The following is a 57,671-nucleotide window of genomic DNA, read 5'->3' on the forward strand; positions in this document are numbered from 1 at the left end:
CTTATGGAGGAGCTATCATCATGTCAGCCATTGCAGCTGTCAAAAGTGGGGCAGGGTTGGTGACTGTTGGCACGGATAAGGAGAATATCCCAGCTCTGCACAGTCATTTACCTGAAGCTATGGCATTTTCTCTTCAAGACCAGCAATTGTTAAAAGAACAGTTGGAAAAGGCAGAAGTTATCTTGCTAGGTCCGGGTTTGCGAGAGGATGCATTTGGAGAAGAACTCGTAAAATGGGTTTTTAACAACCTCAGAAGTGACCAGATTTTGATTGCAGATGGCGGTGCTTTGGGCATCTTAGCAAAAGCTCATTTTCCATTCCCATCTAGTCAGCTCATCCTAACTCCCCACCAAAAGGAATGGGAAAGACTGTCTGGTATAGCTCTTGACCATCAAAATACAGAGACGACTTCTAGGGCTCTTTCAGCTTTTCCTCAAGGAACGATTCTAGTCTTGAAAGGCCCAGTAACTCGTATATGGCAAGCAGGCAAACCTGAATACTATCAACTGGAGGTTGGAGGCCCCTATCAAGCAACCGGTGGCATGGGAGATACTCTGGCTGGGATGATTGCAGGTTTTGCAGGTCAGTTTCACCAAGCCAGTCTCTATGAGAGAGTGGTGGTAGCGACTCACCTTCATTCGGCTATCGCGCAAGAACTTGCTCAAGAAAACTATCTTGTCTTGCCAACAGAAATTAGCAAGCTACTCCCAAAAACAATAAAAAAAATATCCCAAAAAGGCAACTAATACCTTGGTTGTCTTTTTATGTTGATGTAGCTTTGTTGATAAGATTTTCAAATACCTCAGAACCAGCAATCAACTGCTGAACTTACGAGGAATTCTCACTTTTAAGGTTTTGATTTTTACTAAAAATTACAAATAAAGCGAGATTGTTATCAAAGTTGAGGGGTGTCAAATCATGCTTTTTTTGATATAATTTTTAGTGATGAATGCGAGAAATGATCGGTATGTGGTCGTTGATTTAGAGGCGACCAGCACCGGAAGTAAGGCAAAAATTATTCAAGTAGGCATTGTGGTGATTGAGAATGGTGAAATCATCGATCAGTATGCGACTGATGTCAATCCCCACGAACCCTTGGATTCTCATATCAAAGAATTAACGGGTCTGACCGATCAGCGTTTGGCTGCGGCGCCAGAGTTTTCTCAGGTGGCTGGAAAAATTTTTGAATTGGTTAAGGACGGTATTTTTGTTGCGCACAATGTACAGTTTGATGCCAACCTTCTTGCAGAATTTCTCTTTTTTGAAGGATATGAGTTGCGCACACCGCGTGTGGATACTGTTGAGCTAGCCCAAGTTCTATATCCTCAGTTTGAAAAATACAATCTAGGTATCCTTTGTCAAGAGTTGGGCATTGAACTAGAACAGGCCCACACTGCCCTGTCAGATGCTCAAGCAACAGCTGAACTCTTGCTTTACATGCGTCAAAAGCTTTTTGAGCTACCTAAAGGGCTCTTAGAAAGCTTGTTAAACCTTGCAGACAACCTTCTCTACGAAAGTTATTTGGTGATTGAGGAGGTTTACCAGCAGCAATCTCTCCTTGCTTCTCCAGAATTGATAGAACTCCATGGGCTTTTCCTGAGAAAGGAAAGTCAAGCATTAGTACCACGCAGGTTATCGAAAGATTTTGCTAAAAACATTTCTTTATTGGGGCTGGAGGAGCGTCCGCAACAGTTGGAATTTGCGGAGAAGGTTGAGCACTTATTGGAAGAACACCAGACTTCCTTTATCCAAGCTCAAACGGGATTGGGTAAGACTTACGGCTATCTCCTTCCAGCTTTGAATTTGAAGAGTGATGCAGGGATTTTAGTGAGTGTTCCGACCAAAATTCTCCAAAATCAGATCATGCAAGAAGAAGGACAGCGTTTAAAAGAGGTTTTTCATCTGGAGATTCATAGTCTCAAGGGTCCTCAAAATTATTTAAAACTGGATGCCTTTCACCGAGTTCTCCACCGATCGGAGTCCAATCGCCTTTTTACACGCTTTAAAATGCAACTGCTCATCTGGCTTACAGAGACAGAGACTGGTGACTTGGACGAAATCGGGCAGCTTTATCGCTACCAGCACTTTCTGCCTGGACTAGTCCACGATGGCAAGCTTTCAAAGAAAAGTTTATTTGCTACAGAGGATTTTTGGAAACGAGGGCAGGAAAAGGCCAAGACCAGTCGTGTTCTCTTGACAAATCATGCCTATCTGGTCACTCGTTTGGAAGACAATCCAGAGTTTGTCGACAACCGTTTGGTGATCTTGGATGAAGCTCAAAAAATGCTGCTAGCTCTTGAAAATCTAGCCCAGCAGGCTTATCGACTTGAGGATCTTGTAACCCAGCTTGATAAGTCCTTAGAGATAGAGGAAGATTTGGTTCAGAAACGCTTGCTTGAGAGTATTGGTTTTGAATGTCGTTACTTGATGGAGCACTATCAGTCGGGCCTTAAGAATGGAAAGTGGTTGGATTCTCTTGAACAGTTGCGCCAGCATTTTTCGGAGCTAGCTCTCCCAGAGTATAGAGATCTTGCAAACTTTTTCACGTCGGACCGTGAATTTTGGCTTGCTCCAGCAGAGAAATCTAGTAAGGATGTCCTGATTTGTTCAAGCAAAAACGGTCGCTTTATACTAGCAGACTTATTGCCAGAAGATTGTAGGCTCCTAGGAGTATCTGCCACTCTTGAAATCAGCAATCGGGTTTCCTTAGCAGATCTATTGGGTTTTCCAGATACTCCACTTGTTAGGCTTGATGTAACAAAACAGGAGCAACAAGAAGTCTTTCTAGTCGATGACTTTCCTCTTGTGACAGAAGTTCCACCTTTTGACTATGCTAATGAAGTGGCTTCTGTTATCCGAAGGTTACAAGCCTTTCAAGAACCCTTATTGGTTTTGTTTACCTCAAAAGAGATGTTGCTGGCAGTTTCAGACTTGCTAGACCAACCTCATCTGGCTCAGTACAAAAATGGGGAACCAAGTCAACTGAAAAAACGTTTTGAAAAAGGTGAACGCCAGATCTTGCTTGGAACAGGTAGTTTCTGGGAAGGGGTTGATTTTTCAACCCATCCTTGCGTAATCCAAGTGATTCCGAGATTGCCTTTCCAAAATCCCCAAGACCCCTTAACCAAAAAGTTAAACCAAGAACTGCGTCAAGAAGGGAAAAATCCTTTCTATGATTATCAGTTACCAATGGCGATCATTCGGCTAAAACAAGCCCTTGGTCGTACTGTTAGACGGCCCAACCAAGGTTCGGTTGCTGTAATCTTAGACCGTCGTGTTGTCAGCAAGCGTTACGGCAAACAAATCGCCCAGACCTTGTCAAAAGAAAGGGCTGTTCAGATTCTTTCTAGAGAACAGCTAGAGCCTGCTGTAGCTGATTTTCTCCAATCCCGTCGCAATAGAATGAAAGAAAAATCCAAGAAAGAGAAAAGGTAAAAAATATGAAACGTTCCTTCGACTCTCGAGTCGATTATAGCCTCCTCCTACCAGTGTTTTGTTTACTGGTGATTGGAGTAGTGGCTATTTATATAGCAGTTAGCCATGACTATCCCAATAATGTACTTCCAATTCTAGGTCAGCAAATCGCCTGGATTGCTTTAGGGCTTGTCATTGGCTTTGTCGTCATGTTCTTCAATACCGAGTTTTTATGGAAGGTGACTCCTTATCTTTATGGTCTAGGGCTAGCTTTGATGGTCCTCCCTCTTGTTTTCTACAATCCAAATCTTGTAGCGTCAACAGGTGCCAAGAACTGGGTGTCTATCGGGGGAACCACGCTCTTTCAACCATCTGAGTTCATGAAGATTTCCTACATCTTGATATTGGCTCGAGTCATTGTACAATTCACTCAAAAACACAAGGAATGGCGACGAACTATTCCCTTGGATTTCCTATTGATTGGTTGGATGATTGCCTTTACCATCCCAGTCTTGATCCTTCTAGCCCTACAAAGTGACTTGGGGACTGCCTTGGTCTTCGTAGCTATTTTTGCAGGCATGGTCCTCCTTTCAGGTGTTTCGTGGAAGATTATCATTCCTGTTTTTGCGACAGGAGTGACTGCAGTTGTAGGCTTCATGGCAATCTTTATAAGCAAGGATGGACGTGCCTTCTTGCACCAGATTGGGATGCCAACATACCAGATTAACCGTATTTTGGCTTGGCTCAATCCCTTTGACTTTGCGCAAACAACGACTTATCAACAGGCGCAGGGGCAAATTGCTATTGGAAGTGGTGGTTTGTTTGGGCAAGGTTTCAATGTGTCCAATCTCCTCATTCCAGTACGTGAAAGTGATATGATTTTCACAGTGATTGCTGAAGACTTTGGCTTCATTGGTTCAGTCTTTGTCATTGCTTTGTATTTGCTTCTTATATATCGTATGTTGAAGATTACGCTCAGGTCAAATAACCAGTTCTACACCTATATTTCAACTGGCTTTATCATGATGTTGCTCTTCCATATCTTTGAAAATATCGGTGCCGTAACAGGCTTACTTCCTTTGACAGGGATTCCTCTGCCATTCATTTCGCAAGGTGGATCCGCAATTATTAGTAACCTCATCGGTGTCGGTCTCCTCTTGTCTATGAGTTACCAGACCAATCTAGCAGAAGAAAAGAGTGGTAAAATTCCATTCAAACGAAAAAAAGTCGTTCTAAAACAAATCAAATAAGGAGGCCACTATGGCAAAAGTAGCAGTTATCTTAGCAAATGGCTTTGAAGAAATCGAAGCCTTGACAGTAGTTGATGTTTTGCGTCGAGCAAACATTTCCTGTGATATGGTAGGATTTGAAGAGCAGGTGACAGGATCACATGGCATTCAGGTAAAAGCTGATCGTGTTTTTGATGGCGATTTGTCCGACTATGACTTGGTAGTTCTTCCAGGTGGCATGCCAGGCTCAGCTCACCTACGGGATAATCCAGCCCTCATTTCTGAGATTAAAGCCTTTGACCAAGCTGGAAAGAAAATTGCAGCTATCTGTGCAGCTCCAATCACCCTCCATCAAGCAGGTGTCCTGAAAGACAAGCGCTTTACCTGTTATGACGGTGTTCAGGAGAACATCAGTGATGGAATTTACCGAAAGGAAACAGTAGTTGTGGATGGTAATCTAACAACTAGCCGAGGACCGTCAACTGCCCTTGCCTTCGCCTATGAATTAGTGGAGCAACTGGGAGGAGATGCAGAAAGTTTACGAGTCGGTATGCTCTATCGGGATGTCTTTGAAAATCAACAGTAAAACGAGGGTTAAACTCTCGTTTTTTACTTGGAAAAATCTAGGAAATCATCGCTTTTTTCATAAAAAAATGGTATAATGAAGGGTATGAAATATCACGACTATATATGGGATTTAGGTGGTACCCTATTGGATAATTATGAGACTTCTACAGCAGCCTTTGTAGAAACCTTGGCCCAATATGGTATTGAGCAAGAACACGACCGTGTTTACGAAGCCTTGAAAGTTTCGACAGCTTTTGCCATCGAGAAGTTTGCCCCAGACATCGAGGATTTTTTAGAGAACTATAAAGAAAATGAAGCGCGTGAGCTAGAGTACCCAGTTTTGTTTGAGGGGATTCCAGAGTTACTAAAAGACATCTCTGACAAGGGTGGCCGTCATTTCTTAGTCTCTCATCGAAATGACCAAGTGCTAGAACTTCTAGCAAAGACTCAGATAGCTGACTATTTCACAGAAGTCGTGACTGCCAGTTCTGGTTTCAAACGAAAACCAGATCCTGAGTCCATGATTTATTTACGTGATAAATATCATATTACATCCGGTTTGGTCATTGGTGACAGAAATATTGATATAGAAGCAGGTGAAGCTGCTGGCTTAGATGCCTATCTTTTTAAAAACGTTGCGACATTGAGACAAGCAATAGACATGTAAGAAAAGGGAAAAAATGACAGAAGAAATCAAAAATCAACAGGCACAGGATTATGATGCCAGTCAAATTCAAGTTTTGGAGGGGCTGGAAGCCGTTCGTATGCGTCCAGGTATGTATATTGGATCGACTTCAAAAGAAGGTCTTCACCACCTAGTCTGGGAAATTGTTGATAACTCAATTGACGAAGCCTTAGCTGGATTTGCAAGTCACATCCAAGTCTTTATCGAGCCTGATAATTCCATCACCGTTGTGGACGACGGCCGTGGAATTCCTGTTGACATTCAGGAAAAGACAGGACGTCCCGCTGTTGAGACCGTCTTTACAGTCCTTCATGCTGGAGGAAAATTCGGCGGTGGCGGATATAAGGTTTCAGGTGGTCTCCACGGAGTAGGTTCTTCCGTAGTAAATGCCCTCTCAACGCAACTAGATGTTCATGTTCACAAAAACGGTAAGATTCATTACCAAGAATACCGTCGTGGTCATGTTGTTGCTGACCTTGAGGTGGTTGGAGATACGGATAAAACTGGAACAACAGTTCACTTCACACCAGATCCAGAGATTTTTACAGAAACAACGACCTTTGATTTTGACAAATTGAATAAACGTATTCAAGAACTAGCCTTTTTGAACCGAGGACTTCGAATCTCAATAACAGATAAGCGTGAAGGTCTTGAACAAAGCAAACATTACCACTATGAGGGTGGAATTGCTAGCTACGTTGAATATATCAACGAGAATAAAGATGTGATCTTTGAAAAACCAATCTATACAGATGGTGAAATGGAAGACATTACTGTTGAAGTAGCCATGCAGTACACAACCGGTTATCACGAAAATGTCATGAGTTTCGCCAATAATATTCACACCCATGAAGGTGGAACGCATGAGCAAGGTTTTCGTACAGCACTGACGCGTGTTATCAATGATTATGCCCGCAAAAATAAGCTATTAAAAGACAATGAAGACAACCTGACAGGAGAAGATGTTCGTGAAGGTTTGACTGCTGTTATCTCTGTCAAACATCCAAATCCACAGTTTGAAGGACAAACCAAGACCAAGCTGGGCAATAGTGAAGTGGTTAAGATCACCAATCGCCTCTTCAGCGATGCCTTCTCTGATTTTCTCATGGAGAATCCACAGATTGCCAAGCGCATCGTGGAAAAAGGAATTTTGGCTGCCAAGGCTCGTGTAGCTGCTAAGCGAGCGCGTGAAGTCACTCGTAAGAAATCCGGCTTGGAAATTTCCAATCTGCCAGGAAAACTAGCGGATTGTTCTTCAAATAACCCTGCGGAAACAGAACTCTTCATCGTCGAAGGAGACTCAGCTGGTGGATCAGCTAAATCTGGTCGTAACCGTGAATTCCAAGCTATCTTGCCAATTCGTGGTAAGATCTTGAATGTTGAAAAAGCTAGCATGGATAAAATCCTTGCCAACGAAGAAATTCGGAGCCTTTTCACTGCCATGGGAACAGGATTTGGTGCAGAATTTGATGTCACTAAGGCTCGTTACCAAAAACTCGTTTTGATGACTGATGCCGATGTCGATGGAGCCCACATTCGGACCCTCTTGCTAACCTTGATTTACCGCTACATGAAACCAATTCTAGAAGCTGGATATGTCTACATTGCCCAACCGCCAATCTACGGAGTAAAAGTTGGAAGTGAGATCAAAGAATACATTCAACCTGGTGCAGATCAAGAAATTAAACTCCAAGAAGCCTTAGCGCGTCACAGTGAAGGGCGCTCAAAACCAACCATCCAACGTTATAAAGGTCTGGGAGAAATGGACGACCACCAATTGTGGGAAACTACCATGGATCCAGAACATCGCTTGATGGCGCGTGTTTCGGTAGATGATGCTGCCGAAGCAGATAAGATCTTTGATATGTTGATGGGGGACCGAGTTGAACCTCGCCGTGAATTTATCGAAGAAAATGCCGTTTACAGTACCCTTGACGTCTAAAAAATGTGGGAAATAGTTCCCATGACCTAAAAAATATGATATAATCAATACGATTGTTTCTAGTATAAAAGGAGTTTGATATGTCTAATGGACAACTAATTTATCTAATGGTTGCGATTGCAGTCATTTTGATTCTAGCTTATGTAGCGGCAATCTTCCTACGTAAGCGTAATGTAAGTAGATTGACGGCCCTCGAGGAAAGAAAAGAAGAACTCTACAACCTTCCTGTAAATGATGAGGTTGAAGCGGTTAAAAACATGCATTTGATTGGTCAAAGTCAGGTGACCTTCCGTGAATGGAATCAAAAATGGGTTGATTTATCCCTTAACTCATTTGCTGATATTGAAAATAACCTGTTTGAGGCTGAAGGCTATAATAATTCTTTTCGCTTTTTCAAAGCGACTCACCAAATCGATCAAATCGAAAGTCAAATTGATTTAATTGAAGAAGACATTGCGGCGATTCGCAATGCGCTTTCAGAGCTTGAAAAACAAGAGTCTAAGAATAGCGGACGTGTTCTGCATGCTTTGGACTTATTTGAAAATCTGCAACATACCGTAGCAGAAAATTCGGAACAGTATGGTAAAGCCCTTCCTGAAATTGAGAAACAATTGGAAAATATCCAGTCAGAGTTTTCTCAATTTGTAACCTTGAACTCTTCAGGTGACCCAGTTGAAGCTGCAGCAATTCTTGATTCAACTGAAAATCATATTCTCGCTTTGACACATATCGTTGATCGTGTTCCATCTCTCGTGAAGACTTTGTCAACAGAACTTCCAGAACAATTGGAAGATTTGGAGGAAGGCTACCGTAAACTCTTGGATGCTAATTATCACTTCACTGAAACGGACATCGAGTCACGCTTCCAACTTTTACATGAATCCTTGAAAAATAATCAAGAAAACATCCGCCAGTTGGAATTGGATAATGCAGAGTATGAAAATACACAAATCCAAGAAGAGATTAATGCGCTTTACGATATCTTCACGCGTGAAATAGCTGCCCAAAAAGTCGTTGAAAGTCTCCTTTCAACGCTTCCAACCTACCTAAATCACTTGAAAGAAAATAATCAGGTTTTGGTTCAAGACCTTGAACGCTTGACTAAAACCTATCTTCTCCCAGAAAGTGATGGGAACCATGTCCGCCGTCTTCAAGCTGAATTGTCAGGGCTTGATACAGCGATCACAGAGGCAACCGAAGATCAGACAGAACCTACTCAAGCCTACTCTGTTTTAGAGGAGCAGTTTAATTCACTTCAAAGTAATCTAAAAGACATTGAAGACGAACAAGTTTCTGTTAGTGAACGCCTAGCCCAAATCGAAAAAGACGACATCAATGCTCGTCAGAAAGCCAATGTCTATGTGAATCGCTTGCATACTATCAAACGTTACATGGAGAAGAGAAACTTGCCGGGTATTCCTCAAAGTTTTTTGAAACTTTTCTTCACTGCAAGCCATAACACAGAAGATCTGATGGCAGAGTTAGAACAAGCACAAGTTAATATTGAATCAGTTAAACGAATTCTTGAAATTGCGACCCATGACATGGAGGCTCTTGAAACAGAAACCTACAATATTGTTCAATACGCGACCTTGACGGAGCAACTCTTGCAGTATTCAAACCGTTACCGTTCATTTGATGAACGTATCCAGCAAGCTTTCAATGAAGCACTTGAAATTTTTGAAAAAGAATTTGACTACAAGGCATCATTTGAGAAGATTTCTCAAGCCTTGGAAGTTGCAGAGCCTGGAGTCACAAATCGCTTTGTTTCTTCTTATGAAAAAACACGTGAAGCGATTCGCTTCTAATACCTGAAAAGCTTAGATCATCTAGGCTTTTTATTATTTATTTCAAAAATAGAAGAATATCGATTTATCATTGAAATTATAGTTCTGATTTGATATGATGGAGGTATGAAGAAAAATAGAGTGAAGCGTGTTTCCCACGATAAAAAGAGAAGTAGATTGCTTTTCCTTGTTGGAATCTTAGGTCTTGCTATGATCTGCCTAGGTGGTGCCATTGGCCATAAGATTCTACAAAAGCAATCCTATGAACAAAAAATTGAAGCGCTAAAGAGTGAAAAGGACCAACAATTCAGCTCAGGTAGTCAGAAAGACCATTTCCGAAAAGGTCAAGCTGAGGTGATTGCCTACTATCCTCTTCAAGGGGAGGAGGTCATTGCGCCTGTTAGAGAAAAAATCAACCAGGATATCAAAGAAAAGCTGGAAGATAAAGAAGATTTGGTCTTTTATTATACCGAGCAATTGGATCCTGTTTTAAAGGGAGTTCTTACTCGTAATATCAGTAAGCAAGTTTACGATTTGTCTGCAGCAAAGGTTGAAGAAAAAGAAAAAACATCTTTAGGAAAAGTTTTCTTGACTGAAGATGGGAAAGATTTTGACCTCAGTAAACTCTTCAAAGATGCAAGCAAGGCTAAGGAAGTCTTGCTGAGCCAAATCAAATCAACCCTAGAAGATAAGAAACTTGACCAGACAAAAATTGATCAGGTGCTAAAAACCTTTACAGACCAAGATTTGTCGTCATGGAGCTTTGATTATAAAGATAGTCAAATCATCCTTTATCCTGCTGACCTAGGGGAGGTTCTGGAGGAAATTGCTTTACCAATATCCAGTTTCTTTGACGTTATTGAGTCATCCTATCTGCTTGAGAAAGATGCTGAACTTTACCAGGCTTACTTTGCTCAGAAAAATAAAAAAGTTGTAGCCTTGACTTTTGATGATGGTCCAAATCCATCTACAACTACCCAGGCTTTGGATACATTAGCTAAGTACAATGTAAAGGCGACCTTCTTTGTACTTGGTAAAAACATTGCTGGTAATGAAGATCTTCTGAAACGAATGAAATCAGAAGGACATGTTGTGGGAAATCATAGCTGGGATCATCCCGTTCTTTCAAAGTTGACTCTTGAAGATGCTAAAAAGCAAATCACGGATACGGAAGATGCCTTGACCAAGGTTTTAGGTTCGAGTTCTAAACTTATGCGCCCCCCTTACGGAGCGATTACAGATGATATTCGTAATAGTCTGGATTTGAGTTTTATCATGTGGAATGTAGATAGTTTGGACTGGAAGAGCAAGAATGAAACTGCTATTTTAACAGAGATTCAGCATCAAGTTCGTAATGGATCGATTGTTCTTATGCATGATATTCATGGCGCTACAGTTAATGTTCTTCCAAAGATTATAGAATATCTAAAAGAGCAAGGTTATACATTTGTGACTATTCCGGAATTGCTCAATTCACGTCTAAAAGCTCACGAAATGTATTATGACCGTGATCAATAATTGTTAAAATCTAAAGGATCAAATGTGCTGATAATCAGGACTTTGTTTCTTTAGATTTTCTTCACATAGAAAGGAAAAAATATGAAATCTTACACCCTTAATAATGGAGTTTCAATTCCTGTTCTAGGATTTGGAACATGGAAGGCTGAAAATGGAGAGGTGGCCTACCAAGCCGTTTTAGAAGCCTTAAAGGCTGGTTATCGTCATATCGATACTGCAGCTATCTATAAAAATGAGGAAAGTGTTGGTCGTGCTATTCGAGATAGCGGTATTCCACGACAAGAAATCTTTGTAACGACCAAACTTTGGAATACCAATCACAGCTACGAAGAAGCTCGCCAAGCTTTTGAGGAATCAATGGAAAAACTGGGATTGGATTATCTAGACTTGTACCTTATCCATTGGCCAAATCCAAAACCACTAAGGGAAAATGACGGATGGAAAACTCGCAATGCTGAAGTCTGGAGAGCGATGGAGGACCTTTACCAAGAAGGCAAAATCCGTGCTATCGGAGTTAGTAATTTTCTCCCTCATCATCTGGATGCTTTGCTTGAGACAGCAAGAGTCATTCCAGCGGTTAATCAGGTGCGCTTAGCGCCAGGAGTTTACCAAGAGGAAGTGGTTGACTACTGTAGAGAGAAGGGAATTCTCCTAGAGGCTTGGGGACCTTTTGGGCAAGGGGATCTGTTTGAACAGAAAGAAGTCCAAGGAATTGCTGATAAGCACGGGAAATCAGTTGCTCAAATTGCCTTGGCTTGGAGTTTGGCAGAAGGTTTTTTACCTCTACCTAAGTCAGTAACAGCCTCTCGCATCCAGAGCAATCTTGACTGTTTTGGGATTGAACTCAGCAAAGACGAGCGAGAGATCTTAAAGACGATTTCAGTGACTTCTGGCGCACCTCGTGTGGATGAGATGGATTTTTAGAAAGTAAGAAAAAGAATTGTAAATTTTCTCTCTTTCTGATATAATAATCAACAAGAAAGAAAGTCTTATGGCGTTCTTTAAGCGAGCTTGGGATAGTGGGAGCCAAGTAGAACAAGGTAAGAAACTGGCACTTTCTGTCGTATTTTAAAAAACAATGAAGTAATAAATTAGGGTGGAACCGCGTTTCTGACGCCCCTAGTCGCAAGGCTTGGGTGTTGAAATTCGGTTCTTTTTGAATTTGATCTAATGCCTAAGTAGAAAGGAGCATAATGCTTAAAGGATCTTGTTTATGTAAAGCAGTCACCTACACTTTAGATGAGGAATTGTCAGAATTAGTTTTTTGTCATTGCTCATTCTGTCGGAAAGCAACTGCGTCTGCCTATACAGTTAATGCCAAAGTTAGCAGCAAAAATCTGGTATTGTATGGAGAAGAGAATTTGGTTACCTATAGTTCATCTCCAGGGAAACAACGCTATTACTGCCAGAACTGTCATAGTCAAATTTTCACTATTCAAGAAGATGTACCAGAAGTTTGTGCTTTAAAATTAGGTACAGTAGATGAATGCAATCAGAATTTACAAACTGTTCCTAAACGTCATATTTTTCAGGACCCAGCTTTTTCTTGGTTGCTTGATAAATAAATTTAAAAAGATAATATAAACTAAAGGAGTAAACAATGTCTAAGAAATTAACATTTCACTGCGTCAGTGGCAGAGACCTCCTTACAGTCGGGCTGCCCCACGCTCAGCACTAGAGTGCCTGAGCTAGACGCAGTACTAACTCGTCTTGCCTCGTATGATCGACGAGGCAGACTCGTGTCGCAAGTAATTTATAAAAAAAAGGAGTAAATAATGTCTAAAAAATTGACTTTCCAGGAAATCATCCTTACTTTGCAACAATTTTGGAATGACCAAGGTTGTATGCTTATGCAGGCTTATGATAATGAAAAAGGTGCGGGGACGATGAGTCCGTACACTTTCCTTCGCGCTATTGGACCTGAGCCATGGAATGCGGCTTATGTAGAGCCATCACGTCGTCCTGCTGACGGTCGTTACGGGGAAAATCCTAACCGTCTCTATCAACACCACCAATTCCAAGTGGTCATGAAGCCTTCTCCATCAAATATCCAAGAACTTTATCTTGAGTCTTTGGAAAAATTGGGTATCAATCCATTGGAACATGATATCCGCTTCGTTGAAGATAACTGGGAAAATCCATCGACTGGATCTGCAGGTCTCGGTTGGGAAGTTTGGCTTGATGGGATGGAAATCACTCAGTTCACTTATTTCCAACAAGTTGGTGGATTGGCAACTGGCCCTGTGACTGCGGAAGTTACCTATGGTTTGGAGCGTTTGGCTTCTTACATCCAAGAAGTAGACTCTGTCTATGATATTGAGTGGGCTGATGGTGTAAAATACGGAGAAATCTTCATCCAGCCTGAGTACGAGCATTCAAAATATTCATTTGAAATTTCGGATCAAGAAATGTTGCTGGAAAACTTTGATAAGTTTGAAAAAGAAGCTGGTCGTGCCTTAGAAGAAGGCTTGGTTCACCCTGCCTATGACTATGTTCTCAAATGTTCACATACCTTTAACTTGCTTGACGCGCGTGGTGCCGTATCCGTAACTGAGCGTGCGGGCTATATCGCCCGTATCCGTAACCTGGCCCGTGTCGTAGCTAAAACCTTTGTCGCAGAACGCAAACGCCTAGGTTACCCACTTTTGGATGAAGAAACGCGAGCTAAACTCTTAGCAGAAGACGCAGAATAAAGAGAGTAACCGTTTACGAAAATGGGCGAACAGAGTGAGCCTTGAGCCAGTTGCCACAGTGATGAAGGTATCCTTAGTGATGCTAAGGATACTAGGCAAAATTGGAGACTTTTGGCTCCAATTTTAGCAATGAAACGACGAAGTTGGTTGCTTGCGTGCCAATCACATAAGGCAAACTGGAAAATAAAAAGATACTTTTCGGAGAAAAAATATGACAAAAAACTTATTAGTAGAACTCGGTCTTGAAGAGTTACCAGCCTACGTAGTAACTCCTAGTGAAAAACAACTAGGTGAAAAAATGGCAGCCTTCCTCAAGGAAAACCGCCTTTCCTTTGAAGCTATTCAAATCTTCTCAACACCACGTCGTTTGGCTGTTCGTGTGACTGGTCTTGCAGACAAACAGTCTGATTTGACAGAAGATTTCAAAGGACCAGCTAAGAAAATCGCCTTGGACAGTGATGGAAACTTCACCAAAGCAGCCCAAGGATTTGTCCGTGGGAAGGGCTTGACGGTTGAAGATATTGAATTCCGTGAAATCAAGGGTGAAGAATATGTCTATGTTACCAAGGAAGAAGTGGGTCAACCAGTTGAAGCCATTGTTCCTGGTGTTGTAGATGTCTTGAAGTCCTTGACTTTCCCTGTCAGCATGCACTGGGCTAACAATACTTTTGAATATATCCGCCCTGTGCACACTTTGACAGTTCTCCTGGACGAGCAGGAGTTTGATCTGGATTTCCTTGATATCAAGGGCGGTCGTGTGAGCCGTGGTCATCGTTTCTTGGGACAAGAAACCAAGATTCAGTCAGCATTAAGCTACGAAGAAGACCTTCGTGCACAGTTTGTAATCGCGGATCCTCGTGAACGTGAGCAAATGATTGTTGATCAAATCAAAGAAATCGAGGCAAAACATGGTGTACGTATCGAAATTGATGCTGACTTGCTGAACGAAGTCTTGAACTTGGTTGAATACCCAACTGCCTTTATGGGTAGTTTTGATGCTAAATACCTTGAAGTTCCAGAAGAAGTCTTGGTGACTTCGATGAAGGAACACCAACGCTACTTTGTTGTTCGTGATCAAGACGGTAAACTCTTGCCAAACTTCATTTCAGTTCGTAACGGAAACGCAGAGCATTTGGAAAATGTCATCAAGGGAAATGAAAAAGTCTTAGTTGCCCGCTTGGAGGACGGTGAATTTTTCTGGCGTGAAGACCAAAAATTGGTCATTGCAGATCTTGTTGAAAAATTGACCAACGTGACTTTCCATGAGAAGATTGGTTCCCTTCGTGAACACATGATTCGTACTGGTCAGATTGCCATTCTCTTGGCAGAAAAAGCTGGTTTGTCAGTGGATGAAACGGTTGACCTAGCCCGTGCAGCAGCTATTTACAAGTTTGACTTGTTGACGGGGATGGTTGGTGAGTTTGATGAGCTCCAAGGTATTATGGGTGAGAAATATGCTCTTCTTGCTGGTGAAACTCCAGCAGTTGCAGCTGCTATTCGTGAACACTACATGCCTACATCAGCCGAAGGAGAGCTTCCAGATAGCAAGGTGGGGGCAGTGCTTGCCATTGCAGATAAATTGGATACAATTTTGAGTTTCTTCTCAGTAGGTTTGATTCCATCAGGTTCTAATGACCCTTATGCCCTTCGTCGTGCGACTCAAGGTGTGGTTCGTATCTTGGATGCTTTTGGTTGGCACATTGCTATGGATGAGTTGATTGATAGCCTTTACAGTTTGAAATTTGACAGCTTGACTTATGAAAATAAAGCAGAGGTTATGGACTTTATCAAGGCTCGTGTTGATAAGATGATGGGTTCTACTCCGAAAGACATCAAGGAAGCAGTCCTTGCAAGTTCGAACTTTGTCGTGGCGGATATGTTGGAAGTAGCAAGTGCTCTCGTCGAAGCAAGCAAGGAAGAAAACTTCAAACCGTCTGTCGAATCTCTCTCACGTGCTTTCAACTTGGCTGAAAAAGCAGAAGGATATGAAACAGTTGATCCTGCCCTCTTTGAGAATGAAGAAGAGAAAACCTTGGCGGAAGCAGTAGAGTCACTCGTTTTATTAGGGACTGCAAGTCAGCAATTAGAACAACTCTTTGCGCTTAGTCCAGTTATTGATGCTTTCTTTGAGAATACTATGGTAATGACCGATGATCAAGATATTCGTCAAAATCGTTTGGCAATCTTGTCACAACTCACCAAGAAAGCAGCTAAACTTGCACGTTTCAACCAAATCAATACGAAATAAACTGAGTCAAACGGACTGTATCTTATCACAAAGGAGAAAAAATGGATCCGAAAAAAATCGCTCGTATCAACGAACTTGCTAAAAAGAAAAAAACAGAAGGCTTAACTTCTTCTGAAAAAGTGGAACAAGCTAAACTTCGTGAGGAGTACATCGAAGGCTATCGTCGTTCTGTTCGTCACCACATTGAAGGAATCAAAATTGTGGACGAAGAAGGAAATGACGTCACACCAGAAAAACTACGTCAGGTACAACGTGAAAAAGGTTTACACGGCCGTAGTTTAGATGATCCTAACTCATAAAATGAAAGGGGGTGTAGATGATTTACAAGCCCCTTTTCTGTTGTAATAAAAAAGGAGCCATTTGGCTCCTTTTTGGTTTCTTAGTTGCTTGCACCAGAAGTGGCGTCGGCGTCACCACCATGGCCTCCAGCGTCCCCTGAGTCAGAAGCGCCAGAAGTAGCATCTGCGTCTCCATGACCTCCGGCAGCAGGAGCAAATGGTCCGCTACCACCTACTAAACGTTGACCAGTCTCTTTTAGGTACCAGTCAAGCCATGGTTGGAAGTTAAAGACAATTTCATTGATTCCAGCGTATGATCCATCAGGATAGTACATGGCTTGGTAGTTATGAGTGTTGATGACACCAGCAGGAGAACCTGGAACGATCGTACGGACGTATTCTTGGTTTCCATTGCGAAGTGTTCCGATGACCCACTCTACATTCTTCATACGTGCTGGTGGAAGAGATCCATGAACAGTCGACATACGGCTACCTGATTGAGGTGGTACACGTTTAGCGAACATAGTGTCTGGATCTTGGTGAGCGTTATTGTAGTAGAGGAATTGGTTGTTATCATCAGCGTATGTCAATTCAAATGGCATAGCTTTCAAGAACATATCAATTTGGTTAACTGTCAGGATACCGTGGTCCAGTTTGACATAGGTATCACCAGAAACAGCTCCAGTGATTGCAGCAACTTTTTCTACCCATTCTGGATCGTCAGGATCAACTTCTGTGATGGTTGTAGCGATTGGTTTTCCACAATCCAAGTCTTCTGGTTCGATTGGTTTTGGTTTTTTCAATTTCGAAACGACTCCTACGTATTTTACAAAGTTATCTAAGCAAGTTTCAAGGAATTTAACAGTGCCTTCGTTGGTGATATTTCCGTCGTTATCAAAAGCTTCCTTAGCTTTGCCAAGAAGGAATTCGTTACCTGGAAGTGTGTAGGCATTGACACCTGGAGCATCAAGGATCTTACGAAGGTGAACTTGGGCACGTGAAGTTCCTTGGTCATAGTATGATGCACCCACAATCATAACAGGCTTATTTTCAAATGGATGAACTTCGTATGAAAGCCATTCGAGCACAGATTTGAGAGAAGCTGAGATAGTGTGGTTGTGCTCAGGAGTGGCGATAATGACACCATCAGCACGTGTAATCTTGTTATACAAGAAGCGCAATTGGAAACTTTCGTCCCATTTTTCGTCTTGGTTAAACATTGGAACTTCGTCGATTTCAAGAACTTCTAATTCAAATTTAAATTTGAAATTGCGACGGATAAATTCCAAGAGTTTGCGGTTATATGATTGATCGTAGTTTGATCCAACAAGTCCAACAAATTTCATTCTTTCGGTCTCCTATCTTACAAATTTTCCCAGTCAAATTCTTCAGCATCTTTGCGAAGCAATTCTTGTGCATTGCGCAATTTTTCAGTAATTTTCACGAAGATACGGAAGTCATCGAAGATGGCATCCAATTTCTTGATGACATCAAGGTCAACCAAGTCGCCACTTGGGTTAAATGCTTGAAGAGAGTGTGAGAGCAAGAATTCATCTGGTAGAACATTTGCCTTGATTTCAGGAGCGTTCAAGATTTGACGAAGTTGCAATTGGGCACGAGATGAACCAAGTGTACCGTAAGAAGCACCAGTGATCATGATTGGTTTGTTCAAAAGTGGGTAGATACCATAAGATAGCCAAGCAAGAGCGCTCATCAAAACTGCAGGGATAGAGTGGTCGTACTCAGGAGTACCGATAATCACACCGTCAGATGCTTCAATTTTAGCTGCAATCTCAAGAATTTCAGCTGGAAGTTGTTTATCTGCTGGTTTGTTGAAAACAGGGATATCCTTGATTTCAACGAGTTCAATTTCAGCTTTATCAGCAAAGTGTTTTTGCATGTATTGGAGCAATTGGCGGTTTGTAGAACGTTTAGAGTTCGTTCCAACAATGGCAATAAGTTTTAGCATGAGATTTCCTTTCTCTTTTTACATAATACAATTTTGAAGGCCTGAAGAACATGCAAGGCGTCCCTCTTTGTCGATGAGAATGGCTTCAATACCATCTAAACTTTCGACTTGCCAGAGGATAGAAGCGCTTCGTTCTCCGAAAAGGCGCGTTGTCCATATCTCACCATCAACGGATTTATCAGAGATAATCGTTAGGCTAGCGAGTTCGGTTTCGACAGGGAATCCTGTCTCACTATCAAAGATATGGTGATAGTCTTTTCCATCTACTGTCAGGTGGCGTTCATATATACCTGAAGTGACAACGGATTTGTTAGAAGCAGGAATGGTTAGGAGATGATTGCCACGAGGATTTCGCGGATCCTGAATGCCGATCTGCCAGTCTTTCCCTTCTTTAGCTTGGTTATTCCCGATGGTGAGGATATTTCCTCCCAGATTGATCAAGGCAGAGGTGACACCGTGTGTTTTTAAATACTGGGCAACCTTATCTGCACTATAGCCCTTAGCCAAACAACCTAGATCGAGCTTCATTCCTTTCTTCTCTAAAAAGACAGTAGAGCTAGTCGGATCTAACTTGATAAAATGTGGGTCAACTAGAGGCAAGACGGCTTCGATTTCATTTGGCTTTGGAAGCCGAGCATCTGAAAAGCCAATTCGCCAGGTTTGAATCAAGGGACCAATACTGATGTTGAGATGGCTAGAGGGAGCTAGGCTATGCTCTAGTCCAAGAGCAATCAGTTCAAATAGGTCAGGATGAACCTTGACAGGTGCGATTCCAGCCTGGTAGTTGATTTCCATCAGTTCGGATTCTTGACTGTTGGCGTTGAAGCGGTATTCGAGCTCTTTGAGCAAGTCAAAAGCCCCCTGAAGCAGGGTTTCTGCCCGCTCATATACTAATGAAATGGTGATAGTTGTTCCCATTAGCCGTTCAGAGTGCGAACGAAGAGGCAAGCTACCAACTCCTTTCTTCTTACTAGGAAATCATTCAATATAAGATAGTTAGAGAAATTAAACCCCTTACATTTTCTTTCCATGTATCTAGCATACCATAAAGTCAGCGTTTTCACAAATAAATTTTAACAAAAGTCAAGAAATATGCTCAAAAATTGGAAGAAAATGAAACAAATAGTATAGTAAAGAATAATTTTTTCTGAAAAAAAGAGAATTCTGAGCAAATGCCTTGTAAACGCTAACAGTAAATGGTATACTAGAAAGGTAAATCAAAAATTAAAGGTAGGAATTTTTCTATGAGTAAAATCGTTGTAGTTGGTGCTAACCACGCTGGTACAGCTTGTATTAATACCATGTTGGACAACTTCGGACATGAGAACGAAATCGTAGTATTTGACCAAAACTCAAATATTTCATTCCTAGGTTGTGGAATGGCGCTTTGGATCGGGGAACAAATTGATGGCCCAGAAGGTCTCTTCTACTCTGATAAAGAAAAATTGGAAGCAAAAGGTGCTAAAGTTTACATGAACTCACCAGTTCTTTCAATTGACTACGATAACAAAGTTGTGACTGCAGAAGTTGAAGGTAAAGAACACAAAGAGTCTTATGATAAATTGATCTTTGCAACTGGTTCAACTCCAATCTTGCCTCCAATCGAAGGTGTTGAAATCGTTAAGGGTAACCGCGAATTCAAAGCGACTCTTGAAAATGTACAATTTGTTAAATTGTACCAAAACGCTGAAGAAGTTATTGAAAAACTTGAAGACAAGAGCAAACACCTTGAGCGCCTTGCCGTTGTTGGTGGTGGTTATATCGGTGTAGAACTTGCTGAAGCTTTCGAGCGTCTTGGAAAAGAAGTAGTGCTTGTCGATATCGTAGACACTGTCTTGAACGGCTACTATGACAAAGACTTTACCCAAATGATGGCGAAGAACTTGGAAGACCACAACATCCGCTTGGCTCTTGGTCAAACAGTTAAAGCCATCCAAGGTGATGGAAAAGTTGAACGCTTGGTAACAGACAAAGAAACATTTGATGTAGATATGGTGGTTCTTGCTGTTGGTTTCCGTCCAAACACAGCTCTTGCTGACGGTAAGATTGAACTTTTCCGCAATGGTGCCTTCCTTGTAGATAAGAAACAAGAAACATCTATCCCAGGTGTATACGCTGTTGGTGACTGCGCAACTGTTTATGACAATGCTCGTAAAGATACAAGCTACATCGCTCTTGCATCTAACGCTGTACGTACTGGTATCGTTGGTGCTTATAACGCTTGTGGACATGAATTGGAAGGAATCGGAGTTCAAGGATCAAACGGTATTTCAATCTACGGTCTTCACATGGTTTCAACTGGTTTGACTCTTGAAAAAGCCAAAGCTGCAGGCTATAATGCAACTGAAACTGGATTTAACGATCTTCAAAAACCAGAATTTATCAAACATGACAACCACGAAGTTGCCATCAAGATTGTCTTTGACAAAGATAGTCGCGAAATCCTTGGTGCACAAATGGTTTCACATGATGCTGCTATCAGTATGGGAATCCACATGTTCTCACTTGCTATCCAAGAGCATGTAACAATTGATAAATTGGCTTTGACAGACCTATTCTTCTTGCCACACTTTAACAAACCATACAACTACATTACAATGGCTGCACTTACAGCTGAAAAATAATAGAAACATTATTTGATATGAAAACAAAAAGTTGAGAAAAGATTCTCAACTTTTTTACATGTAATAAACAATCGCGATATATTGGAGTGCAGACGCAGCTAAGATAAAGAGATGCCAGATCATGTGGAAATAAGGTTTTTTCTTAGCATAAAATCCAGCTCCAACTGTATAACAGAGTCCGCCAGTTACCATGAGACTCCAGAAAATTGGCGTTGTTTGGCTGATAATGGCAGGGATGATAGCTAGAACCAACCAACCCATGATCAAATAAAGGGCAAGGCTGAATTTCTCATTGACCTTTTTAGCAAAGATTTTATAGAGGATGCCAAAGATGGTCGTTCCCCACTGAATGGCAATGATCAGATAGCCAAACCAGTTATTCATCAAAGTCAATACGACCGGCGTATAAGAGCCTGCAATAGCCACATAAATCATAGAATGGTCGATGATTCGCAAGACGTATTTGTGGGTCGAACCATAGGCCATAGAGTGGTAAATGGTTGACGAGAGGAACATGAGAAATAGACTGATAACAAAGATAGAGACACCAAAAGATGATAAAAATCCGTGTGCTTCATAACTATAGGTGGATGAAATGGGGAGTAAGATGAGCATGATGACGGCACCGACAGCATGGGTCACGCTGTTGGCAATTTCTTCTCCAAAACTGAGTTTTTTACTGAGTTTTAGGCTAGTATTCATTGGGATACCTCCTCTTCTTTGCTAAGGATTAAGTCTAGAGTTTGATGATAGAGTTTAACCGTTTGACAGCTAGTTTGGATAATAGGATTTTCTGGATCAATCCCATGGTTCATGTAGTCCACAAAAGCATCGTAGAGCTGGTCTGAACTCGCTTGAGTTTGTAGAGTATTGAGGGTCTGAGCGATTTCTTGGATTGAAAAGACAGACTTGAGAGTAGTAATGGCAATCAAACGAGCAATATGTTTGCGTTGGTATTTCTTCTTGTCAGGCTTTGTCAGGTAACCATGTTTGACATAGTTATTGACCATGGATGCTGTTAGCCCCTTTTCTTTATCTGGAGAGATGGGGGCACAGACTTGGTTGACATAAAGCAAAACCTGATCCAGATAGAGGTCAATGTTTGGAATGTCTTCCCATTTTGGGTAGGAAAAGATAGAATTCATTTCCAACTCCTTTTTATCTAGTTTCAATAACTAGATTATAAAATAATAAAAAACAAAAGTCAAGTTTCAACTGCTTGTAGAAAGCTTTAAATTATGCTATGATGAGAGAAACTAGTTAGAAATGAGGGGAAGAGATGGAGATTCGTTTAGCTTTTCCAAACGAAGTAGATGCGATTATGCAGGTGATGGAGGATGCCAAAAAGTGCTTAGCCAAGTCTGGTAGTGACCAGTGGCAAAATGGCTATCCAAATGCTGATATCATTATTGATGATATTATCTCTGGTCAAGCCTATGTAGCCTTGGAAGAAGGAGAACTGCTAGCCTATGCTGCTGTGACCAAGAGTCCTGAGGAAGCCTATGAAGCGATTTATGAAGGAAGTTGGCAGGGGGGAGAGTCAGAATATCTGATCTTTCACCGTATCGCTGTGGCAGCAGATGTCCAAGGACAAGGAGTTGCTCAGACTTTCCTAGAAGGCTTGATTGAAGGTTTTGATTATCTAGATTTTCGTTCAGATACGCATGCACAAAACAAGGCCATGCAGCATATCTTTGAAAAGCTAGGCTTCCAACAGGTTGGTAAGATTCCAGTTGATGGGGAACGTTTGGCCTATCAGAAATTTAAAAAATGAAGCAGAATAAGTACGTAAAAATGCTCTACCCGTCGCCAATTGGGACCTTATCCTTAGTTGCTGACGAGCAATATCTGTATGGAATTTGGGTACAGGACCAGAAGCATTTTGAGAGGGGATTAGGAGATAAAACAATAGAAGAAGTTGTTAATCATCCTGTATTAGAGCAAGTTATTTCCTATTTAGATACCTATTTCGAAGGCAGGGTTCAGGATCTATCTGACTTACCTTTGGCTCCTATTGGAACGGATTTTGAAAAGCGGGTCTGGACCTACTTGCAGAGCATTCCTTATGGTCAAACAGTGACTTATGGACAAATAGCGAAAGACTTGCGGGTAGCTTCTGCCCAAGCGATCGGCGGAGCAGTGGGGCGTAATCCTTGGTCCATCCTCGTACCCTGTCACCGTGTGCTGGGGTCAGGGAATCGCTTGACAGGCTATGCATCGGGAGTCGAAAAGAAAGCCTGGCTCTTGAAGCATGAAGGCGCAACATTTCAAGAAAATAAAAAATAGAAAGAAAAGAAGATGTTAGAATTTATCGAATACCCAAAATGTTCAACTTGTAAGAAAGCAAAAAATGAACTAGACCAACTCGGACTTGACTATCAAGATATCCATATTGTAGAAGAAACACCAAGTGAAGAAGTGATTTTGAACTGGTTAGAAACTTCCGGTTTTGAAGTGAAACAATTTTTCAATACCAGCGGGATCAAATACCGTGAACTGGGCTTGAAAGATAAGGTGGGGAGTTTGTCAAAACAAGAAGCAGCTAAACTTCTAGCGAGTGATGGCATGTTATTGAAACGTCCAATTCTGGTGGAAAACGGTGCTGTGAAACAAATCGGCTATAGAAAACCCTATGAGGACTTAGGTTTGAGATAGTTTTTATCTATCTCCTTGATAGGTAAAATATATAGCCTCCCTGTTTTAAAGTGTGATAAACTAGAAGATAGACAAAGTCTGATCAGCCCGTAGCAAATAATTTGCTTGCGAGCAGAAGTATGGTAGAATGAATCATTATCAGGAGAGGATGTTTTTATGACTGTTACAACATTTTTAGCATCAGATTGGTACCAAAGTTTGATGCAACTCATTCCGGATGGTAAGCTCTTTAGTTTGCGTTCGGTCTTTGATGGAATTCCAAGGATTGTCCAGCAACTGCCTACAACCTTGATGTTGACGCTTGGAGGTGCACTCTTTGGTCTGATACTTGCCTTGATTTTTGCCATTGTTAAGATCAATCGTGTTAAGATCTTATATCCCTTGCAGGCCTTTTTCGTCAGCTTCTTAAAAGGTACTCCAATCCTAGTTCAACTTATGTTGACCTACTACGGAATACCTCTGGCACTGAAAGCTATCAACCAGCAATGGGGCACTGGTTTCAATATCAATGCGATTCCAGCGGCACTTTTTGCGATTGTGGCCTTTGCTTTTAATGAGGCGGCTTATGCAAGTGAAACGATTCGTGCAGCCATCCTTTCTGTTAATCCAGGTGAAATTGAGGCGGCGCGTAGTTTGGGTATGACACGAGCGCAAGTTTATCGTCGTGTGATTATTCCTAATGCAGCGGTGGTAGCTACTCCAACCTTGATCAATTCCCTCATCGGTTTGACCAAGGGAACTTCTCTAGCCTTTAGTGCGGGTGTTGTCGAAGTTTTTGCTCAGGCTCAGATTTTGGGTGGAGCGGATTACCGCTATTTTGAACGCTTTATCTCCGTAGCCCTTGTTTATTGGGTAGTCAATATCGGAATTGAAAGCCTCGGTCGTTTCATCGAGAGAAAAATGGCTATTTCTGCACCCGATACAGTGCAAACAGATGTGAAAGGAGACCTTCGTTAATGATTAAGATTTCGAATTTAAGCAAATCCTTTTCAGGTCAGACTGTCTTGGATCATCTAGACTTGGATATCCAAAAGGGAGAAGTGGTTGCCTTGATTGGTTCATCTGGAGCTGGAAAATCAACTTTTCTTCGTAGTTTGAACTACCTTGAAACTCCAGATAGTGGAACGATTCAGATTGACAATTTCAAAGTTGATTTTTCTCAGATTAGCCAAGAAGAGATTTTGACCCTTCGTCGCAAGCTATCCATGGTTTTTCAACAGTTCAATTTGTTTGAACGGCGAACAGCCCTTGACAATGTCAAGGAAGGCTTGGTTGTTGTTAAGAAATTATCGGACGAGGAAGCAACAAAAATCGCCAAGGAAGAGTTGGCCAAGGTTGGTCTTTCTGACCGTGAGCAGCATTACCCTCGCCATTTATCAGGTGGACAAAAGCAACGGGTTGCCCTCGCGCGTGCGCTTGCTATGAAACCAGATGTCTTGCTCTTGGATGAACCAACGTCGGCACTGGACCCAGAATTGGTCGGAGAAGTAGAAAAGTCTATTGCAGATGCCGCTAAGTCTGGTCAGACCATGATCTTGGTTAGTCACGATATGTCTTTTGTAGCCCAAGTGGCAGATAAGATTTTGTTCCTAGATAAGGGGAAAATCATCGAGTCAGGCACACCGGATGAAATTATCAATCATCCGAAAGAAGAACGGACAAAAGAATTCTTCGCTAGTTACAAACGGACTTATATTTGATATAATAGTAAAAGGAAAACTCAGTTAGGTGGACTAGCTGAGTTTACTCTTTAAAAAAGATAGAAACGAGAGAGATCATGCTGCTGCAACTATTTTCTTTATATTTCGAGAGTTTGATCTTAACGACCATTCTCGTCGTGATTTCTTTAGGGATTTGGATTGGATTGCGAGCCATGTCTGGTGTGGACAAGACAGCCAAGGCCCGTCAAGCTCATCTCTATGATATGATCATGATTGGGGTTTTGGTGATCCCAGTATTATCCTTTGCCGTCATGAGTCTCATTTTAGTTTTCAGAGCATAATGCTTGCTAAATAAACTTCAAACAGTTAGAATATAGATAGTTACAACAAGAAAGAAGGAATCGAAATGTACGATACGATTATTATCGGTGCTGGACCTGCGGGAATGACAGCTGCCTTATATGCTGCTCGTAGCAATCTGAAAGTGGCTTTGATTGAAGGTGGTCTGCCAGGTGGGCAAATGAATAACACATCTGATATTGAAAACTATCCAGGTTATGCCAACATCAGTGGACCTGAATTGGCTGAAAAGATGTTTGAACCACTTGAAAATCTTGGAGTAGAGCATCTTTATGGATTTGTTGAAAAGATTGAAGATCATACTGACTATAAGAAGGTAATCACTGATGATCAAGTTTACGAAACCCGTACTGTCATCGTGGCAACTGGGTCAAAACACCGTCTCTTGGGAGTTCCCGGAGAAGAAGAACTAAATAGCCGAGGCGTTTCTTACTGTGCAGTCTGTGATGGAGCTTTCTTCCGTGATCAAGATTTGCTCGTAGTTGGTGGTGGAGATTCAGCGGTAGAAGAAGCTCTATTCTTGACTCGCTTTGCCAAGACTGTTACTATAGTTCACCGTCGAGATGAACTTCGTGCTCAAAAGGTTTTGCAAGACCGTGCCTTTGCAAATGAGAAAGTCAACTTTATCTGGGACTCTGTAGTCAAGGAAATCAAAGGTGAAAACAGAGTAGAGTCAGTTGTATTTGAAAATGTTAAAACAGGGCAAGTGACAGAACAAGCTTTCGGTGGTGTCTTTATCTATGTTGGGCTGGACCCTGTTAGTGATTTTGTCAACGATTTGAATATCCAAGACCAGTCAGGCTGGATTGTAACAGATAATCACATGAAGACTGCTGTTGATGGTATCTTTGCAGTTGGGGATGTTCGTCAGAAAGACCTTCGCCAAGTGACAACAGCAGTTGGTGATGGGGCAATCGCAGGTCAAGAAGCCTATAAATTTATTACAGAACATAGTTAAGCAAAAAAGTTTCCAATCAACTGATCGGAAACTTTTTTATAGTCGGTTTCGGAAAACTTCGTACATGAGAATGGCTGCAGCAACACTGGCATTGAGGCTTTGAACATGCCCATTCATGGGAATGGTAATCATCTCATCGACCTGTTTTTTGATGTTGCTAGAGATACCTTTTCCTTCATTTCCGATGATGAGGGCGATTTTCCCTTTTGTATTCCACTTGTGGCAAGAGGTTCCATTCATATCTGTTCCAAAGGTCCAGAAACCTTCATCCTTGAGTTTGTCTAGAGTTTGACTCAGATTGGTCACTCGGGCAATCGGTACGTGCTCAATGGCGCCTGTGGCCGTTTTGGCAACGACAGGAGTAACACCGACAGCACGGTGCTTGGGAATGATGACTCCTGAAACATTGGTAGCATCAGCAGTTCTCAAGATAGAACCAAGATTATGGGGGTCAGTTAATCCGTCCAGAATCAATAGCAAAGGATTTTCTTCTTGTCGTGTTTTTGCAAGGATGTGATCCAGCTCGCTATAGGCAAATTCGGACACTCGTAGAACAAAACCTTGGTGAACAGCGCCTTCGGTCATCTCAGACAGGGATTTTTTTGAAGTCCAAGAGATGGAGACCTTCTTTTCGGCAGCCAGTTCCTTGACTTTCTCAACATTCTTACCTCGAAGATCTTCTTGGAGGTAAAGTTTATTTCCAGTGTTTGCAAGGAGGGCTTCTGTAACGGCGTGGACGCCATAGACAATATCATTTGTTTTCATGCCTCTATTATAACACAAAACCCCGTCTTGCAACGGGATTTTCTTTATTCGAGGATGAGGAGTCCATCTTTAACAGCAAATGGATCTTTTTCATTGATACGATCGTAAAACATGATTCCGTTTAGATGATCAATTTCATGTTGGACAACGATGGAGTTGTATCCTTTAAGCTTGATACGGTGTTTTTCGCCGTCCTTGTCAAAGTAATCAACAGTGACTCGGGCATGGCGGACTACATAGCCAGGCACGTTTCGGTCAACAGAAAGGCAACCTTCTCCTTCGCCAAGAGCAGCATCTTGAACAGAGTGAGATACGATTTTTGGATTGTACATAACAGCTTGCAAATCGTAGGCTTCCTCTGGAGTTTCACCTTCTTCCACAATATTGGGCACTAAAACAGCGATAATGCGTTTTGAGATATCCAACTGAGGAGCAGCCAAACCTACCCCACCTCGAAGCCCCATCTTTTCAGCCATAACGGGATCCTGAGAATGTTTAAGGAATTGCATCATTTTTTCACCAAGGATGATATCTTGATCACTCAATGGAAAAGTCACTTCCTCAGCAACCGCGCGTAGAGTTGGGTTTCCCTCACGGATAATATCTTTCATATCAATCAAATGAGCAGCTTTTGTAATACGTTCTATAGCAGACATTTTCTCTCCTTTCATTACCTCTACATGATAACACAAAATAGACGAGAAAGAAAGTCACAGAAGTTCCTAAAAAATAATATAATAAACGGTATTCCCCTTTTGTCTGTGGTATAATAAAAGAAAAGACTTGCAGTAAAAAGCAAGGGGGGAATAAAGATGGAAAAGCGACAAGATAGACGGTCTCGTGGTTCTCTTTATGGGGTGTGGAGAACTAGTGTTGGTTTCTTTCGAAATTATAAATCTTGGACCAATGCCCAGTTTATTACGGTATTGCTACTTGCAGTTGCCTTGTCCATGGGATTGAACTTGCTGGTTCGAGCAGTACAAGGTAACAAGACAACAAGTTCTAACAGTCAGACTACAACATCTAGTCAATCCAAGGAAAATCAGACTGGCGAAAAGACGGCGCGTATCATGGCAAATGGTGATCTTCTCTACCATATTCCCATCTACCGAACAGCTCTAAAAGAAGATGGGACCTATGATTTCCATGAAAATTTTGAGTATGTCAAACCATGGCTCAAGCAAGCGGATTTGGTGATTGGTGACTTTGAAGGAACGGTGAACAAGGACCACTACTTGGCAGGTTATCCTCTCTTTAATGCACCTGGAGAAGTCATGGATGCTATCAAGGATGCAGGCTACCAAGTTCTAGACTTGGCTCACAACCACATCTTGGATTCTCAGATAGAGGGGGTGGTTTCGACAGCAGAAGCTATTGAAAAGGCAGGAATGACACCCATCGGAGTTTACACAAAGGAACCACGGGACAAGTCTTCCCTTATTATTAAGGAAGTCAATGGTATCAAGGTAGCTCTCTTGGCTTATTCCTATGGCTTTAATGGCATTGAGCAATCTATTTCCCAAGAGGACTATAATCGCTATCTTTCTGATCTGAATGAAGATAAGATGAAGGCAGAAATCGAGCGTGCTGAGAAGGAAGCAGATATTACTGTCATCATGCCTCAGATGGGAATTGAGTACCAGCTAGAACCGACGGAAGAACAAAAAACACTGTACCACAAGATGATTGACTGGGGAGCTGATATTATCTTTGGAGGGCATCCTCACGTCGTTGAACCTGCTGAAACAGTTGAAAAAGATGGTGACAAAAAACTGATTATCTATTCCATGGGGAATTTCCTCTCAAATCAGCGCATTGAAACCATGCAAGATGAGGAAAATGCCAAGTGGACGGAGCGCGGTGTTCTCATGGATGTGACTATTAAGAAAAAAGATGGCAAGACAAGGATTGAAACTGCCAAAGCGCATCCGACTTGGGTAAATCGGACGCCTAAAGGAACATACTCTCCAGAAGGTTATCCGCTCTTCCTCTATCAGACCTATATCCTAGAGGACTTCATTGAGGGGGGCAGCCACCGTGATAAGTTGGATGAAGCGACCAAGGAACGAATTGACACAGCTTATAAAGAAATGAATGAACATGTAGGGTTGAAGTGGTAGACGCTTGCCCTAAAGGAGATATGATGACGATTAAATTAATTGCAACAGACATGGATGGAACCTTGCTGGATCCGAGAGGTCAGCTGGATCTGCCCCGCTTGGAAAAGATCTTAGATAAGCTGGATCAAAGGGATATCCGTTTTGTCATTGCGACGGGGAATGAAATTCATCGTATGAGAGAATTGTTGGGACACTTGGCGAGTAGAGTTGTCCTAGTCGTTGCCAATGGTGCTCGTATTTTTGAAAACAATAAACTGGTTCAAGCTCAGACCTGGGATGATGCTATGGTTGACAAGGCTTTAGCTCATTTTAAGGGGAGAGAGTGCCGAGATCAGTTCGTCGTAACTGGTATGAATGGTGGTTTTGTCAAGAAAGGCACTGTTTTTACAGAACTTGATAAATTTATGACTCCAGAGATGATTGAAAGACTCTATCAACGAATGAATTTTGTGGAAGAGTTACAAGCTGACCTCTTTGGTGGAGTGCTTAAAATGAGCATGGTCGTTGGTGAAGAACGATCGAGTTCTGTTTTGCGGGAAATCAATGATCTCTTTGATGGGCATGTAAGAGCTGTTTCCAGTGGTTATGGCTGTATTGATATCCTGCAAGCTGGTGTTCATAAAGCATGGGGATTGGAAGAATTACTCAAGCGCTGGGATTTGACATCGGAACAAATCATGGCTTTTGGTGATAGTGAAAACGATGTCGAAATGCTAGAACTGGCTGGAATTGCCTATGCTATGGAAAATGCAGATGATGAGGCCAAGGAAGTTGCGACTGCTCTAGCACCAGCTAACAGCCAGAGGGGCGTTTATCAGGTCCTAGAAAATTGGTTAGAGAAAGAGGGATAAGGTGGCAGTACAGTTATTAGAAAATTGGCTCCTAAAAGAGCAGGCAAAGATTCAAACCAAGTATCGTGAATTGAATCAAGTTTCTGTTCTAGAGCCAGATATCATCTTTATTGGTGATTCGATTGTGGAGTATTACCCCCTTCAAGAGTTGTTTGGGGCTGCCAAGGCGATTGTTAATCGGGGCATCCGAGGCTACCAGACGAGATTGTTATTAGAGAATTTGGATGCCCATCTTTATGGTGACGCTGTGGATCAAATTGTTCTCCTAATTGGGACAAATGATATTGGAAAAGATGTTCCTATGAATGAAGCCTTGGATAATCTTGAGCGTGTGATTCAATCAATTGCCCGAGATTATCCGCTGTCACAAATAAAGCTTGTTTCTATTCTGCCAGTCAATGAAGGAAAAGAATACAAGCAGACAGTTTATATTCGTACCAATGAAAAGATTAGGGAGTGGAATCAAGCCTATGAGGCTCTGGCATCTGCCTATATGCAGGTAGATTTTGTGCCTGTTTATGATAGTTTGACAGATTCAGAAGGACAGCTTCAATCAGCCTATACAACGGATGGCCTTCATCTAAGTGTAGCTGGTTATCAAGCCCTATCAGAAGCCTTGAAAACATATCTTTTCTAAAGAATCGACTTAATTTTGCATTTTTGATTTAGATAAGGTATAATGGTTTTATTGTCTTTTGGGGTCGTTACGGATTCGACAGGCATTATGAGGCATATTTTGCAACCCGTGTGGCGACGTAAACGCTCAGTTAAATATAACTGCAAAAAATAACACTTCTTACGCTTTAGCTGCCTAAAAACCAGCAGGCGTGACCTGATTTGGATTGCTCGTGTTCAATGACAGGTCTTATGATTAGCGAGATACGATCAAGCCTTGTCTAGTGGTTTGATAAGAGATTGATAGACTCGCAGTTCCTAGGCTTGAGTTATGTGTCGAGGGACTGTTAAAACAATACATAACCTATGGTTGTAGACAAATATGTTGGCAGGTGTTTGGACGTGGGTTCGACTCCCACCGGCTCCATTATTCCTTTGCATTCTTTCGCATTCCTTGGTAAAACGTTGTTAAATCAACGTTTTTTATTTTTGCCTTTGATATTCCTTGGTATTCTTTTGCAGAAAAGGCAGACCCTAAAACAGACCCTCTTTTTGAAGAAGGTCTGTCGTATTTAAAAATCAATATAATTTGCAAATCGTTCTCCGATATCGTCCTTGGCTTGCTTGGTTATGTGAGTATAAACGTTCATGGTCGTTTTTAAGTCAGAGTGTCCTAGACGATGTTGGACTTGCTTCAAGGTCATACCAGCATCAAAGCATAGGCTAGCATGCGTGTGTCTGAATCCATGGATTTTGATTGGACGCAGGTCGCTTCCTTCAACAATTTTGATAAGCCATTTTCTGGGAAGAGTGCTTGGAATTGGTTTCTTAAATTCATTTTCAAAAATATATTTGGTATTTGGATTTTGTTTTCTCCATTTTTTCAAAATATTTTTTGTCTTTTTATCCAGGCTAATCAGTCTATTGCTGCTGACCGTTTTGGTATTACCTATTTCTTCGTCTCCAAACCCCCTTGTAATAGCCTTATTTATGTCCAGAGTATTATCTGTCCAGTCACTCCATTCAAGGGCTAAAATCTCCCCTTTTCGAGCGCCTGTGAAGGCTAGAAGACGGAATAGAGTTATCTTCTCTATATCCTTTGTCTTAGCAAAAAGTTTCAAGAACTTTTGAAGTTCGTCTTTGCTGTAAAAGTCGCTCTTGTTATCTGATTTCTTTCTTGTTGATGTAATCACGCTATCGACTGGATTTGTTTCAATGTAGCCATGCCTTATTGCGTATTTGAAAACATTATTCATCAAGCCCTTTAGCTTACGACCATAGACTAGTTTCTTCGACCACTCATTGGCTTGTTCCTGCATTTGGAGCGGTGTTATCGTAGCTATTTTTCGTTTTCCGAAAGCTGGATAGATGTGATTCTTGAAATTCCTAGATGTTTTGATGTAGGTGCTTTCTTGTACAGTTTCAGAATAATCTTTGAGCCACTTTTTAGCAATCTCCTCAACTGTGATTTCTTTCCTGGTTTGCTCGCCACTCTCAATATCGTCCTGAAGTTGAAGTAGTGCTGCCCTTGCTTTTGCTTTTGTGGTAAATCCTTTACGTTTAATATACTTGTCTTTTCCGTTTTCTTTTCCTATGTATATTCTAAAACCATAAGCCGTCTCACCGTTTTTCTTTTTATAAGACTTGATTTCCATTGATTTTTACCTCATTTCTTGATAAAATGGGTATAGTAAAGAGGGCTTTTTAATGCCATTTACTATACAGATCGCCTCACTCTCGTAGTCGCCAAACTTTGAGAGCGTGGGGCTTTTTTGTTTTGTCATATTTCGTCTACTCTATCTTGTAAGATGATCAATTTTTCTTTCAGATCATTCACTCTTGCTAAATTACTATTCATTTCATTTATGTAGCGATTTATTTCATTGTGAATTTCTAAAGCGCTTGTTGGCGCATTTAGGGAGTTGAAATAATTAACTAATTCTTTGCAAAAATTAGCGTATTCGCTGTGATATCTTATTTGCATTTGGCACATCATTAAATCAAATTTATTTTTGTCCCATGTTGGAAAGTCAATATCAAGATTTGTTGGATATTCTTTAGCTGAGTGTATCTCCCATAGTGACGAGTATTTGTCAGCAATAACCTTTCCTTCCTCGGTCAAAAGCGTTTTACCGTCATCATCATAAAGTAAGGATTTATCTTTGAATTTTCTTGTTATTTTTTCAGCGTTCAAATTGTAATCATAGAAAAAATATTGAGGGATTGAGATAGTCGATTTTCTTCCACTTTTTGTTTTACCCCACCAAACCAAGAGCAATAACTCTCTAAGAGGATATCCCTCTTGAGTTATAAATCTATCGTTGTATTTTGGGAAATCAAATCCCCTCCCATAAATTTCATGCATATTAGGTCTTGAGTTTAGTATCCTGAAATATTCGGGCCGATAGTAGTCAAACTCCTTAGATTGGGGAATGATAACAGAAATTTGTCGCGACTCTTTTTGTTTTTTACTTCCAAATAAAAAATTAAATATTCCCATATTAAAAACCTCTCTAATGTGATTCAGTGATTGCACATCTTTTTAAACCTTATAAATATCCACGACTTCGCCGATAATTCGGAAGTCGGTCTCTGGTGTGATTGGCATATCCTTGTACGCAGGGTTCAAGCTATGTAGGTAAGCCTGTTCTTCATCAATAACAAGTTGCTTGATATAAGCATCACCGTTATAGTTGAATACTCCGATAACACCGTCATTCAACTCTACACTTGTCCGAATGAATACCAAATCACCGTCCTGATAGTCTGGCTCCATAGAGTCCCCTTTGATTGGAATAACAAAGTCGGCATCAACATCCACTGGCAACTCAATCTGTTCAACTCGTACATCGTTCAAATACTGGCCTGTACCTGCAGAAGCTGGATGGTCGTAGTAGTCGTAACTATATAACTGAATGATCTCCGATACTTCGTTTATCTTCGTATTTTCTTCGTTTTGATTTTCCAAAAGTTCCTCAGACGTCCGTAGAACGATTTTTTTGTTTGGAGTGGTTAATTGCACTACCTTATCCGTTATCTGCTGTGTGAGCGAATCTGGAGCATCTGGGAGGGGGTGGGTGATAGATATGGATTTTAGATGAGGAGGAGTAGAATTGATTTGAATTTCTTGATCATCATCAAGCTTATCAATTAAAGCTTCTACAGAAATTTGCATACCTTTTGCAATTTTTTCTATCGTCTCATAAGATGGGATAATGGGCTTTTTTGACTTCGGATGTTCATTCTTTTCAAGCATAGAAATATATCCCTTCGTTAAGTCGGACAATTCACAAAAAGCATCCATCGATAACTTGTGCTCCGTTCTATATGATTTTAGTAATTCTCCTAACTTCATAAAAAGTTCCTTTCTATATATTGTTTAATCCATTATACACCTTTAAATAAAAAAAGTAATTTTTTTTGTTTAACACGCTTGACATTTCTTGTTTAACGTGTTAAACTATAATCGAGCTCAAGGAAATAAGAAAAACCAAGAGCAAACAGAGAAAGGAGAAAATATATGATAGAGTTAATTCTAGCATCGTTTCTTGTGTCGTTTGTAGTTTCGTATACAATGATGAAATGGCACTCACTTCAAGTGAATGCCATACTAAAAAAGTATTTATTTGAAACTAATTTGTTGTATAGAAAAACGGCAAGCGAAACTTTGCAACTTATTCAACAACACAAACGTCAATAAAGTTTTTCCCGTAATCTGTAATCGTAAAACATGATCTATCAAGTATTATATCAGGAAATTCTTTTAATATGCCTACGGTTATAGGATGATTTCTTATGAAGTCGTAGTTGCTTTCGTGTGATAGCCAAGTATCAGTTTTAATTGATATAAGTCCAAGTCTTTCTAGATTAACCAAGGAAATAGAATTCTTTTGAAAATCATAGAACTCTTCAGTTAGAAAGATGAGAGGGAAAACAGTTCGGGTGCCATTCTCTGACTTTCTGTACATGTGCATTGTTGGTACTGCTGCTTGTACACCTATTTGTTCCTTTTTTAAGAAACTTAGTATCTTCGCATCCAACACATCCAATTGTTTTATGATTTCTACAAAGGACGAGTGTATTGATTCACTTTTGCGATTGTCGAGCGAACTAGCAATGATTTTGGCAAACATTTTTCGTAATTCTTCTTCTTCAATATAGTATCTGGAAGCATCAAGTGCCGGGCCTAATATCTTAATAGATGGGTCTTGAACATTCTCTGGGGGGATGGTTGCCACTTCTTGCAAGATATCGTTCTTTAACTTTTCTACATTTGCTTCATGGGTTGCTTTCAACAAGGCTGCTCGGCTAGAAATGTTGTGGCCGTAATTGATATACCACCAATCTTGTAATGTTTGAATAGGTCCAGCGAACGCACCGGCTGAAGTAGCTCCTCCTAAAAATCCTGTAACAAGAGGAAGGAAGTCTTGAAATTGGTTAAGGTCCATAATTATTATTTCGTTCTTTCTGTTAAATTTTTGACTAAAACGGTGAGAGGCCCTAGTCAAAATATATTATAATGCAAATGTTTTTATTTGTCAACATATAGTACGAAAAAGGATTTGATGTGTTTAAAAAACACAACATATGGTGTTTTAAATGTGGAATAAAATTGAAAAACAATTAAAAATAAAAGGCTGGTCGATGTATCGCTTGGCTAAGGAATCGGGTGTCCATCCATCCAATTTTTCAAACCTTAAGGCTGAAAGATTAAAAGAAATGTCGTGGACAAATATGTGCAAAATCGCTGATGCACTGGAAATCAGCTTAGATGAATTTAGATAAGGAGGTAAACCATGAAAGAAAAACTAATATGAATTTCTAAAATTCAGAGGCCAGTTTACAAAACGAGAATGGCACGAAATTAACCAAGCCGTCGAAGCTCGTTTAAATCAAAAAGCCGACCAGTTGAAACTGGACGACTCAGATGTAGAAATCATTTCTAAAAGACTAGAATCATGTACCTAAGATTAGAATTGTTTATCCCAAATTTATTTGAAAGCTGGTTGAAGCTTTGTCCTTGTTTTCTTAGTTCATAGATTTGAACTTTATCCTCATAGCTCAATTTCATAATAAAACACCCCAAAAGTTAGATTTTTCTGTCTAACTTTTGGGGTGCAGATCATAAATCAACGTTTTTTATTTTTGTCTTTGGTATTCCTTGGCATTCTTTTGCAGAAAAGGCAGACCCTAAAACAGACCCTCTTTTTTAAAAAAGGATACAACAAAGGATACAACATTTTTGTCGTATCCCCAAAATAATTTTTCTTTTCTACGGAAGACATGGGATTCGAACCCACGCACGCTGTTACACGCCTACCGCGTTTCCAACACGGCCTCTTAAGCCTCTTGAGTAATCTTCCAATACTTACTCAAATAGTCTACCATAAAGGCTCTTATCTTGCAATAAAAATTTTGGAAATGAGAAAAATGATAGAATTTGAAAGAAAATGATAAAAAATGCTTGACTTTGATAGAAATTGTGCTAGAATGAATAGTGTAAACGATAACAGGAGGTGATTAGGTGTTAAAAACTGAGCGGAAGCAACTGATTTTAGAGGAGTTAAATCAACATCATGTAGTTTCCCTAGAAAAGTTGGTTAGTCTATTAGAAACATCAGAATCAACGGTACGAAGAGATTTGGATGAGTTGGAGGCGGAAAACAAGCTTCGCCGTGTGCATGGAGGAGCAGAATTGCCACACTCCTTGCAGGAAGAAGAGACCATTCAAGAAAAATCTGTCAAAAACCTTCAAGAGAAGAAGCTACTGGCTCAAAAAGCAGCCTCTCTTATCAAGGAACAAGATGTTATCTTTATTGATGCTGGAACGACAACTGCTTTTTTAATCAAGGAATTGGTTAATAAGAATATCACAGTTGTGACCAACTCCATTCACCATGCGGTTCAGTTGGTTGAAAAACAGATTTCGACTGTCATGGTTGGAGGAAGTGTCAAGATGGCAACAGATGCATGTATCGGGGGCGTTGCTCTTAACCAAATCAATCAATTGCACTTTGACCGTGCCTTTATCGGGATGAATGGTGTAGACGATGGTTATTATACGACTCCAGATATGGAGGAGGGAGCCGTGAAGCGTGCTATTTTGGAGAATGCCAAACAAACCTATGTCTTGGTGGATTCGTCAAAGATTGGTCAAACTTGCTTTGCCAAGGTAGCACCTCTCAAACGCGCTATTATCATCACAAGTCAAGGGCATGAGCTCTTGCAGGCTATTAAGAAGAAAACGGAGGTAATAGAAGTATGATTTATACAGTCACACTTAATCCATCCATAGACTATATCGTGCGCTTGGACCAAGTTCAAGTCGGCAGTGTCAATCGTATGGACAGTGATGATAAGTTTGCTGGTGGGAAAGGAATCAATGTCAGTCGTGTCTTGAAACGTTTAGATATTCCCAATACAGCAACTGGATTTATCGGAGGCTTTACTGGTAAATTTATCACAGATACCCTTGCAGAGGAAGAAATCGAGACACGTTTTGTCCAAGTAGCAGAAGATACTCGTATCAATGTCAAGATTAAAGCAGACCAAGAAACAGAAATCAATGGGACTGGTCCAAATGTTGAGCCCGAACAACTTGAAGAGTTAAAAGCCATTCTTTCAAGTCTGACAGCAGAAGATACGGTTGTATTTGCGGGTTCGAGTGCTAAAAATCTAGGAAATGTCATCTACAAGGATTTGATTGCCTTGACACGCAAGACTGGTGCGCAAGTGGTTTGTGACTTTGAAGGACAGACATTGATTGATAGTTTGGACTACCAGCCACTTTTGGTTAAACCAAACAATCACGAGCTTGGAGCTATCTTTGGAGTGAAACTCGAAAGTTTGGACCAAATCGAGAACTATGCTCGTCAGTTACTGGCCAAAGGAGCTCAAAACGTCATTATCTCCATGGCTGGGGATGGTGCCCTCCTTGTCACATCTGAGGGAGCTTACTTTGCCAAACCTATCAAGGGAACAGTCAAAAATTCAGTCGGAGCTGGCGACTCTATGGTTGCTGGATTTACAGGTGAGTTTGTCAAATCTAAAGACGCAGTAGAAGCCTTCAAATGGGGAGTGGCTTGTGGAACGGCAACTACCTTTTCGGATGACTTGGCAACAGCGGAATTTATTAAAGAAACATATGAAAAAGTTGAGGTAGAAAAACGATGAAAATTCAAGACCTATTGAGAAAAGATGTCATGTTGCTGGATTTGCAGGCGACTGAAAAAACAGCAGCTATCGAAGAGATGATTCATAGCTTAGTAGATCATGGTTATGTGACGGATGTTGAAACCTTTAAAGAGGGAATTTTAGCGCGTGAAGCTCTCACTTCCACTGGTTTGGGTGACGGAATTGCTATGCCCCACAGCAAGAACTCTGCTGTAAAAGAAGCAACGGTTCTTTTTGCCAAGTCAAACAAGGGGGTTGACTATGAGAGTTTGGATGGGCAACCAACAGACCTCTTCTTCATGATTGCAGCTCCGGAAGGTGCCAATGATACTCACTTGGCAGCCTTGGCAGAATTGTCTCAATACTTGATGAAAGACGGTTTCGCTGACAAACTTCGTCAAGTAACATCTGCAGATCAAGTTATCGAACTATTTAACCAAGCTTCAGAAAAAGCTGAGGAACCTGTTCAAGCACCTGCCAATGAATCTGGTGACTTTATCGTAGCTGTTACAGCTTGTACGACAGGTATTGCCCACACTTACATGGCCCAAGAAGCCCTTCAAAAAGTAGCCGCCGAAATGGGTGTTGGGATCAAGGTAGAAACCAACGGTGCCAGCGGTGTTGGGAACCAACTAACATCAGAGGACATCCGTAAGGCTAAAGCAGTTATCATCGCAGCAGATAAGGCTGTTGAGATGGATCGTTTCGACGGCAAACCATTGGTTAATCGTCCAGTTGCAGACGGTATCCGTAAGACAGAAGAATTGATCAACTTGGCTCTTTCAGGAGATGCTGAAGTTTACCATGCTGCTAATGGAGCAAAAGCGTCAGAAACAACTACTGAAAAACAAAGCATCGGTGGTGCCTTCTACAAACACTTGATGAGTGGTGTATCTCAAATGTTGCCATTCGTTATCGGTGGTGGTATCATGATTGCCCTTGCTTTCTTGATTGATGGTGCTTTGGGTGTGCCACAAGATAGTCTTGGCAATCTCGGATCCTACCATGAGCTAGCTTCTATGTTCATGAAAATTGGTGGAGCGGCCTTTGGTTTGATGCTCCCAGTCTTTGCAGGATATGTTGCCTACTCTATTGCTGAAAAACCAGGTTTGGTAGCAGGTTTCGTGGCAGGTGCTATTGCTAAAGAAGGTTTTGCCTTTGGTAAAATTCCTTATGCCGCAGGTGGTGAAGCAACTTCAACTCTTGCAGGTGTATCATCTGGTTTCCTAGGTGCCCTTGTTGGTGGATTTATCGCAGGTGCCTTGGTTCTTGCTATCAAGAAATACGTTAAAGTTCCTCGTTCACTTGAAGGTGCTAAATCAATCCTTCTCTTGCCACTTCTTGGAACAATCTTGACAGGATTTGTTATGTTGGCTGTTAACATTCCAATGGCAGCAATCAACACTGCTATGAATGACTTTCTAGGCGGTCTTGGAGGAGGTTCAGCTGTCCTTCTTGGCATCGTTCTTGGTGGAATGATGGCTGTTGACATGGGTGGACCAGTCAACAAAGCTGCTTATGTCTTTGGTACAGGTACGCTTGCAGCGACTGTTTCTTCAGGTGGTTCTGTAGCCATGGCAGCAGTTATGGCTGGAGGAATGGTGCCACCTCTTGCTATCTTTGTCGCAACCCTTCTTTTCAAAGATAAATTTACCAAAGAAGAACGCAACTCTGGTTTGACAAACATCATCATGGGCTTGTCATTTATCACTGAGGGAGCGATTCCATTTGGTGCAGCCGACCCAGCTCGTGCGATCCCAAGTTTCATCCTTGGTTCAGCAGTAGCAGGCGGACTCGTTGGTCTTGCTGGAATCAAACTCATGGCACCACACGGAGGAATCTTCGTTATCGCCCTAACTTCAAATGCTCTACTTTACCTTGTCTTTGTCTTGATTGGTGCGATTGTAAGTGGTGTGGTTTATGGTTACCTACGCAAACCACAAGCATAAAAAGGATCAGAATAGAAAGATTGTTACCATTTGGTGCAATCTTTTTCTCTGTTCGAAATGGCTGTGAAATATGGTATAATAAAAGAATGGCAAACAAGAATACTACAAAAACAAGACGAAGACCGTCTAAAGCAGAACTCGAAAGAAAACAGGCTATTCAGAGGATGTTGATTTCCTTAGGAATTGCCTTATTGTTGATTATTGCAGCCCTCAAACTCGGCGCGGCTGGTATTACTCTTTATAATCTCATTCGACTGGTGGTCGGAAGTTTGGCCTACGTGGCTATAGGTGCCCTCCTCATCTATCTTTTTCTTTTTAAATGGATACGCAAGAAGGAGGGGCTTCTGTCAGGATTTCTTTGTATCTTTGCTGGCTTGCTCTTGATTTTTGAGGCCTACTTGGTATGGAAATATGGCTTGGAGCAGTCAGTTTTAAAAGGAACCTTGTCTCAAGTTATGACGGACCTGACTGGTATGCGGGTGACTAGCTTCGCTGGTGGAGGCCTGCTTGGTGTTGGACTTTATATCCCCATTGCCTTTCTTTTCTCAAATATCGGCTCCTACTTTATTGGAGTTCTCTTGATTCTAGTTGGGGCACTCTTGGTTAGTCCTTGGTCTATTTATGATGTTGCAGCCTTTATTGGAGCTCAGTTCAGATCCTTCATGGAAAAACAGGAACAGAGAAAACAGGAACGCTTTATCAAGAGGGAAGAAGAAAAGGCTCGTCAAGAAGCTGAAGAAGCAGCCAGAATTCAGAGAGAACAAGAAGAACAGGATGCCCTACCGCTTCCTCCTGTAGATACTGAAACGGGAGAAATCTTATCAGAGGTACCAGTCTACGATCTCCCACCAATTCCTGAGGAAGAATGGATTGAACCAGAGATTATCCTTCCTCAAGCTGACTTAGAAGTTTCAGATGTGGAAGAAGACTTTGAGGATGAAGAGGTGCAGGTTGATTTTTCTGCTAAGGAAGCCCTCGAATACAAGCTACCAAGCTTGCAACTCTTTGCGCCAGATAAACCCAAAGATCAGTCCAAGGAAAAGAAGATTGTTCGAGAAAATATCAAAATCCTAGAAGAAACATTTGCCAGCTTTGGTATTAAGGTAACAGTTGAACGGGCTGAAATTGGACCATCAGTGACCAAGTATGAAGTCAAACCAGCAGTTGGTGTACGGGTTAACCGCATTTCCAATCTGGCTGACGACTTAGCGTTAGCTCTAGCAGCCAAGGATGTTCGGATTGAGGCTCCAATACCTGGTAAATCCTTAGTCGGAATTGAGGTTCCTAACTCTGAAATTGCGACCGTTTCCTTCCGTGAACTCTGGGAACAGTCTCAGACTAAACCAGAAAATCTCCTCGAAATTCCTCTAGGTAAGGCTGTCAATGGAACTGCTCGTACCTTTGACCTTTCCAAAATGCCCCACTTACTTGTTGCAGGTTCAACGGGATCAGGGAAGTCAGTCGCAGTTAATGGCATTATCGCTAGCATTCTCATGAAGGCAAGACCCGACCAGGTCAAGTTTATGATGGTCGATCCTAAGATGGTTGAGTTGTCTGTTTACAATGATATTCCCCATCTCTTGATTCCAGTTGTGACCAATCCACGCAAGGCCAGCAAGGCTCTCCAAAAGGTGGTGGATGAGATGGAAAACCGGTATGAACTCTTTGCTAAGGTTGGTGTGCGAAATATCGCTGGTTACAATGCCAAGGTCGAAGAATTTAATAGCCAATCTGAGTACAAACAAGTACCCCTGCCTTTGATTGTTGTCATTGTGGACGAGTTGGCAGACCTCATGATGGTGGCTAGCAAGGAAGTGGAAGATGCCATCATTCGTCTCGGACAGAAGGCGCGTGCTGCAGGGATTCACATGATTCTCGCAACGCAGCGGCCATCGGTTGATGTTATCTCTGGTCTTATCAAGGCTAATGTCCCCTCTCGTGTGGCTTTTGCAGTTTCATCAGGTACAGATTCACGAACCATCTTGGATGAAAATGGAGCTGAAAAATTGCTTGGTCGAGGAGACATGCTCTTTAAACCAATTGATGAAAATCATCCAGTCCGTCTGCAAGGATCCTTCATCTCAGATGATGATGTTGAACGCATCGTAAACTTCATCAAGGCTCAGGCGGATGCGGACTACGATGAAAGCTTTGACCCAGGAGATGTTCCTGAAAATGAAGGAGATTTCTCAGACGGTGAAGCTGGTGGCGATCCGCTTTTTGAAGAAGCTAAGGCTTTGGTTATCGAAACCCAGAAAGCTAGCGCTTCGATGATTCAGCGTCGTTTGTCGGTTGGATTTAACCGTGCGACCCGCCTTATGGAAGAACTCGAAATGGCAGGTGTTATCGGTCCAGCTGAGGGAACCAAACCACGAAAAGTATTGCAACAATAAAAAAATAGCTTCTTTCCAAATTTGGAAAGAAGCTATTTTTGTGATTACTGGTTCGTTTTAGTTTCAGAACTCGTCGTATTTGACTGTGCTTTGTTATCGCTTGTTTCTTTATTTGTAGCAGGTGTAGAAGAGTCCTGAGTTGTTGTTTTCTGTTCTTCTTTTTTCTCCTCTTTCTTGTTGGATTGAGAAGTTTCTTCTTGTGGGCTATTTTCTTTAGTAGAAGTGTTGTCCTTGTTAGGTGTAGTATTTTCCTGAGGGGATTCCTTTTGAATTTCCTTGACAACAGTTGTTTGGGTTGTTGTAGGCTCTTTCTTATTGTTTTTATTATTATCCATAGCGTTCATGATGGTGATACTAGCGGTGATCAGACCAAGGATACTACCGATGGTAGCAATCGTTTTTTGAAAGACAGTGAATCCCTTTTTGATATGTTCTGTTTTTGGTTTTGAAGTTCTACGATAGTTAGACATGATACTCTCCTTTGATTATGATTTATTATACCTCATTTCTTTAAAAAAATCTTAAAAAAAGAGAAACTTCCCTTTCTTGTCGCAGGTCTCTTTTCGTGATACAATAGAGGGAGTGATTTTAGAAAGCGTGAGAAAATATGATCTACTTTGATAATTCGGCGACAACTAAGCCTTATACTGAAGCTCTAGAGACCTATATGCAGGTCGCTTCGAAAATTGTAGGAAATCCGTCTAGTCTCCATCGTTTGGGAGACCAGGCAACACGAATCTTAGATGCTTCTCGGCAGCAAATTGCAGATTTGATTGGTAAGAAAAGTGACGAAATCTTCTTTACCTCTGGTGGAACAGAAGGAGATAACTGGATCATCAAGGGTGTAGCCTTTGAAAAAGCCCAGTTTGGCAAGCACATCATCGTATCAGCTATTGAGCATCCAGCAGTCAAGGAGTCAGCACTCTGGCTGAAAAGTCAAGGTTTTGAGGTGGATATTGCCCCAGTTGATGAGAAAGGATTTGTAGATGTCAAGGCTCTAGCAAGTTTGATTCGACCTGATACGACCCTCGTTTCCATCATGGCAGTTAACAATGAAATTGGGTCTATCCAACCTATTGAGGCTATCTCAGAACTTTTGGCAGACAAGCCGACCATTTCCTTCCACGTGGATGCGGTTCAGGCGCTTGCCAAGATTCCGACTGAAAAATATCTGACAGAACGAGTGGATTTTGCGACTTTCTCTAGTCACAAGTTTCACGGAGTTCGAGGTGTTGGATTTATCTATATCAAGTCAGGCAAGAAAATCACGCCTCTTTTAACAGGTGGTGGTCAAGAGCGCGATTATCGCTCGACAACTGAAAATGTGGCAGGGATTGCAGCGACTGCCAAAGCTCTCCGATTGGCTATGGAAAAGCTAGACCTGTTTATATCTAAGACAAGCCAGATGAAAGCAGTCATTCGCCAAGCTCTTCTGGATTATCCAGATATTTTTGTCTTTTCAGATGAGGATGACTTCGCCCCTCATATTCTGACTTTTGGGATTAAGGGTGTTCGTGGAGAAGTCATCGTCCATGCCTTTGAAGACTATGATATTTTCATTTCAACGACCTCTGCTTGTTCGTCCAAGGCTGGAAAACCTGCAGGCACCTTGATTGCCATGGGAGTGGACAAAGATAAGGCGCAGTCAGCTGTGCGCCTAAGTCTAGATCTGGAAAATGATATGAGTCAGGTTGAGCAGTTTTTGACCAAGCTAAAATTAATTTACAATCAAACTAGAAAAGTAAGATAGGAGCATTCATGCAGTATTCAGAAATTATGATTCGCTACGGAGAGTTGTCAACCAAGGGCAAAAACCGTATGCGGTTCATCAATAAACTTCGTAATAATATTTCAGACGTTTTGTCCATCTATCCTCAAGTTAAGGTAACCGCTGATCGTGACCGTGCCCACGTTTACCTCAATGGAGCCGATTACACAGCAGTAGCAACATCTCTCAAGCAAGTCTTCGGGATTCAAAACTTTTCTCCAGTTTACAAAGTTGAAAAGTCTGTTGAAACTCTCAAAGCTGCCGTGCAAAAGATTATGCAAGACATCTACAAGAAGGGCATGACCTTTAAAATCTCTAGTAGACGTAGCGACCACAGCTTTGAATTGGACAGTCGTGAACTTAACCAAACCCTTGGTGGTGCTGTTTTTGACGTAATTCCAACTATTCAAGCCCAAATGAAAAACCCTGATATCACTCTTCAGGTGGAGATTCGTGAGGAAGCTGCTTATCTTTCCTATGAAACCATTCGTGGAGCAGGTGGTTTACCAGTGGGTACTTCTGGTAAGGGCATGCTCATGTTGTCAGGAGGGATTGACTCACCTGTAGCAGGTTATCTAGCTCTTAAACGTGGGGTAGATATCGAGGCGGTTCACTTTGCTAGCCCACCTTACACGAGTCCAGGAGCTCTCAAGAAGGCCCAAGATTTGACCCGTAAATTGACTAAGTTTGGTGGCAATATCCAGTTTATCGAAGTGCCTTTCACTGAGATTCAAGAGGAAATCAAGGCCAAGGCGCCAGAAGCCTACCTCATGACCTTGACGCGTCGCTTTATGATGCGGATTACTGACCGTATCCGTGAGGTGAGAAAGGGTCTGGTCATCATCAACGGGGAGAGTCTAGGTCAAGTAGCGAGCCAGACCTTGGAAAGTATGCAGGCTATCAACGCTGTGACCAACACTCCCATCATTCGTCCCGTGGTTACTATGGACAAGTTGGAAATCATTGACATCGCGCAGGAAATCGATACCTTTGAAATTTCTATCCAGCCTTTTGAGGACTGCTGTACTATTTTTGCGCCTGATCGTCCTAAGACCAATCCTAAGATAGAGAATGCAGAGCAGTATGAAAAACGCATGGATGTTGAAGGCTTGGTTGAGCGAGCAGTGGCTGGTATCATGATCACTGAGATTACACCTCAGGCTGAAAAAGATGCTGTCGATGAGTTAATTGACAATCTCCTCTAATCAGAAAATCCAGAAGAATTCAGAAAAATAAATGAAAAAAGTTAGTTATTTATCCTTAAAATGGACATTAACTGACTTTTTTTCTATTTTTATGGTATAATGAGATAAAATTTTGAATATAGAGAGTTTTCTGACAATGAATCATTCCTACTTTTATTTAAAAATGAAAGAACACAAACTCAAGGTTCCTTATACAGGAAAGGAGCGTCGAGTGCGTGTTCTACTGCCTAAGGACTACGAGAAAGACACAGACCGTTTTTACCCTGTTGTTTACTTTCATGATGGGCAAAATGTCTTTTACAGCAAGGAATCCTATATCGGACACTCTTGGAAAATTATTCCAGCCATTAAGCGAAACCCTGACATCAGTCGCATGATTGTTGTAGCCATCGACAATGATGGTTTGGGGCGGATGCATGAGTACGCGGCTTGGAAGTTCCAAGAATCCCCTATTCCAGGCCAACAGTTTGGCGGTAAGGGCGTGGAGTATGCCGAGTTTGTTATGGAGGTGGTCAAGCCCTTTATCGACGAAACCTACCGTACTAAAGCTGATCGCCAGCATACGGCCATGATTGGCTCCTCATTAGGAGGCAATATTACCCAGTTTATCGGACTAGAGTACCAAGACCGAATTGGTTGTCTAGGTGTCTTTTCATCTGCCAACTGGCTCCACCAAGAAGCCTTTAACCGCTATATCGAGCGCAAGAAATTGTCGCCTGAACAGCGCATCTTTATCTATGTTGGAACGGAAGAGGCGGATGATACGGACAAGACCTTGATGGCTGGCAATATCAAGCAAGCCTATATCGACTCATCGCTTCGTTATTATCATGATTTGATTGCAGGTGGAGTAGGCTTGGATAATCTTGTCTTGAAAGTTCAGTCTGGTGCTATCCATAGTGAAATACCTTGGTCGGAAAATTTACCAGACTGTCTCCGATTTTTTGCAGAGAAATGGTAAGTTAGGAAAGGAGAAAGCCAATGCATATTGAAAACCTTAGCCACTGGAGTGGCCACCTCAACCGTGAAATGTATCTCAATCGTTATGGGCATGCTGGGATTCCAGTTGTGGTTTTTGCTTCATCTGGTGGCAGTCACAATGAATACTATGATTTTGGCATGATTGATGCCTGCGCTCCCTTTATCGAGGAAGGGCGTGTTCAGTTCTTTACCCTATCCAGTGTTGACAGTGAGAGCTGGTTGGCTACTTGGAAAAATGGTCATGACCAAGCGGAGATGCATCGTGCCTACGAACGCTATGTGATTGAGGAGGGCATTCCTTTTATCAAGCATAAGACAGGTTGGTTTGACGGTATGATGACGACGGGTTGCTCGATGGGGGCCTACCATGCACTCAATTTCTTCCTCCAGCATCCAGATGTCTTTACCAAGGTGATTGCTCTCAGCGGTGTTTATGACGCACGTTTCTTCGTTGGAGATTACTACAATGACGATGCCATTTACCAAAACTCGCCAGTAGATTATATCTGGAATCAGAATGACGGCTGGTTTATCGATCGTTACCGTCAGGCGGAGATTGTCGTCTGTACGGGCCTCGGTGCCTGGGAACAAGACGGTCTACCATCTTTCTACAAGCTCAAAGAAGCCTTTGACCAGAAACAAATTCCAGCCTGGTTTGCTGAATGGGGACACGATGTCGCCCACGACTGGGAATGGTGGCGTAGACAAATGCCCTATTTTCTTGGACACCTGTATCTATAAAAGGAGTTGCCTATGAATTACCTTGTTATTTCTCCCTACTATCCGCAAAACTTTCAACAGTTTACAATCGAGCTAGCCAATAAAGGCATCACCGTTTTGGGAATTGGTCAGGAGCCTTACGAACAACTAGATGAACCTTTGCGTAATAGCCTAACCGAGTATTTCCGTGTAGACAATCTTGAGAACATAGACGAAGTCAAACGTGCTGTTGCCTTTCTGTTCTACAAGCATGGACCAATCGACCGCATCGAGTCCCACAATGAATACTGGCTTGAGCTGGACGCAACACTTCGTGAGCAATTTAATGTCTTTGGTGCCAAACCAGAGGATCTCAAAAAGACCAAATATAAGTCTGAGATGAAGAAACTTTTCAAAAAAGCAGGTGTCCCTGTGGTACCTGGAGCTGTTATCCAGACAGAAGCAGATGTGGATAAAGCAGTCGAGACGATTGGCTTACCAATGATTGCCAAACCTGATAATGGAGTGGGAGCGGCAGCCACCTTTAAGCTTGAGACAGAAGAAGATGTAAATCACTTCAAGGCTGAATGGGACCATTCAACCGTTTATTTCTTTGAGAAATTTGTCACTTCTAGCGAAATCTGTACCTTTGACGGACTTGTGGACAAGGATGGCAACATCGTCTTTTCAACGACTTTCGATTATGCCCATACACCACTTGATCTGATGATTTATAAGATGGACAATTCCTACTATGTGCTTAAGGATATGGATCCCAAACTACGCAAGTATGGTGAGGCCATAGTCAAAGAATTTGGCGTGAAGGAGCGTTTTTTCCATATTGAATTCTTCCGTGAGGGAGATGACTATATCGCCATTGAGTACAACAATCGTCCTGCAGGTGGTTTTACCATTGATGTTTATAACTTTGCTCATTCCTTGGACCTCTATCGTGGCTATGCAGCTATCGTCGCAGGTGAGGAGTTTCCAACATCAGAGTTTGAACCTCAATACTGTTTAGCTACATCACGTCGTGCCAATGCCAACTATGTTTATTCAGAAGAGGACCTTCTTGCCAAATACAGCCAGCAATTCAAGGTCAAGAAAATCATGCCAGCAGCTTTCGCAGAGCTACAAGGAGACTACCTTTATATGCTGACCACTTCAAGTCGCCAAGAGATGGAGCAGATGATTGCAGACTTTGGTCAACGTCAAGACTAATGAAAAGGATGAAGGGAGTTTGACTCCTTTTGTCCTTTTCTTAAAGATAAGTTAAATAAAGCGTTTTCCAGAGATTCTTTTAGAAAATCGGTTGCTAAAAGGCCCAAAAATTGATAGAATAAGGATTGTCTAAAAAAAATTAAGGAGAATCTATCAAATGGATTTTGCATGGGCTATTAAATATGCCACTGAATTTTTGGGAACTGCTATTTTGATCATTCTTGGAAATGGTGCAGTTGCCAACGTTGAACTTAAAGGTACGAAAGGTCACCAAAGTGGCTGGCTCGTTATCGCTGTTGGTTATGGTATGGGGGTTATGATCCCAGCCTTGATGTTCGGTAACGTTTCTGGTAACCACATCAACCCAGCTTTCACTCTTGGACTTGCTGTTAGCGGACTTTTCTCTTGGGATCAAGTACCGTTTTACATCCTTGCGCAAGTTTTGGGGGCAATTTTTGGTCAAGCTTTGGTTGTAGCGACTCACCGTCCATACTACTTGAAAACAGAAAACCCAAACAATATCTTAGGTACCTTCTCAACGATTTCAAGCATCGACCACGGTACAAAAGAATCACGTTTCGCAGCAACGGTTAACGGTTTCCTAAATGAGTTTGTAGGTTCATTTGTTCTTTTCTTTGCAGCGCTTGGTTTGACTAAAAACTTCTTCGGTGCTGAGGTTCTTCAATACATGAAACAAATGGCTACTCAAGCTGGTCAAACTGTTGACTTAGGTGAATTGGCAGTAAAAGCTCAAGTAGCGCCACACACAGCTGCTGGACTTTCAGTTGCTCACTTGGCACTTGGTTTCCTAGTGATGGCTTTGGTAACTTCACTTGGTGGACCTACTGGACCTGGTTTGAACCCGGCTCGTGACTTCGGACCACGTCTTCTTCACGAACTCCTTCCAAAATCAGTTCTTGGTCAGCACAAGGGTGATTCAAAATGGTGGTATGCATGGGTTCCAGTTGTAGCACCAATCGCAGCTGGTATTGCAGCAGTAGCAGTCTTTAAACTACTTTACCTATAATAAAATGAAACTGGGGAACCCCAGTTTTTTTATCGGAAATTTTTGTAAAAAATTCTAGAATTTAAGTGGAATAGCTTGTAAAAAATCCTAAAATCCTTTAAAATAAAAGAGTTGGAGGAAGCTATGAATGCAAATCAAATGATACAAATTGTTCCGACTTTGAAGGTCAATAACCGAAAATTAAATGAAAAATTTTACATTGAAACTCTTGGGATGAAGCCCTTATTAGAAGAATCTGCCTTCCTTTCACTTGGTGACCAATCAGGTGTTGAGAAATTGATTCTCGAAGAGGCTCCCAGTATGCGAACTCGGAGAGTTGAAGGGCTTAAGAAACTAGCTAGACTCTTGATCAAAGTAGAAAATCCTTCAGAAATAGAGGCTCTTCTCTATCAGATGGAGTCCCTTCCTCGCCTGCTTAAAGGAAGCCGTGGTTATGCTTTTGAGATTGTTTCTCCTGAACAGGATGTGATTCTTGTTCATGCGGAAAATGATATAAGGGATTTGGTTCCACTGGAAACTGTTCCTGAATTTTCTTCAAATACAGGTATAAAATACTTGAGTCAATTTGAGATTTCTATGGAGTTGCGTTTTCCTGAGGGGACGGAGAGTATACTCGATCCTGAAAAAGTTGGGACAGTTGTCACCTTTACGGAAGGGCAAGGTCCAGATTTGACTGTTGAAAACAATGTTACCTGGGACTTATCTATGCTGAAATTTTTGGTAAAGGATCTAGATTTAACTAGTCTTCGTCAGAAATTTGAAAAGACAGGCTATTTTGTTCCCAAGTCTGAAAAATTCTTCCTTGGTAAAGACACCAATAATATCGAATTGTGGTTTGAAGAAGCATGAAGTGGACAAAAATTCTAAGAAAAATAGAAGAACAAATCGAGGCAGGGGTCTATCCCGGGGCCTCTTTTGCGTATTTTAAGGACGGAGAATGGAGAGAATCTTACCTAGGATTGAGTGATCCTGAGAAAGGTTTGAAAACCGAGTCAGGGCTGGTCTATGACCTAGCCAGTGTGAGTAAGGTTGTGGGAGTTGGGACAATCTACACCTTCTTGTGGCAGCAGGGCACATTAGATATTGATCGACCAGTGACGGATTTTTTGCCTGAGTGTGATTACCCAGATATCACTATCCGTCAACTTTTGACCCACGCAACAGACCTGGACCCCTTTATTCCAAATCGGGATCTCTTGACAGCCCCTGAATTAAAAGAAGCCATGTTTCATCTGAATAGACGTAGTCAGCCTACTTTTCTATATTCGGATGTTCACTTTTTACTCCTGGGCTTTCTTTTGGAAAAAATCTTTGACCAAGATTTGGATCAGATTATAGAAGAACAAGTTTTGGAACCATGGGGGATGAAGGAAACGATGTTTGGTCCCGTTGAGGTTGCTGTACCAACAGAGAGAGGAGTAGAGGCTGGAAAGATCCACGATCCCAAAGCTCGTCTTTTGGGCAAACATGCTGGAAGTGCTGGTTTATTTTCAACTGTTAAGGATTTGCAAAACTTTTTGGAGCATTACTTGAAAGATGATTTTGCAGCAGATTTGAGCCGAAATTACTCTCCCTTAGATGATAAGGAGCGTTCGTTAGCCTGGAATCTGGAGGGGGCCTGGCTCGACCATACGGGCTATACAGGTACCTTCATCATGTGGAATCGAGAGAAACAGGAAGCTGCTATTTTTTTATCCAATCGAACGTATGAGAAGGATGAGCGTGCCCAGTGGATAATCGATCGAAACCAAGTCATGGATATGATTCGTAGGGAAGAGTAGGGAGAAAGCATGTCAAAAACCGTAAAAGGAACGCTATTCACAGTAGTTGCAGGCATTGCTTGGGGCTTGTCTGGAACCAGTGGCCAATACCTGATGGCACACGGGATTTCCGCTTTAGTCTTGACCAATCTGCGGCTTATCATTGCAGGATTGGCACTGGTTTTCTTATCCTATGTAACTGCAAGGGATAAACTCCTAGCTTTTTTAAAAGACAGAAAAAGCTTACTCTCTCTACTGCTATTTGCCTTGTTTGGACTTTTCTTAAACCAGTTTGCCTATCTTTCTGCCATTCAGGAAACCAATGCTGGAACGGCTACGGTTCTCCAGTATGTATGTCCTGTTGGAATCTTGATTTATACTTGTATCAAGGACAAGGTGGCACCGACTCTGGCTGAGATTATTTCGATTGTTTTAGCAATTGGAGGAACTGTTCTTATCGCGACGCATGGGGAACTTGACCAGTTGTCTGTCACACCTGCTGGACTTTTCTGGGGACTCTTTTCTGCCTTGACCTATGCCCTTTATATCATTCTTCCTATCACTTTGATTAAGAAATGGGGAAGCATGTTGGTGATTGGTGTGGGCATGGTTATTTCTGGAGTGGTGGCTATTCCCTTCACAGGGGTTTTGCAGGCCAGTATACCGACCAGCTTGGATTTTCTTTTTGCATTTGCTGGCATTATCATCATTGGCACGGTTTTTGCCTATACAGCTTTCCTAAAAGGAGCTAGTATGATAGGCCCAGTTAAGTCCAGTTTATTGGCTTCCATAGAGCCCATCTCTGCTGTTTTCTTTGCTTTTCTGATTATGAAAGAGCAATTCTATGCGATTGATTTTGTCGGTATGGCTATGATTTTACTTGCGGTAACCATCATTTCTTTGAAAGATTTGCTGATAGAAAATAAACGGAAGGTTGAATGAGAAACTAGTTACTCGTAAAAAGTGGTTGGTTTAAATATCCTATCTAAATATTGATTACGGCTAAGGAATGGGAGTGGAATTTTATAAAATTTTAAGTTTCTTTTCTTACAATAAACCAATCTTTAACTGCTAGAAGGAGGAGATATGAAAATTTTACAAAGCATTCACCCAACTAAGCCCCTGCGCTACTTGAGATGGTTTGACATTCTGATTATTACAGTTTTGATGTTTGGCCAGTTTATCATTCGGTCAACGGAGCTCTTTTTAGCAAGTATGTTTCCGACAGGTCTGTCAACTACAATGGATACGGTAAGTAATACTGTCGGCGAGGGAGTAGGCTATTTGAGCAACTTCACCCTGCAAGTGATACTTCTTACCTTAGCCTTGCTTTACCTTTTGATTCGGAATTATGATTTCAAACAACTTCCCATTCGTTGGACCTGGTCCCTTCTCTTTTGGGTTCCTTCTATATTTGCCATTGTGGGTTTGTTTGGAGACTTGGTGACGACACTAACTGGTGAATACAATTACTTAAATCCAGCTCTTTTTGCCCACATAGATCCCATGGAAGTTATACGGAAATTCCTAGCGCTTAGTCCCATGGCAATTGCCTATGCCTTGTTAAATGGCTTCTATGAAGAGTTTTTCTTTCTAGGGTTGTTGACCTCAGTGAAAGAAAAGCAAAAGTGGCGGGTTTTGCTTTATTCTACCCTCATTCGGATTTCTTTTCACACTTATCAAGGATTGGTGTGGGCACTGGTTATTGGTGTAGTTTATGGTTTATTCTATTATTTTCTATACAAGTATAAGGTTAAAAATCTTTTGCCATTTTTCCTTATGCATGCTCTGACAGATATGTTTGGTTCTAGCCTCCTGTATCTCTTGATTGCGTGGGGAAGGTAAGAATCAGAAAAATCCACTCAACTGAGTGGATTTTGTGTATATAGATGACTAGTCTTTGTTTTCGTATGGTAAGATCAAGTTTAAGATGATACCTGTCATAGCTGATAGGGCAGTACCTGAAAGGGTAACTGGTCCTACTTTGAGGATGGCTCCACCAAGCCCAAGAACCAACATAGCACTAGCAATGATGAGGTTACGCATTTGACTGAAATCAACGCGCTCCTTGATCAAGACTTTCAAACCGTTGCTGGCGATAACTCCGTAGAGAAGGATAGACATCCCACCAAGTACAGCACTAGGGATTGTTGAGATCAAGGCAGTGAATTTACCAAGGAAACTAAGAGCGATGGCAATAAAGGCAGCGTTACGGATAACGGAGACAGAAGCGATACGAGTCATCCCGATAACCCCTGTATTTTCACCGTAAGTCGTATTGGCTGGTCCACCGAGAAAGGCAGATACAGATGTTGCAATACCGTCACCGAGAAGTGTACGGTGAAGACCTGGCTCTTTCAGGAACTGACGTCCACAGATTTGGCTTAGGACGGTATGGTCACCGATGTGTTCTGAAATGGTTACGATAGCGATTGGCAAGATGGCGATTGTTTCAGGACCGAAGTAGAGGTTATACTCTTTGAAGGCTCCGCCTGTACTAAATGGTAAGTAGAAACCAGGGATTTCAAACCAGTTAGCTTCTAGGACTGGTGTAAAGTCAACCAAGCCAAGTGTTACTGCGAAGATGTAACCACCGATGATGGCAAAGAGGAAAGGAATAATGCGTAGGAAGCCTTTTCCTTTTGTATTGATAAAAGCAGCGATCAAGAATGTAACAACAGCTACAAGTGCATTTTTCCAATTTCCATCTGCTACAAGTCCAGCATTCGTTACAGCAGAACCAGCAAGACCAAGACCGATAACGATGATCATAGGTCCGATAATGATTGGTGGTAAGAGTTTATCGATCCATTTTGTACCTGCAAAACGAACACTTGCAGCCACAAGGACATAAACCAAACCAGTCAGGATAACCCCAGTTTGAGCGGCCGATACATCGCCACCCATCTCTTTCATAGCTAGAGACATGGCCGTGATAAAGGCGAAGGATGATCCGAGATAGACTGGAACTTTAAAACCAGTCGAAATCATGTAGATGAGTGTCCCAACGCCTGATGCAAAAAGGGCAACAGATACAGGCATTCCCAAAATTAAGGGAACGAGAATGGTTGCACCAAACATGGCAAAAACGTGCTGGAAGCTTAAAAGAATCCCTTTACCAGCTGAAGGACGTTGGTCAACGTCTAGTAACAAATCAATAGTTGATTCTTGTTTCATATAAACCTCACTTTTAGGCATCAAAAAAGAGCCCATTATTTTACAGCAATAGGCTCTCAGAGTAAGACTTCTTTAAAAAAGATTATTCCATTCTTAAAGAACTTCATATATTTCTGCGTCTTCGTCACCTCACGGGATGACATTAAAAACCTTTGCTTAGGATAGTATAGCAGAAAAAAATGATTTTGTAAATCATTTTTTCCCGAGCCTAAAAATGTAAGAGCGAGGTTGATTTTGTAAATTTTTTTACTAAAAAAATTAAAGCGGGCGTTTGTTGGGCATGCCAGCCTTTCTTGGGTACTTGTTAGGCGTCTCCTTTTTCTTTTCGACCACAGTGATGTAGCGCGGATCTCCATTTGGCAGGGTATAGCTGAGGTTGTCCTCTACCTTGCTAAAGAGGAGGTTGAGAGCGTTCTTGGCTTCTAGCAATTCCTCGGGCGCATTGCTGGCCTTGAGAGCCAGTAGTTTTCCACCAACTTTAAGGTAGGGAATGGTCAATTCAGACAAGACCTGCATGCGGGCCACCGCACGAGCCGTCACTATATCAAACTGGGCACGGAAATTCTTGTCTTGGGCAAAATCTTCTGCACGCCCATGGTAGAAGTGAACACCATCCAAATCCAACTCCTGAGCCAAAAGCTGAAGGAAGTTGATGCGCTTATTGAGCGAATCAATGATGGTCACATCTAACTGAGGATAGAGGATTTTCATAGGAAAACTAGGAAATCCTGCCCCAGCCCCGATATCAAGAAGTTTGATAGTTTCATTTGAAATCAAACCTTGCAGGATGGGTGCAATCGAATCATAAAAGTGTTTAAGGTAGACTTCTTCTTTGTCTGTAATAGCGGTCAGGTTAATCTTTTCATTCCACTCGACCAAGAGCTCAAAATAACGTTTAAATTGCCCTTTTTGCTGGTCCGAAAGTGGAAGATTTTGCTCGGCAAGCAAGTTGTAAAATGTTTCTGGTTTCATAGTAGTTTCCTTCTCTAGTATCATCTTATTTTACCACAATCATTAAAATTTTGATATACTGGTATTAATCTAAAAGCAGAAAGGAATAAGATTATGACTTGGATTATTCTTGGAGTTTTGGCTCTGATTGTTATTTTTGTGATTGTTAGCTATAACGGTTTGGTTAAAAATCGTATGCAAACCAAGGAGGCTTGGAGCCAGATCGATGTTCAGTTGAAGCGTCGTAATGATCTCCTCCCAAACTTGATTGAAACAGTCAAAGGCTATGCCAAATATGAAGGTTCTACCTTGGAAAAAGTGACAGAACTTCGTAGACAGGTAGCCGCAGCAACCTCGCCAGCTGAAGCTATGAAGGCCAGTGATGCCCTTACTCGCCAAATTTCTGGTATCTTTGCAGTAGCAGAGAATTACCCAGACTTGAAGGCTAGTGCTAACTTTATCAAATTGCAAGAAGAGTTGACCAATACTGAAAATAAAATTTCCTACTCACGCCAACTCTACAACAGTGTTGTCAGCAACTACAATGTAAAACTTGAAAGCTTCCCAAGTAACATCATCGCAGGACTATTTGGCTTTAAATCTGCAGACTTCCTTCAAACACCTGAAGAGGAAAAGGCAGTTCCTAAAGTTGACTTTAGCGGTTTAGGTGACTAAGATGTTGTTTGATCAAATTACGAGCAATAAACGAAAAACTTGGATTTTATTGCTGGTTTTCTTCCTACTCTTGGCCTTGGTTGGTTATGCAGTTGGCTATCTCTTCATGCGATCAGGTCTTGGGGGCATGATCATAGCCCTAATCATCGGTTTTGTCTATGCCTTAACCATGATTTTTCAATCAACAGAGATTGTCATGTCTATGAATGGAGCGCGTGAGGTTGATGAGCAAACGGCACCAGACCTCTACCATGTTGTGGAAGATATGGCCATGGTCGCTCAGATCCCCATGCCACGTGTTTTCATCATTGAGGATTCTTCTTTAAATGCCTTTGCAACAGGTTCGAATCCGCATAATGCAGCAGTCGCAGCAACGTCAGGTCTTCTGGCTATCATGAATCGTGAGGAGCTAGAAGCTGTTATGGGTCACGAAGTCAGTCATATCCGAAACTACGATATCCGCATTTCGACCATTGCTGTCGCCCTCGCCAGTGCCATTACCCTTCTGTCTAGTATGGCAGGACGGATGATGTGGTGGGGAGGCGCTGGTCGCAGACGGAGTGATAATGATCGTGATGGAAATGGTTTAGAGATTATCATGCTTGTTATCTCTCTCTTAGCCATTGTTCTAGCACCTCTCGCAGCAACCTTGGTGCAACTTGCCATTTCCCGTCAGAGGGAATTTCTGGCGGATGCATCCAGTGTGGAGCTGACTCGCAATCCTCAAGGGATGATCAATGCACTGCGCAAGTTGGACAATAGCGAGCCCATGCATCACCACGTTGATGATGCCAGCAGTGCTCTGTACATCAATGATCCCAAGAAAGGTGGCGGACTACAAAAACTATTTTACACCCACCCACCTATCTCAGAACGAATCGAACGCTTGAAACAAATGTAAACAAAATCCAGAGACCGGCTCTGGATTTTTGCTATGTTCAAAAATTATAAATCTTGTAAATCGACGACTTCCAAACCATTTTCTGTCAAACGATAGATACTCGTACAGACCTCCTTTAAGAAGCGTCTGTCATGCGAAACAGTGATCAGACCGCCGGGATAAGAGGCAAAGAGTTTTCTGATTTCGGGTTGAGAAGTAGGAGAAAAGTTTCGTGTGGGTTCATCGAGAAGGAGAAAGTTTGGTCTTCGTAGAACTAAATCCAAAAGAAGCAGTTTTCCCTGTTGACCACCAGATAAGGAACGAATCTGGTGTTGCATCTCTGGATAGCTGAAATTGAGACTGGCTAAGTGGGATTGGATTTTCTGTAGTTCCTCTTTTTGTCCAGTTTGGCTGAGGTAGGCTACTGGAGATAAATCCAATTGCAGTTTTTTATGGTAATCTTGTGGCATAAAACCAAGGGAAATTTCTCTTTTGTCGCTTAGCAGTTGCTGTAACTTGTCTAACAGGGTCGATTTCCCAATACCATTAGGCCCGATGATACCGATTTTTTCTTGGCCACGGACAGTGAGTTGCAACTCCTGAGCTAAAATGCGCTCGCCAATGGACAACTTTTCCTTTTCTAGTTGGATTAAGACTTTAGAAGCCGCTAATGGTTGGATATCTGAGAAGAAGAGTTGGATTTGTTCCTCTTCAAGTGGCTTTTGTGTCATGGACTGAGCTGCCTTTTCGTAGCGTTTTTCTTGAGAGAGAACATTTTTCATCTTTTTAGCCAATAGGCGACCGGCAACATCATTTTTAGTGTTACGTAAGGCATTTTCTACATTTTGCTTGACGCGGCGATGCTTTTCCATG

General features: G+C 41.7%; 56 protein-coding genes, 1 tRNA gene, 1 other RNA gene and 1 pseudogene (2 of these 59 cut by a window edge). 42 read left to right on the top strand and 17 right to left on the bottom strand.

Annotated elements, in window-relative coordinates; genetic code table 11:
* From BLS46_RS00535 to BLS46_RS00595, 13 genes are all read left to right on the top strand, one after another.
* Positions 1–746: the 3' portion of an NAD(P)H-hydrate dehydratase gene (locus tag BLS46_RS00535; RefSeq protein WP_093584658.1), read on the top strand. 106 nt of this gene lie to the left of the window's left edge; the window shows 746 of its 852 coding nt (coding positions 107–852); its start codon lies off the left edge, out of view; its stop codon occupies positions 744–746.
* Between the two features lie 199 nt (positions 747–945).
* Positions 946–3,435, top strand: coding sequence for a bifunctional DnaQ family exonuclease/ATP-dependent helicase (locus tag BLS46_RS00540; RefSeq protein ID WP_093585814.1), 2,490 nt, complete (start codon positions 946–948; stop codon positions 3,433–3,435).
* A gap of 5 nt (positions 3,436–3,440) precedes the next feature.
* Complete coding sequence (locus BLS46_RS00545; RefSeq protein WP_093584661.1) at positions 3,441–4,664, top strand: FtsW/RodA/SpoVE family cell cycle protein; 1,224 nt, start codon at positions 3,441–3,443, stop codon at positions 4,662–4,664.
* A gap of 10 nt (positions 4,665–4,674) precedes the next feature.
* On the top strand, positions 4,675–5,229 hold the full coding sequence (locus BLS46_RS00550; RefSeq protein ID WP_093584664.1) for a DJ-1 family glyoxalase III: 555 nt from the start codon (positions 4,675–4,677) through the stop codon (positions 5,227–5,229).
* Positions 5,230–5,313: 84 nt separating this feature from the next.
* Positions 5,314–5,877 carry an HAD-IA family hydrolase gene (locus tag BLS46_RS00555; protein ID WP_306806745.1) on the top strand — a complete coding sequence of 188 codons (564 nt, stop codon included), beginning with the start codon at positions 5,314–5,316 and terminating at the stop codon, positions 5,875–5,877.
* A 13-nt stretch (positions 5,878–5,890) separates the two neighbouring features.
* A complete protein-coding gene (gyrB, locus tag BLS46_RS00560; protein WP_093584670.1) occupies positions 5,891–7,837 on the top strand; it encodes a DNA topoisomerase (ATP-hydrolyzing) subunit B in 1,947 nt (648 codons plus the stop codon).
* An 80-nt stretch (positions 7,838–7,917) separates the two neighbouring features.
* The gene (gene ezrA / locus BLS46_RS00565; protein WP_093584673.1) at positions 7,918–9,645 is read left to right on the top strand and encodes a septation ring formation regulator EzrA; all 1,728 of its coding nucleotides are present in this window, start codon (positions 7,918–7,920) and stop codon (positions 9,643–9,645) included.
* Between the two features lie 105 nt (positions 9,646–9,750).
* Positions 9,751–11,142 carry a peptidoglycan-N-acetylglucosamine deacetylase PgdA gene (pgdA, locus tag BLS46_RS00570; RefSeq protein ID WP_093584676.1) on the top strand — a complete coding sequence of 464 codons (1,392 nt, stop codon included), beginning with the start codon at positions 9,751–9,753 and terminating at the stop codon, positions 11,140–11,142.
* An 81-nt stretch (positions 11,143–11,223) separates the two neighbouring features.
* Positions 11,224–12,066 (top strand): aldo/keto reductase, encoded by an 843-nt coding sequence (locus tag BLS46_RS00575; protein ID WP_093584679.1) that lies wholly within the window; start codon positions 11,224–11,226, stop codon positions 12,064–12,066.
* 269 nt (positions 12,067–12,335) lie between these two features.
* Entirely contained in the window at positions 12,336–12,707 is a 372-nt protein-coding gene (locus BLS46_RS00580; protein WP_000912018.1) for a GFA family protein, read from the top strand.
* Positions 12,708–12,917: 210 nt separating this feature from the next.
* On the top strand, positions 12,918–13,835 hold the full coding sequence (gene glyQ / locus BLS46_RS00585) for a glycine--tRNA ligase subunit alpha (protein ID WP_000038736.1): 918 nt from the start codon (positions 12,918–12,920) through the stop codon (positions 13,833–13,835).
* A gap of 211 nt (positions 13,836–14,046) precedes the next feature.
* The gene (glyS, locus tag BLS46_RS00590; RefSeq protein ID WP_093584682.1) at positions 14,047–16,083 is read left to right on the top strand and encodes a glycine--tRNA ligase subunit beta; all 2,037 of its coding nucleotides are present in this window, start codon (positions 14,047–14,049) and stop codon (positions 16,081–16,083) included.
* 41 nt (positions 16,084–16,124) lie between these two features.
* Positions 16,125–16,382, top strand: a complete 258-nt coding sequence (locus BLS46_RS00595; protein WP_093584685.1) for a DUF896 family protein — start codon at positions 16,125–16,127, stop codon at positions 16,380–16,382.
* 80 nt (positions 16,383–16,462) lie between these two features.
* On the opposite strand, the gene BLS46_RS00600 is transcribed toward BLS46_RS00595, so the two are convergent.
* The 3 genes from BLS46_RS00600 to BLS46_RS00610 are packed head-to-tail and all read right to left on the bottom strand — an operon-like array spanning position 16,463 to position 19,278.
* Complete coding sequence (locus tag BLS46_RS00600) at positions 16,463–17,707, bottom strand: NAD(P)H-dependent oxidoreductase (protein ID WP_061852713.1); 1,245 nt, start codon at positions 17,705–17,707, stop codon at positions 16,463–16,465.
* Positions 17,708–17,724: 17 nt separating this feature from the next.
* Positions 17,725–18,330 (bottom strand): NADPH-dependent FMN reductase, encoded by a 606-nt coding sequence (locus BLS46_RS00605; protein WP_000915933.1) that lies wholly within the window; start codon positions 18,328–18,330, stop codon positions 17,725–17,727.
* Positions 18,331–18,348: 18 nt separating this feature from the next.
* The gene (locus tag BLS46_RS00610) at positions 18,349–19,278 is read right to left on the bottom strand and encodes an FAD:protein FMN transferase (protein WP_093584688.1); all 930 of its coding nucleotides are present in this window, start codon (positions 19,276–19,278) and stop codon (positions 18,349–18,351) included.
* 296 nt (positions 19,279–19,574) lie between these two features.
* On the opposite strand from BLS46_RS00610, the gene nox reads away from it, so the two are divergent.
* Positions 19,575–20,954 carry a H2O-forming NADH oxidase gene (gene nox, locus BLS46_RS00620; RefSeq protein ID WP_093584691.1) on the top strand — a complete coding sequence of 460 codons (1,380 nt, stop codon included), beginning with the start codon at positions 19,575–19,577 and terminating at the stop codon, positions 20,952–20,954.
* Positions 20,955–21,008: 54 nt separating this feature from the next.
* On the opposite strand, the gene BLS46_RS00625 is transcribed toward nox, so the two are convergent.
* Together BLS46_RS00625 and BLS46_RS00630 are read right to left on the bottom strand one after the other, a co-directional pair.
* The gene (locus BLS46_RS00625; RefSeq protein WP_001097972.1) at positions 21,009–21,656 is read right to left on the bottom strand and encodes a PAQR family membrane homeostasis protein TrhA; all 648 of its coding nucleotides are present in this window, start codon (positions 21,654–21,656) and stop codon (positions 21,009–21,011) included.
* Positions 21,653–22,099 (bottom strand): DUF1836 domain-containing protein, encoded by a 447-nt coding sequence (locus BLS46_RS00630; protein WP_093584694.1) that lies wholly within the window; start codon positions 22,097–22,099, stop codon positions 21,653–21,655. Before BLS46_RS00630 ends, BLS46_RS00625 begins: the two co-directional genes overlap by 4 nt.
* Positions 22,100–22,233: 134 nt before the next feature.
* Between BLS46_RS00630 and BLS46_RS00635 the strand changes: the two genes are divergently transcribed.
* The 7 genes from BLS46_RS00635 to trxB all read left to right on the top strand — a co-directional run bounded on the left by BLS46_RS00635 (position 22,234) and on the right by trxB (position 26,588).
* Complete coding sequence (locus tag BLS46_RS00635) at positions 22,234–22,728, top strand: GNAT family N-acetyltransferase (protein ID WP_093584697.1); 495 nt, start codon at positions 22,234–22,236, stop codon at positions 22,726–22,728.
* Complete coding sequence (locus tag BLS46_RS00640; RefSeq protein ID WP_093584700.1) at positions 22,725–23,240, top strand: methylated-DNA--[protein]-cysteine S-methyltransferase; 516 nt, start codon at positions 22,725–22,727, stop codon at positions 23,238–23,240. Before BLS46_RS00635 ends, BLS46_RS00640 begins: the two co-directional genes overlap by 4 nt.
* Positions 23,241–23,252: 12 nt before the next feature.
* Positions 23,253–23,609 carry an arsenate reductase family protein gene (locus tag BLS46_RS00645; protein ID WP_093584703.1) on the top strand — a complete coding sequence of 119 codons (357 nt, stop codon included), beginning with the start codon at positions 23,253–23,255 and terminating at the stop codon, positions 23,607–23,609.
* A gap of 156 nt (positions 23,610–23,765) precedes the next feature.
* Positions 23,766–24,566 carry an amino acid ABC transporter permease gene (locus BLS46_RS00650; protein ID WP_000219158.1) on the top strand — a complete coding sequence of 267 codons (801 nt, stop codon included), beginning with the start codon at positions 23,766–23,768 and terminating at the stop codon, positions 24,564–24,566.
* Positions 24,566–25,309 carry an amino acid ABC transporter ATP-binding protein gene (locus BLS46_RS00655; RefSeq protein WP_000590977.1) on the top strand — a complete coding sequence of 248 codons (744 nt, stop codon included), beginning with the start codon at positions 24,566–24,568 and terminating at the stop codon, positions 25,307–25,309. Before BLS46_RS00650 ends, BLS46_RS00655 begins: the two co-directional genes overlap by 1 nt.
* A gap of 77 nt (positions 25,310–25,386) precedes the next feature.
* On the top strand, positions 25,387–25,611 hold the full coding sequence (locus BLS46_RS00660) for a DUF4059 family protein (protein ID WP_000926604.1): 225 nt from the start codon (positions 25,387–25,389) through the stop codon (positions 25,609–25,611).
* Between the two features lie 65 nt (positions 25,612–25,676).
* Positions 25,677–26,588: a thioredoxin-disulfide reductase gene (gene trxB / locus BLS46_RS00665; RefSeq protein WP_093584706.1), complete on the top strand. Its 912-nt coding sequence runs from the start codon at positions 25,677–25,679 to the stop codon at positions 26,586–26,588.
* Positions 26,589–26,624: 36 nt separating this feature from the next.
* Here the strand turns inward: trxB and rlmB are convergent, their stop codons facing one another.
* Together rlmB and def are read right to left on the bottom strand one after the other, a co-directional pair.
* On the bottom strand, positions 26,625–27,353 hold the full coding sequence (gene rlmB, locus BLS46_RS00670) for a 23S rRNA (guanosine(2251)-2'-O)-methyltransferase RlmB (protein ID WP_093584708.1): 729 nt from the start codon (positions 27,351–27,353) through the stop codon (positions 26,625–26,627).
* 44 nt (positions 27,354–27,397) lie between these two features.
* On the bottom strand, positions 27,398–28,009 hold the full coding sequence (def, locus tag BLS46_RS00675) for a peptide deformylase (protein ID WP_093584711.1): 612 nt from the start codon (positions 28,007–28,009) through the stop codon (positions 27,398–27,400).
* A gap of 156 nt (positions 28,010–28,165) precedes the next feature.
* Here def and BLS46_RS00680 point away from each other — a divergent pair, with 156 nt between their 5' ends.
* The 4 genes from BLS46_RS00680 (at position 28,166) to ssrA (ending at position 31,369) form a co-directional block, all read left to right on the top strand.
* Positions 28,166–29,473: a CapA family protein gene (locus BLS46_RS00680; RefSeq protein WP_093584714.1), complete on the top strand. Its 1,308-nt coding sequence runs from the start codon at positions 28,166–28,168 to the stop codon at positions 29,471–29,473.
* A 23-nt stretch (positions 29,474–29,496) separates the two neighbouring features.
* Complete coding sequence (locus BLS46_RS00685) at positions 29,497–30,324, top strand: Cof-type HAD-IIB family hydrolase (RefSeq protein ID WP_093584717.1); 828 nt, start codon at positions 29,497–29,499, stop codon at positions 30,322–30,324.
* Between the two features lies 1 nt (position 30,325).
* Positions 30,326–30,961: an SGNH/GDSL hydrolase family protein gene (locus BLS46_RS00690; RefSeq protein WP_093584720.1), complete on the top strand. Its 636-nt coding sequence runs from the start codon at positions 30,326–30,328 to the stop codon at positions 30,959–30,961.
* A 60-nt stretch (positions 30,962–31,021) separates the two neighbouring features.
* Positions 31,022–31,369, top strand: a transfer-messenger RNA (tmRNA) gene (gene ssrA, locus BLS46_RS00695).
* Between the two features lie 142 nt (positions 31,370–31,511).
* Here the strand turns inward: ssrA and BLS46_RS00700 are convergent.
* The 4 genes from BLS46_RS00700 to BLS46_RS00720 all read right to left on the bottom strand — a co-directional run bounded on the left by BLS46_RS00700 (position 31,512) and on the right by BLS46_RS00720 (position 35,387).
* Positions 31,512–32,594: a tyrosine-type recombinase/integrase gene (locus BLS46_RS00700; RefSeq protein WP_093584723.1), complete on the bottom strand. Its 1,083-nt coding sequence runs from the start codon at positions 32,592–32,594 to the stop codon at positions 31,512–31,514.
* Between the two features lie 125 nt (positions 32,595–32,719).
* Entirely contained in the window at positions 32,720–33,439 is a 720-nt protein-coding gene (locus BLS46_RS00705; RefSeq protein ID WP_093584726.1) for an SNARE domain-containing protein, read from the bottom strand.
* 42 nt (positions 33,440–33,481) lie between these two features.
* Positions 33,482–34,294: a helix-turn-helix domain-containing protein gene (locus BLS46_RS00710; protein WP_093584729.1), complete on the bottom strand. Its 813-nt coding sequence runs from the start codon at positions 34,292–34,294 to the stop codon at positions 33,482–33,484.
* Between the two features lie 319 nt (positions 34,295–34,613).
* A complete protein-coding gene (locus BLS46_RS00720) occupies positions 34,614–35,387 on the bottom strand; it encodes a DUF4393 domain-containing protein (RefSeq protein ID WP_093584735.1) in 774 nt (257 codons plus the stop codon).
* Between the two features lie 151 nt (positions 35,388–35,538).
* Between BLS46_RS00720 and BLS46_RS00725 the strand changes: the two genes are divergently transcribed.
* Positions 35,539–35,724 carry a helix-turn-helix domain-containing protein gene (locus BLS46_RS00725; protein WP_093584738.1) on the top strand — a complete coding sequence of 62 codons (186 nt, stop codon included), beginning with the start codon at positions 35,539–35,541 and terminating at the stop codon, positions 35,722–35,724.
* Between the two features lie 169 nt (positions 35,725–35,893).
* Here the strand turns inward: BLS46_RS00725 and BLS46_RS09780 are convergent.
* Together BLS46_RS09780 and BLS46_RS00730 are read right to left on the bottom strand one after the other, a co-directional pair.
* Positions 35,894–36,010: pseudogene (locus BLS46_RS09780) on the bottom strand (fucose isomerase); the annotation flags it as partial.
* 204 nt (positions 36,011–36,214) lie between these two features.
* A tRNA-Ser gene (locus BLS46_RS00730) sits at positions 36,215–36,302 on the bottom strand.
* 161 nt (positions 36,303–36,463) lie between these two features.
* Here BLS46_RS00730 and BLS46_RS00735 point away from each other — a divergent pair.
* The 4 genes from BLS46_RS00735 to BLS46_RS00750 all read left to right on the top strand — a co-directional run bounded on the left by BLS46_RS00735 (position 36,464) and on the right by BLS46_RS00750 (position 42,454).
* A complete protein-coding gene (locus BLS46_RS00735) occupies positions 36,464–37,204 on the top strand; it encodes a DeoR/GlpR family DNA-binding transcription regulator (protein ID WP_093584741.1) in 741 nt (246 codons plus the stop codon).
* Positions 37,201–38,112 carry a 1-phosphofructokinase gene (gene pfkB / locus BLS46_RS00740; protein WP_093584744.1) on the top strand — a complete coding sequence of 304 codons (912 nt, stop codon included), beginning with the start codon at positions 37,201–37,203 and terminating at the stop codon, positions 38,110–38,112. Before BLS46_RS00735 ends, pfkB begins: the two co-directional genes overlap by 4 nt.
* Positions 38,109–40,061 carry a PTS fructose transporter subunit IIABC gene (locus BLS46_RS00745; protein ID WP_093584747.1) on the top strand — a complete coding sequence of 651 codons (1,953 nt, stop codon included), beginning with the start codon at positions 38,109–38,111 and terminating at the stop codon, positions 40,059–40,061. The genes pfkB and BLS46_RS00745 overlap by 4 nt, the downstream gene beginning before the upstream one ends.
* An 86-nt stretch (positions 40,062–40,147) precedes the next feature.
* Positions 40,148–42,454 carry a DNA translocase FtsK gene (locus tag BLS46_RS00750; protein ID WP_093584750.1) on the top strand — a complete coding sequence of 769 codons (2,307 nt, stop codon included), beginning with the start codon at positions 40,148–40,150 and terminating at the stop codon, positions 42,452–42,454.
* Positions 42,455–42,498: 44 nt separating this feature from the next.
* Here the strand turns inward: BLS46_RS00750 and BLS46_RS00755 are convergent, their stop codons facing one another.
* A complete protein-coding gene (locus tag BLS46_RS00755; RefSeq protein WP_093584753.1) occupies positions 42,499–42,924 on the bottom strand; it encodes a DUF6556 family protein in 426 nt (141 codons plus the stop codon).
* Positions 42,925–43,061: 137 nt separating this feature from the next.
* Here BLS46_RS00755 and BLS46_RS00760 point away from each other — a divergent pair, with 137 nt between their 5' ends.
* From BLS46_RS00760 to BLS46_RS00805, 10 genes are all read left to right on the top strand, one after another.
* Entirely contained in the window at positions 43,062–44,204 is a 1,143-nt protein-coding gene (locus BLS46_RS00760) for a cysteine desulfurase family protein (protein ID WP_093584756.1), read from the top strand.
* Between the two features lie 8 nt (positions 44,205–44,212).
* Positions 44,213–45,427 carry a tRNA uracil 4-sulfurtransferase ThiI gene (gene thiI / locus BLS46_RS00765; protein WP_093584759.1) on the top strand — a complete coding sequence of 405 codons (1,215 nt, stop codon included), beginning with the start codon at positions 44,213–44,215 and terminating at the stop codon, positions 45,425–45,427.
* A gap of 136 nt (positions 45,428–45,563) precedes the next feature.
* A complete protein-coding gene (locus BLS46_RS00770) occupies positions 45,564–46,388 on the top strand; it encodes an alpha/beta hydrolase (protein WP_049537346.1) in 825 nt (274 codons plus the stop codon).
* Between the two features lie 20 nt (positions 46,389–46,408).
* Positions 46,409–47,149, top strand: a complete 741-nt coding sequence (locus BLS46_RS00775) for an esterase family protein (protein ID WP_093584762.1) — start codon at positions 46,409–46,411, stop codon at positions 47,147–47,149.
* Positions 47,150–47,161: 12 nt separating this feature from the next.
* Entirely contained in the window at positions 47,162–48,328 is a 1,167-nt protein-coding gene (locus BLS46_RS00780) for an ATP-grasp domain-containing protein (protein ID WP_093584765.1), read from the top strand.
* 157 nt (positions 48,329–48,485) lie between these two features.
* Positions 48,486–49,355, top strand: coding sequence for an aquaglyceroporin Gla (gene gla, locus BLS46_RS00785; RefSeq protein ID WP_061416531.1), 870 nt, complete (start codon positions 48,486–48,488; stop codon positions 49,353–49,355).
* A 123-nt stretch (positions 49,356–49,478) separates the two neighbouring features.
* Complete coding sequence (locus BLS46_RS00790) at positions 49,479–50,204, top strand: CppA N-terminal domain-containing protein (protein ID WP_093584768.1); 726 nt, start codon at positions 49,479–49,481, stop codon at positions 50,202–50,204.
* Positions 50,201–51,136: a serine hydrolase domain-containing protein gene (locus BLS46_RS00795; RefSeq protein ID WP_093584771.1), complete on the top strand. Its 936-nt coding sequence runs from the start codon at positions 50,201–50,203 to the stop codon at positions 51,134–51,136. The genes BLS46_RS00790 and BLS46_RS00795 overlap by 4 nt, the downstream gene beginning before the upstream one ends.
* Positions 51,137–51,145: 9 nt before the next feature.
* A complete protein-coding gene (locus BLS46_RS00800) occupies positions 51,146–52,057 on the top strand; it encodes a DMT family transporter (RefSeq protein ID WP_093584774.1) in 912 nt (303 codons plus the stop codon).
* 144 nt (positions 52,058–52,201) lie between these two features.
* The gene (locus BLS46_RS00805) at positions 52,202–52,960 is read left to right on the top strand and encodes a CPBP family intramembrane glutamic endopeptidase (RefSeq protein WP_093584777.1); all 759 of its coding nucleotides are present in this window, start codon (positions 52,202–52,204) and stop codon (positions 52,958–52,960) included.
* A gap of 48 nt (positions 52,961–53,008) precedes the next feature.
* Here the strand turns inward: BLS46_RS00805 and BLS46_RS00810 are convergent, their stop codons facing one another.
* Entirely contained in the window at positions 53,009–54,292 is a 1,284-nt protein-coding gene (locus BLS46_RS00810) for a uracil-xanthine permease family protein (protein WP_004246858.1), read from the bottom strand.
* 258 nt (positions 54,293–54,550) lie between these two features.
* The gene (gene rsmG / locus BLS46_RS00815) at positions 54,551–55,264 is read right to left on the bottom strand and encodes a 16S rRNA (guanine(527)-N(7))-methyltransferase RsmG (RefSeq protein WP_093584780.1); all 714 of its coding nucleotides are present in this window, start codon (positions 55,262–55,264) and stop codon (positions 54,551–54,553) included.
* 93 nt (positions 55,265–55,357) lie between these two features.
* Between rsmG and BLS46_RS00820 the strand changes: the two genes are divergently transcribed.
* Positions 55,358–55,918, top strand: a complete 561-nt coding sequence (locus BLS46_RS00820; RefSeq protein ID WP_093584783.1) for a LemA family protein — start codon at positions 55,358–55,360, stop codon at positions 55,916–55,918.
* Between the two features lies 1 nt (position 55,919).
* The gene (gene htpX / locus BLS46_RS00825; RefSeq protein WP_093584786.1) at positions 55,920–56,819 is read left to right on the top strand and encodes a zinc metalloprotease HtpX; all 900 of its coding nucleotides are present in this window, start codon (positions 55,920–55,922) and stop codon (positions 56,817–56,819) included.
* Between the two features lie 44 nt (positions 56,820–56,863).
* Here the strand turns inward: htpX and BLS46_RS00830 are convergent, their stop codons facing one another.
* Positions 56,864–57,671, bottom strand: partial view of an ATP-binding cassette domain-containing protein gene (locus BLS46_RS00830; protein ID WP_093584789.1) — the 3' portion only. The gene runs 752 nt beyond the window's last position; 808 of the gene's 1,560 nt are visible here — the last part of the coding sequence; the start codon falls outside the window, past its right edge; its stop codon occupies positions 56,864–56,866.

This window comes from Streptococcus sp. NLAE-zl-C503 (assembly GCF_900104285.1).
In the GTDB taxonomy this organism is placed as follows: domain Bacteria; phylum Bacillota; class Bacilli; order Lactobacillales; family Streptococcaceae; genus Streptococcus.

Coding starts and splice junctions, on each gene's coding strand:
- gla (WP_061416531.1), top strand. CDS start 48,486: ATGGATTTTGCATGGGCTATTAAATATGCCACTGAATTTTTGGGAACT.
- BLS46_RS00685 (WP_093584717.1), top strand. CDS start 29,497: ATGACGATTAAATTAATTGCAACAGACATGGATGGAACCTTGCTGGAT.
- def (WP_093584711.1), bottom strand. CDS start 28,009: ATGTCTGCTATAGAACGTATTACAAAAGCTGCTCATTTGATTGATATG.
- BLS46_RS00725 (WP_093584738.1), top strand. CDS start 35,539: ATGTGGAATAAAATTGAAAAACAATTAAAAATAAAAGGCTGGTCGATG.
- nox (WP_093584691.1), top strand. CDS start 19,575: ATGAGTAAAATCGTTGTAGTTGGTGCTAACCACGCTGGTACAGCTTGT.
- trxB (WP_093584706.1), top strand. CDS start 25,677: ATGTACGATACGATTATTATCGGTGCTGGACCTGCGGGAATGACAGCT.
- BLS46_RS00820 (WP_093584783.1), top strand. CDS start 55,358: ATGACTTGGATTATTCTTGGAGTTTTGGCTCTGATTGTTATTTTTGTG.
- BLS46_RS00540 (WP_093585814.1), top strand. CDS start 946: ATGAATGCGAGAAATGATCGGTATGTGGTCGTTGATTTAGAGGCGACC.
- pfkB (WP_093584744.1), top strand. CDS start 37,201: ATGATTTATACAGTCACACTTAATCCATCCATAGACTATATCGTGCGC.
- BLS46_RS00745 (WP_093584747.1), top strand. CDS start 38,109: ATGAAAATTCAAGACCTATTGAGAAAAGATGTCATGTTGCTGGATTTG.
- BLS46_RS00700 (WP_093584723.1), bottom strand. CDS start 32,594: ATGGAAATCAAGTCTTATAAAAAGAAAAACGGTGAGACGGCTTATGGT.
- BLS46_RS00605 (WP_000915933.1), bottom strand. CDS start 18,330: ATGCTAAAACTTATTGCCATTGTTGGAACGAACTCTAAACGTTCTACA.
- BLS46_RS00710 (WP_093584729.1), bottom strand. CDS start 34,294: ATGAAGTTAGGAGAATTACTAAAATCATATAGAACGGAGCACAAGTTA.
- BLS46_RS00770 (WP_049537346.1), top strand. CDS start 45,564: ATGAATCATTCCTACTTTTATTTAAAAATGAAAGAACACAAACTCAAG.
- rlmB (WP_093584708.1), bottom strand. CDS start 27,353: ATGAAAACAAATGATATTGTCTATGGCGTCCACGCCGTTACAGAAGCC.
- BLS46_RS00800 (WP_093584774.1), top strand. CDS start 51,146: ATGTCAAAAACCGTAAAAGGAACGCTATTCACAGTAGTTGCAGGCATT.
- BLS46_RS00580 (WP_000912018.1), top strand. CDS start 12,336: ATGCTTAAAGGATCTTGTTTATGTAAAGCAGTCACCTACACTTTAGAT.
- ezrA (WP_093584673.1), top strand. CDS start 7,918: ATGTCTAATGGACAACTAATTTATCTAATGGTTGCGATTGCAGTCATT.
- BLS46_RS00655 (WP_000590977.1), top strand. CDS start 24,566: ATGATTAAGATTTCGAATTTAAGCAAATCCTTTTCAGGTCAGACTGTC.
- gyrB (WP_093584670.1), top strand. CDS start 5,891: ATGACAGAAGAAATCAAAAATCAACAGGCACAGGATTATGATGCCAGT.
- thiI (WP_093584759.1), top strand. CDS start 44,213: ATGCAGTATTCAGAAATTATGATTCGCTACGGAGAGTTGTCAACCAAG.
- BLS46_RS00790 (WP_093584768.1), top strand. CDS start 49,479: ATGAATGCAAATCAAATGATACAAATTGTTCCGACTTTGAAGGTCAAT.
- BLS46_RS00660 (WP_000926604.1), top strand. CDS start 25,387: ATGCTGCTGCAACTATTTTCTTTATATTTCGAGAGTTTGATCTTAACG.
- BLS46_RS00780 (WP_093584765.1), top strand. CDS start 47,162: ATGAATTACCTTGTTATTTCTCCCTACTATCCGCAAAACTTTCAACAG.
- BLS46_RS00575 (WP_093584679.1), top strand. CDS start 11,224: ATGAAATCTTACACCCTTAATAATGGAGTTTCAATTCCTGTTCTAGGA.
- BLS46_RS00630 (WP_093584694.1), bottom strand. CDS start 22,099: ATGAATTCTATCTTTTCCTACCCAAAATGGGAAGACATTCCAAACATT.
- BLS46_RS00720 (WP_093584735.1), bottom strand. CDS start 35,387: ATGGACCTTAACCAATTTCAAGACTTCCTTCCTCTTGTTACAGGATTT.
- BLS46_RS00805 (WP_093584777.1), top strand. CDS start 52,202: ATGAAAATTTTACAAAGCATTCACCCAACTAAGCCCCTGCGCTACTTG.
- glyS (WP_093584682.1), top strand. CDS start 14,047: ATGACAAAAAACTTATTAGTAGAACTCGGTCTTGAAGAGTTACCAGCC.
- glyQ (WP_000038736.1), top strand. CDS start 12,918: ATGTCTAAAAAATTGACTTTCCAGGAAATCATCCTTACTTTGCAACAA.
- BLS46_RS00600 (WP_061852713.1), bottom strand. CDS start 17,707: ATGAAATTTGTTGGACTTGTTGGATCAAACTACGATCAATCATATAAC.
- BLS46_RS00635 (WP_093584697.1), top strand. CDS start 22,234: ATGGAGATTCGTTTAGCTTTTCCAAACGAAGTAGATGCGATTATGCAG.
- BLS46_RS00755 (WP_093584753.1), bottom strand. CDS start 42,924: ATGTCTAACTATCGTAGAACTTCAAAACCAAAAACAGAACATATCAAA.
- BLS46_RS00680 (WP_093584714.1), top strand. CDS start 28,166: ATGGAAAAGCGACAAGATAGACGGTCTCGTGGTTCTCTTTATGGGGTG.
- BLS46_RS00625 (WP_001097972.1), bottom strand. CDS start 21,656: ATGAATACTAGCCTAAAACTCAGTAAAAAACTCAGTTTTGGAGAAGAA.
- BLS46_RS00775 (WP_093584762.1), top strand. CDS start 46,409: ATGCATATTGAAAACCTTAGCCACTGGAGTGGCCACCTCAACCGTGAA.
- BLS46_RS00645 (WP_093584703.1), top strand. CDS start 23,253: ATGTTAGAATTTATCGAATACCCAAAATGTTCAACTTGTAAGAAAGCA.
- BLS46_RS00550 (WP_093584664.1), top strand. CDS start 4,675: ATGGCAAAAGTAGCAGTTATCTTAGCAAATGGCTTTGAAGAAATCGAA.
- BLS46_RS00810 (WP_004246858.1), bottom strand. CDS start 54,292: ATGAAACAAGAATCAACTATTGATTTGTTACTAGACGTTGACCAACGT.
- htpX (WP_093584786.1), top strand. CDS start 55,920: ATGTTGTTTGATCAAATTACGAGCAATAAACGAAAAACTTGGATTTTA.
- BLS46_RS00595 (WP_093584685.1), top strand. CDS start 16,125: ATGGATCCGAAAAAAATCGCTCGTATCAACGAACTTGCTAAAAAGAAA.
- BLS46_RS00555 (WP_306806745.1), top strand. CDS start 5,314: ATGAAATATCACGACTATATATGGGATTTAGGTGGTACCCTATTGGAT.
- BLS46_RS00750 (WP_093584750.1), top strand. CDS start 40,148: ATGGCAAACAAGAATACTACAAAAACAAGACGAAGACCGTCTAAAGCA.
- BLS46_RS00795 (WP_093584771.1), top strand. CDS start 50,201: ATGAAGTGGACAAAAATTCTAAGAAAAATAGAAGAACAAATCGAGGCA.
- rsmG (WP_093584780.1), bottom strand. CDS start 55,264: ATGAAACCAGAAACATTTTACAACTTGCTTGCCGAGCAAAATCTTCCA.
- BLS46_RS00640 (WP_093584700.1), top strand. CDS start 22,725: ATGAAGCAGAATAAGTACGTAAAAATGCTCTACCCGTCGCCAATTGGG.
- pgdA (WP_093584676.1), top strand. CDS start 9,751: ATGAAGAAAAATAGAGTGAAGCGTGTTTCCCACGATAAAAAGAGAAGT.
- BLS46_RS00545 (WP_093584661.1), top strand. CDS start 3,441: ATGAAACGTTCCTTCGACTCTCGAGTCGATTATAGCCTCCTCCTACCA.
- BLS46_RS00760 (WP_093584756.1), top strand. CDS start 43,062: ATGATCTACTTTGATAATTCGGCGACAACTAAGCCTTATACTGAAGCT.
- BLS46_RS00705 (WP_093584726.1), bottom strand. CDS start 33,439: ATGGGAATATTTAATTTTTTATTTGGAAGTAAAAAACAAAAAGAGTCG.
- BLS46_RS00650 (WP_000219158.1), top strand. CDS start 23,766: ATGACTGTTACAACATTTTTAGCATCAGATTGGTACCAAAGTTTGATG.